51 protein-coding genes (2 of these 51 cut by a window edge) are annotated in these 57,671 nt (G+C 42.5%); 11 read left to right on the top strand and 40 right to left on the bottom strand.

The window, feature by feature from the left end; all coding sequences use genetic code 11:
* The 5 genes from QT327_RS01400 to QT327_RS01420 form a co-directional block, all read right to left on the bottom strand.
* Nucleotides 1–890, bottom strand: partial view of a SusC/RagA family TonB-linked outer membrane protein gene (locus tag QT327_RS01400; protein WP_289551738.1) — the 5' portion only. It extends 2,437 nt beyond the left edge of the window; the window shows 890 of its 3,327 coding nt (coding positions 1–890); the start codon lies at nt 888–890; its stop codon lies beyond the left edge, outside the window.
* A 147-nt stretch (nt 891–1,037) separates the two neighbouring features.
* Complete coding sequence (locus QT327_RS01405) at nt 1,038–1,970, bottom strand: FecR family protein (RefSeq protein ID WP_289551739.1); 933 nt, start codon at nt 1,968–1,970, stop codon at nt 1,038–1,040.
* Between the two features lie 59 nt (nt 1,971–2,029).
* Nucleotides 2,030–2,632 (bottom strand): RNA polymerase sigma factor, encoded by a 603-nt coding sequence (locus tag QT327_RS01410; RefSeq protein ID WP_013667529.1) that lies wholly within the window; start codon nt 2,630–2,632, stop codon nt 2,030–2,032.
* Nucleotides 2,633–2,753: 121 nt separating this feature from the next.
* On the bottom strand, nt 2,754–3,785 hold the full coding sequence (locus tag QT327_RS01415; protein WP_289551740.1) for a sialidase family protein: 1,032 nt from the start codon (nt 3,783–3,785) through the stop codon (nt 2,754–2,756).
* Between the two features lie 123 nt (nt 3,786–3,908).
* On the bottom strand, nt 3,909–4,181 hold the full coding sequence (locus QT327_RS01420) for a hypothetical protein (protein ID WP_013667531.1): 273 nt from the start codon (nt 4,179–4,181) through the stop codon (nt 3,909–3,911).
* A 591-nt stretch (nt 4,182–4,772) separates the two neighbouring features.
* Here QT327_RS01420 and mgtE point away from each other — a divergent pair.
* The gene (gene mgtE / locus QT327_RS01425) at nt 4,773–6,089 is read left to right on the top strand and encodes a magnesium transporter (RefSeq protein ID WP_149105852.1); all 1,317 of its coding nucleotides are present in this window, start codon (nt 4,773–4,775) and stop codon (nt 6,087–6,089) included.
* Nucleotides 6,090–6,123: 34 nt separating this feature from the next.
* Here the strand turns inward: mgtE and QT327_RS01430 are convergent, their stop codons facing one another.
* The 15 genes from QT327_RS01430 to QT327_RS01500 all read right to left on the bottom strand — a co-directional run bounded on the left by QT327_RS01430 (nt 6,124) and on the right by QT327_RS01500 (nt 24,733).
* Complete coding sequence (locus tag QT327_RS01430) at nt 6,124–6,831, bottom strand: superoxide dismutase (RefSeq protein WP_289551741.1); 708 nt, start codon at nt 6,829–6,831, stop codon at nt 6,124–6,126.
* Between the two features lie 10 nt (nt 6,832–6,841).
* Nucleotides 6,842–7,342 (bottom strand): c-type cytochrome, encoded by a 501-nt coding sequence (locus tag QT327_RS01435; protein ID WP_013667534.1) that lies wholly within the window; start codon nt 7,340–7,342, stop codon nt 6,842–6,844.
* Nucleotides 7,326–7,958 (bottom strand): SCO family protein, encoded by a 633-nt coding sequence (locus QT327_RS01440; RefSeq protein WP_013667535.1) that lies wholly within the window; start codon nt 7,956–7,958, stop codon nt 7,326–7,328. The genes QT327_RS01435 and QT327_RS01440 overlap by 17 nt, the downstream gene beginning before the upstream one ends.
* A gap of 6 nt (nt 7,959–7,964) precedes the next feature.
* Nucleotides 7,965–8,783, bottom strand: a complete 819-nt coding sequence (locus QT327_RS01445; protein WP_168204577.1) for a FixH family protein — start codon at nt 8,781–8,783, stop codon at nt 7,965–7,967.
* Between the two features lie 196 nt (nt 8,784–8,979).
* Nucleotides 8,980–9,354, bottom strand: coding sequence for a hypothetical protein (locus tag QT327_RS01450; protein ID WP_289551742.1), 375 nt, complete (start codon nt 9,352–9,354; stop codon nt 8,980–8,982).
* Nucleotides 9,355–9,468: 114 nt separating this feature from the next.
* Entirely contained in the window at nt 9,469–9,843 is a 375-nt protein-coding gene (locus QT327_RS01455; RefSeq protein WP_289551743.1) for a hypothetical protein, read from the bottom strand.
* Between the two features lie 122 nt (nt 9,844–9,965).
* Nucleotides 9,966–10,898 (bottom strand): DUF5005 domain-containing protein, encoded by a 933-nt coding sequence (locus QT327_RS01460; protein WP_289551745.1) that lies wholly within the window; start codon nt 10,896–10,898, stop codon nt 9,966–9,968.
* Entirely contained in the window at nt 10,862–11,617 is a 756-nt protein-coding gene (locus tag QT327_RS01465) for an RICIN domain-containing protein (protein WP_289551747.1), read from the bottom strand. Before QT327_RS01465 ends, QT327_RS01460 begins: the two co-directional genes overlap by 37 nt.
* A gap of 62 nt (nt 11,618–11,679) precedes the next feature.
* Nucleotides 11,680–14,004, bottom strand: coding sequence for a GH92 family glycosyl hydrolase (locus tag QT327_RS01470; protein ID WP_289551749.1), 2,325 nt, complete (start codon nt 14,002–14,004; stop codon nt 11,680–11,682).
* A 5-nt stretch (nt 14,005–14,009) separates the two neighbouring features.
* Nucleotides 14,010–15,392 (bottom strand): SGNH/GDSL hydrolase family protein, encoded by a 1,383-nt coding sequence (locus QT327_RS01475; protein WP_289551750.1) that lies wholly within the window; start codon nt 15,390–15,392, stop codon nt 14,010–14,012.
* A 4-nt stretch (nt 15,393–15,396) separates the two neighbouring features.
* Nucleotides 15,397–17,946: a glycoside hydrolase family 38 C-terminal domain-containing protein gene (locus QT327_RS01480; RefSeq protein ID WP_289551752.1), complete on the bottom strand. Its 2,550-nt coding sequence runs from the start codon at nt 17,944–17,946 to the stop codon at nt 15,397–15,399.
* Between the two features lie 4 nt (nt 17,947–17,950).
* Nucleotides 17,951–19,432, bottom strand: a complete 1,482-nt coding sequence (locus QT327_RS01485; protein WP_289551753.1) for a RagB/SusD family nutrient uptake outer membrane protein — start codon at nt 19,430–19,432, stop codon at nt 17,951–17,953.
* Between the two features lie 5 nt (nt 19,433–19,437).
* Nucleotides 19,438–22,773, bottom strand: a complete 3,336-nt coding sequence (locus QT327_RS01490) for a TonB-dependent receptor (protein WP_289551755.1) — start codon at nt 22,771–22,773, stop codon at nt 19,438–19,440.
* Between the two features lie 95 nt (nt 22,774–22,868).
* A complete protein-coding gene (locus QT327_RS01495) occupies nt 22,869–24,053 on the bottom strand; it encodes a FecR family protein (protein WP_289551756.1) in 1,185 nt (394 codons plus the stop codon).
* A gap of 80 nt (nt 24,054–24,133) precedes the next feature.
* A complete protein-coding gene (locus QT327_RS01500) occupies nt 24,134–24,733 on the bottom strand; it encodes an RNA polymerase sigma-70 factor (protein ID WP_289551758.1) in 600 nt (199 codons plus the stop codon).
* 186 nt (nt 24,734–24,919) lie between these two features.
* Between QT327_RS01500 and QT327_RS01505 the strand changes: the two genes are divergently transcribed.
* A complete protein-coding gene (locus tag QT327_RS01505; protein ID WP_289551759.1) occupies nt 24,920–25,885 on the top strand; it encodes a DUF202 domain-containing protein in 966 nt (321 codons plus the stop codon).
* A gap of 43 nt (nt 25,886–25,928) precedes the next feature.
* On the opposite strand, the gene QT327_RS01510 is transcribed toward QT327_RS01505, so the two are convergent.
* From QT327_RS01510 to QT327_RS01520, 3 genes are all read right to left on the bottom strand, one after another.
* Complete coding sequence (locus QT327_RS01510; RefSeq protein WP_289551760.1) at nt 25,929–26,402, bottom strand: ABC transporter permease; 474 nt, start codon at nt 26,400–26,402, stop codon at nt 25,929–25,931.
* Nucleotides 26,347–28,284, bottom strand: a complete 1,938-nt coding sequence (locus QT327_RS01515) for an ABC transporter permease (RefSeq protein ID WP_289551762.1) — start codon at nt 28,282–28,284, stop codon at nt 26,347–26,349. Before QT327_RS01515 ends, QT327_RS01510 begins: the two co-directional genes overlap by 56 nt.
* Before the next feature lie 171 nt (nt 28,285–28,455).
* Nucleotides 28,456–29,877: a sulfatase family protein gene (locus QT327_RS01520; RefSeq protein ID WP_130855329.1), complete on the bottom strand. Its 1,422-nt coding sequence runs from the start codon at nt 29,875–29,877 to the stop codon at nt 28,456–28,458.
* Between the two features lie 163 nt (nt 29,878–30,040).
* Between QT327_RS01520 and QT327_RS01525 the strand changes: the two genes are divergently transcribed.
* From QT327_RS01525 to QT327_RS01535, 3 genes are all read left to right on the top strand, one after another.
* Nucleotides 30,041–30,664, top strand: coding sequence for an FMN-dependent NADH-azoreductase (locus QT327_RS01525; RefSeq protein WP_013667551.1), 624 nt, complete (start codon nt 30,041–30,043; stop codon nt 30,662–30,664).
* A gap of 68 nt (nt 30,665–30,732) precedes the next feature.
* Nucleotides 30,733–31,080: a YciI family protein gene (locus tag QT327_RS01530; RefSeq protein WP_013667552.1), complete on the top strand. Its 348-nt coding sequence runs from the start codon at nt 30,733–30,735 to the stop codon at nt 31,078–31,080.
* The gene (locus QT327_RS01535; RefSeq protein WP_130855328.1) at nt 31,077–32,336 is read left to right on the top strand and encodes an RNA polymerase sigma factor; all 1,260 of its coding nucleotides are present in this window, start codon (nt 31,077–31,079) and stop codon (nt 32,334–32,336) included. Before QT327_RS01530 ends, QT327_RS01535 begins: the two co-directional genes overlap by 4 nt.
* Before the next feature lie 92 nt (nt 32,337–32,428).
* Here QT327_RS01535 and QT327_RS01540 read toward each other — a convergent pair whose 3' ends face one another.
* Nucleotides 32,429–33,988, bottom strand: a complete 1,560-nt coding sequence (locus QT327_RS01540) for a sulfatase family protein (RefSeq protein ID WP_130855327.1) — start codon at nt 33,986–33,988, stop codon at nt 32,429–32,431.
* A gap of 351 nt (nt 33,989–34,339) precedes the next feature.
* Here QT327_RS01540 and QT327_RS01545 point away from each other — a divergent pair, with 351 nt between their 5' ends.
* Both QT327_RS01545 and QT327_RS01550 read left to right on the top strand, forming a co-directional pair.
* A complete protein-coding gene (locus QT327_RS01545; protein ID WP_013667555.1) occupies nt 34,340–34,717 on the top strand; it encodes a hypothetical protein in 378 nt (125 codons plus the stop codon).
* A gap of 433 nt (nt 34,718–35,150) precedes the next feature.
* On the top strand, nt 35,151–36,041 hold the full coding sequence (locus tag QT327_RS01550) for a DMT family transporter (protein WP_130855326.1): 891 nt from the start codon (nt 35,151–35,153) through the stop codon (nt 36,039–36,041).
* A 167-nt stretch (nt 36,042–36,208) separates the two neighbouring features.
* On the opposite strand, the gene QT327_RS01555 is transcribed toward QT327_RS01550, so the two are convergent.
* A complete protein-coding gene (locus QT327_RS01555; protein WP_289551765.1) occupies nt 36,209–36,811 on the bottom strand; it encodes an NAD(P)H-dependent oxidoreductase in 603 nt (200 codons plus the stop codon).
* A 91-nt stretch (nt 36,812–36,902) separates the two neighbouring features.
* Here QT327_RS01555 and QT327_RS01560 point away from each other — a divergent pair, with 91 nt between their 5' ends.
* Complete coding sequence (locus QT327_RS01560; RefSeq protein ID WP_130855324.1) at nt 36,903–37,475, top strand: TetR/AcrR family transcriptional regulator; 573 nt, start codon at nt 36,903–36,905, stop codon at nt 37,473–37,475.
* A 35-nt stretch (nt 37,476–37,510) separates the two neighbouring features.
* Here the strand turns inward: QT327_RS01560 and QT327_RS01565 are convergent, their stop codons facing one another.
* Nucleotides 37,511–38,848, bottom strand: a complete 1,338-nt coding sequence (locus QT327_RS01565; protein WP_130855323.1) for a carboxylesterase family protein — start codon at nt 38,846–38,848, stop codon at nt 37,511–37,513.
* A 413-nt stretch (nt 38,849–39,261) separates the two neighbouring features.
* On the opposite strand from QT327_RS01565, the gene QT327_RS01570 reads away from it, so the two are divergent.
* Entirely contained in the window at nt 39,262–39,696 is a 435-nt protein-coding gene (locus QT327_RS01570; RefSeq protein ID WP_130855322.1) for a nuclear transport factor 2 family protein, read from the top strand.
* 97 nt (nt 39,697–39,793) lie between these two features.
* On the opposite strand, the gene QT327_RS01575 is transcribed toward QT327_RS01570, so the two are convergent.
* Nucleotides 39,794–40,006, bottom strand: a complete 213-nt coding sequence (locus tag QT327_RS01575) for a hypothetical protein (RefSeq protein WP_130855321.1) — start codon at nt 40,004–40,006, stop codon at nt 39,794–39,796.
* A 504-nt stretch (nt 40,007–40,510) separates the two neighbouring features.
* Here QT327_RS01575 and QT327_RS01580 point away from each other — a divergent pair.
* Together QT327_RS01580 and QT327_RS01585 are read left to right on the top strand one after the other, a co-directional pair.
* Nucleotides 40,511–40,921, top strand: coding sequence for a hypothetical protein (locus QT327_RS01580; RefSeq protein WP_289551768.1), 411 nt, complete (start codon nt 40,511–40,513; stop codon nt 40,919–40,921).
* A 203-nt stretch (nt 40,922–41,124) separates the two neighbouring features.
* On the top strand, nt 41,125–41,643 hold the full coding sequence (locus QT327_RS01585; protein WP_130855319.1) for an antibiotic biosynthesis monooxygenase: 519 nt from the start codon (nt 41,125–41,127) through the stop codon (nt 41,641–41,643).
* A gap of 68 nt (nt 41,644–41,711) precedes the next feature.
* Here the strand turns inward: QT327_RS01585 and QT327_RS01590 are convergent, their stop codons facing one another.
* The 13 genes from QT327_RS01590 to QT327_RS01650 form a co-directional block, all read right to left on the bottom strand.
* Complete coding sequence (locus tag QT327_RS01590) at nt 41,712–42,164, bottom strand: FAD-dependent oxidoreductase (RefSeq protein WP_289551769.1); 453 nt, start codon at nt 42,162–42,164, stop codon at nt 41,712–41,714.
* Nucleotides 42,165–42,199: 35 nt separating this feature from the next.
* The gene (locus QT327_RS01595; protein WP_289551770.1) at nt 42,200–43,507 is read right to left on the bottom strand and encodes an FAD-dependent oxidoreductase; all 1,308 of its coding nucleotides are present in this window, start codon (nt 43,505–43,507) and stop codon (nt 42,200–42,202) included.
* A 6-nt stretch (nt 43,508–43,513) separates the two neighbouring features.
* Nucleotides 43,514–44,602 carry a hypothetical protein gene (locus QT327_RS01600; protein WP_289551771.1) on the bottom strand — a complete coding sequence of 363 codons (1,089 nt, stop codon included), beginning with the start codon at nt 44,600–44,602 and terminating at the stop codon, nt 43,514–43,516.
* A gap of 27 nt (nt 44,603–44,629) precedes the next feature.
* Nucleotides 44,630–47,089, bottom strand: coding sequence for a hypothetical protein (locus tag QT327_RS01605; RefSeq protein ID WP_289551772.1), 2,460 nt, complete (start codon nt 47,087–47,089; stop codon nt 44,630–44,632).
* A 27-nt stretch (nt 47,090–47,116) separates the two neighbouring features.
* Nucleotides 47,117–48,811, bottom strand: coding sequence for a RagB/SusD family nutrient uptake outer membrane protein (locus tag QT327_RS01610; RefSeq protein ID WP_289551773.1), 1,695 nt, complete (start codon nt 48,809–48,811; stop codon nt 47,117–47,119).
* Between the two features lie 10 nt (nt 48,812–48,821).
* Nucleotides 48,822–52,184 carry a TonB-dependent receptor gene (locus QT327_RS01615; RefSeq protein WP_289551774.1) on the bottom strand — a complete coding sequence of 1,121 codons (3,363 nt, stop codon included), beginning with the start codon at nt 52,182–52,184 and terminating at the stop codon, nt 48,822–48,824.
* Nucleotides 52,185–52,363: 179 nt separating this feature from the next.
* Nucleotides 52,364–53,080 carry a FecR family protein gene (locus QT327_RS01620; protein WP_289551776.1) on the bottom strand — a complete coding sequence of 239 codons (717 nt, stop codon included), beginning with the start codon at nt 53,078–53,080 and terminating at the stop codon, nt 52,364–52,366.
* Nucleotides 53,081–53,102: 22 nt separating this feature from the next.
* On the bottom strand, nt 53,103–53,522 hold the full coding sequence (locus QT327_RS01625) for a hypothetical protein (protein WP_289551778.1): 420 nt from the start codon (nt 53,520–53,522) through the stop codon (nt 53,103–53,105).
* A 90-nt stretch (nt 53,523–53,612) separates the two neighbouring features.
* Nucleotides 53,613–54,203 carry an RNA polymerase sigma factor gene (locus tag QT327_RS01630; RefSeq protein ID WP_130855312.1) on the bottom strand — a complete coding sequence of 197 codons (591 nt, stop codon included), beginning with the start codon at nt 54,201–54,203 and terminating at the stop codon, nt 53,613–53,615.
* Nucleotides 54,204–54,445: 242 nt separating this feature from the next.
* Entirely contained in the window at nt 54,446–55,438 is a 993-nt protein-coding gene (locus tag QT327_RS01635) for a S41 family peptidase (protein WP_130855311.1), read from the bottom strand.
* A gap of 107 nt (nt 55,439–55,545) precedes the next feature.
* On the bottom strand, nt 55,546–56,469 hold the full coding sequence (locus QT327_RS01640; RefSeq protein WP_130855310.1) for a helix-turn-helix domain-containing protein: 924 nt from the start codon (nt 56,467–56,469) through the stop codon (nt 55,546–55,548).
* A gap of 10 nt (nt 56,470–56,479) precedes the next feature.
* Entirely contained in the window at nt 56,480–57,364 is an 885-nt protein-coding gene (locus tag QT327_RS01645) for an NmrA family NAD(P)-binding protein (protein ID WP_130855309.1), read from the bottom strand.
* 84 nt (nt 57,365–57,448) lie between these two features.
* Nucleotides 57,449–57,671, bottom strand: the 3' end of a protein-coding gene (locus QT327_RS01650) for an ADP-ribosylglycohydrolase family protein (protein ID WP_289551780.1). The gene runs 1,310 nt beyond the window's last position; the window shows 223 of its 1,533 coding nt (coding positions 1,311–1,533); the start codon falls outside the window, past its right edge; it ends in the stop codon at nt 57,449–57,451.

Genomic DNA, 57,671 nt, shown 5'->3' on the forward strand with positions numbered 1-57,671 from the left:
TCGGAATTGGCACCCAATATGGTGGTATTTCCCCGCAATAGCACCTGCGTTTTTTCGGTTGGATCACCACTGGGATTGGTAATAGTTAAACCAGCTACCTTCCCTTGAATCAACTGACCAGCATCCCGCACAGCGCCTTTTAAAAAGTCTTCCGATTTAACCGTTGCCACTGAGCTGGTAAGGTCACCTTTACGCTGTGTTCCGTAACCGATAACTACCACTTCTTCCAGGTTATTTTCGAGGCTTTGCAATACAACTTTTAAGCTATTGGTACCTGTAAGAGGTATTTCCTGCGCACGAAAGCCCATATATGAAAAGATTAGCAGCTTAGCATTGTCAGGAACCGCTAAACTGAATGTTCCGTTTTCGTCGGTCGTAGTACCTCGGTTCGTTCCATCAAGTCGTACACTAACCCCTGGTAAAGTACTCCCATTTTGATCCCTTACCACCCCGTTGATTTGGCGTTCCTGTGCAAGTTTTGCGTCATTTATTTCTTCTTTCTTAATCGACTCCGGAACAGACTTATCTTTCTCACTGATGATAATGCTTTCGGCACGCAGCTCATAGGTAAGCTTTGTATTCGCTAAAAGATGATTCAAGACTATAGCAAGCGGTTTTTCCTTCTCGTCGACCTGTAGCTTAGGATAAGCTGCGACCAATTCTTCGTTATATATAATCCGTAAGCCGGTAAGCTTGCCTACTTCCTCTAATATGTTCTTTAGGGAGGTGCCGTTTTTGTGAATGCTTATCTTTGTTTCACTTAACGACTGCTTTTTTCTAATTGTACCTACAGCAAACATTGGTAGCTGTAAATACAAAACAATACATAATAAACTAATTATATCCCTCCGTCTTTTTATCAACGTGGGCATTTTAATACAGATTTCCATATCTTTAAATGTTCGGTTAATTGGTATAATTTCTGAACGGGGCATGATGAAGTGATTCGCGTTACAAACCATGCCGCTGGGAGCAGAGCACTGTGTTCTGTTCCCCTTTTTGGTTTCATTTCATTTTCTTATCTCATTAATGCATGTTTAGTACAGGGTTACTTGATTATTAGCCCATTTATAATTAAAGTTGTTGGCTTTTGCTAGTTCATAAATGACATCGGTAGGTTTGTCCGAAAGATTGAAGCTTGCTGAGAACCTGACCTTTCGTAGCTTTTCACGGTGAATATCGATCTGTATTCCATACACTTGCATCAGTTTGTTTGCAGCATTTTCAAGTGTTTGCCCCTCAAAATAAATCCGGTTCCAATTACTTATTGACAAGGCATCTGCCGGTTCCTTCATGGGTGTTTTATTGCTGACGATCAAGGCCCGTTCATTCGGTTTTAAATAGAGCGATTTATGCTGCCCCGCTACCTGCTTCGATGTTACGGCGACTTTCCCTTTCCTAAGTGTTACAGCATCCGCCGCCTCTTTTATATTGATGTTAAAAGCTGTACCGAGAACCAAGGTTCGACTGTGCCTTGTTTCCACTACAAAAGGCTGGTGCTGATTGGCTGCTACATCAAAATAAGCTTCGCCTTTTAGCAATTGTACCCTTCTCTCCTTAACCCCAAACTTCTTTGAATAACTACACTTGCTTTCGGCATTTAGCATAATGATAGAACCATCCGTCATTCGGATGCGGACTTTTTGATTTTTAGAGGCCTGCACAACATACTGCTCTTCGTAGTGTTCCTTTGTGTTTTCTGTCCAATAATTAAGCCCTAACGAGAATAGACAGATGCAAGTAGCACCCACTAAGGTGCTAGCCGCCGTCCGCTTATATTTATTAATGCGAATCTGTTTATCTATTTTTTCTTTTATGAATTGCGCGCGCGTTAAGTCGGCATCTTTCCCTTGGTAAAATGCATTTGCTTCTCGCTGTTTAAGCCATGCATCAACAAGTGTTCGCTCCTCTTCAGAAGCAGTATTGTTTAGGTACTTCTTTAACAGATCGGCTAGCTTATGTGCATCCATAAAGATTAATTTCACATAAGTCGTAGAAGGAGGCGATAGGTAGTATAAAAAATTTATTTTTATTGCACGCCATTCACAATGATAAATAGCAACAGCATATCATTCCAAAAAGGAGTAGTAGACAGTTTATAGCGCAGGTACCTCAATGCATTATTGATCTGCTTTTTTACGGTTGTTGGAGCGATATGTAACCTATCCGCAATTGTTTTATGATTGAGTTGTTCGTTCCGACTTAGGTCAAAAATCTCTTTTGTCTTTTTGGGCATATTCCTCGTGCAGGCCTCCAGGAATGCAGCTAACTCCTTTGCGGATTGTAATTCGATTGGTGAAACTGATTGGTTCGGAAAAACGTGGCGTTGTTCAAAAGAACGTTGTTTCACCTGTTTGCGAATGACGTCGACGGCCTGATATTTAGCACAGTTGAAAAGGTATGTTTTTAAAGACTCTATAGGAGGCAATCGCTTTCTTCGTTCCCATAAGGAAACAAATATATTTTGCAATAAGTCCTGTACCAACTCCTCGTCCATCAACAATTTACTCAAATAATGCAAAAGCATAGCTGAGTAGCGATGATATAACGTATCGAAAGCATGCTTATCACTATTGGTTAACATAGCAATCAGCTCCTTGTCGGAAAGGAAATGATATTGATTCGTATGCATCGTCCCCAAGGTTTATACAGAAAATGGTTAGTAAACGACTATTAAATGTCAAACATACGATTATTTTTTATACATGCAAAAAAGACAAAAAAATTAAGGGTATAAGAATGAATGCATCCAATTACTGCAAAACCACGTGCTTTATATTTTTCCGATCATAGGTATACAAGACATGAATCAGGCCGTCACTCGTTTGTATAATGGCTGGGTAGCTATATTCTTCTGTTGTACCATTTTCTAAAACGGCTACATCAGTCCATTTCTTACCATCTAAAGAACAGGCAATCCGTAACTTGCTCCGGTTGTTGAACCACTCCTTTCCAGGTACATCCGGATTGTATACGATCAGTTGGCGTCCGTCGCGCAAGGTAACGGCGTCCGTTCCGGAATTTGGATTTAAAAGGGCGGTTTTATTCAGCGAACCCCAGTGTAGTCCTCCATCTTCAGACCAAGATTGGATTACTGATCCTTCTTTGCTTCGACAAAGTACTTGTAATCGTTGATTCTTGTAAGTTAAAATACTTGGTTGAATTACATTATACTCGGAGGCAGTATCTATGGGTATATATTGCCAGCTTTCACCGTCATCCTTTGATAGTTCAATATGAGCTCTCCATTTATTTTCGGTAACTTCTACACTAGAGGGCGATAAGATATAGCCATTAGCTAACTGAATCGGCTTATTTTTGATCGGGCCTAGGATTCCATCGGGAAGTTTCTGCGGGGATGACCAGTTTAGCCCGTCATCGGTTGATGTTTTTACCATTCCCCACCATGCTCTCGGATTGGGTCCAACCTTATAAAACAGAAAGGTTTTCCCCGCTTGTGATTTAAATAAAACGGGATTCCAGGTTGGATAACGTAAGGTATCATTTATGACACCATCAGCTATTATTTGGGCCGTTGAAATCTTTTCGCTGTTTATTTTGCATAGCCAAATGCTCACATCTTCCTTCCCTTCTTGCGAACCTCCAAAACAAGCCGCCAATAAGATACCCGGCTTTACTTCCAAAAGTGTAGATGCATGACATTCCTTAAAAGGAGGATTGGTAAACACCAGTTCTTGTTTAATAATTTTCAACCTCTTCTGGGCGTAAAGAGCTAAGAAAGGAAAAAATAGAAGAGCAGACAACAAAGACAGCTTTTTTAACATATTGAAATTGTTAGAAAGGCTAAGTTAATACTTATCGTTTTATAAGCAAGTAACTAACAAAGTCCAAATAACGTCCAAATGCTAAAAAGTAACTGTTAATCGGTTTTCTGTAGCAAGCATCCGTCAATTAAAATGCACATGCTTATGAACATTTTTCTCGAAGCGATCCGCAATAGCGAACACAAGCGCAATACCGTTATCCAGGTTAATAGTAATGGCATTTTCCTGTTCCAATGTATCGGCAAAGGTATCGATTACATAGTCTTTATGCATATAGTGTCCTTCGTCGTTCACGTATTGATTGAACCATGTTAAAAGTTCCGCGAAGCTCCTGCAAGATACTGGGTTGATCAGGACGTCAGGATAACATCTTCTAATAAATCCTACTGTATACATAATCCGGTTTTTAATATTTGCAAACCTAACAATATTTGTACGCGCTCACCGAGAACAACTGCCTCGATCATCACTCATTTTTTCACAAATAAACTGTATGATTTATGCAAAATAAAATTTTTTACACAGAAATGCCTTGTTGTTACACGAAAGTTCATTTCCTCGCTTCGAATTGTTTTTTATACACTTTTTAGGTTGCCTCAATCTGTGCTAAATTGTGATAGTCGAGAAGCATCCTTACCTGTTCTTCCTAGCCTCTGTCATCCAACATTCTAATAAATTTCTAATCACTTTCCAATATATCTTTAAGTTCTCTCGACATAAATAATGCTATCTTTGTCGACATAAAAAAAATAAAACAAAAAATGGATACGGGCCCCAGTTACATAACAGGAGAACGCGCTCATTAAACCTGCTGCTTCTTTCAGCTGTGTGGTAATTAATGAGCTGCATAAGCGAAAGGAGCGATGACAAACAAACTTTCCATCAACCTTCGCATTTCTTTTTGAACGAGTTATCAAGTAAAGCGTTGATAACGCTTAATGGTTCCTGCTTTCAACATTGCATTGTTTATCTGTAAATCATCAAGAAATGAACACTTTTCAAGAAATTCACCCTGCAGACATTGCTGAGCAAATCACTTTATTTGACAGCAAAGAGCGAAACATTGCCTTTCTCAAATTAGCTGGCGAACAAAAGACAGCTGTATTTTCGTATCTGACAATTGATCTACAAAAAGAGATTATTAAAAGTCTGGGAGATAAAGAAGTAGCTGAGGTATTGAACAATTTAGAACCAGACGATCGTACATCGCTATTCGAGAGCTTTCCTGACGATCTTATTAAGCGAAGCATTAACTTATTGAATGATGAGGAAAAAGAGGTTGCGTTAAATTTAATCGGATATCCGGCAGATTGTATTGCGCGGTTGATGACACCCAACTACGTGCAAGCGAGAGCCGAGTGGACTGTACAGCAAGTTTTTACACATATCAAGAAATTTGGAAAAAAGGCAGAAACGCTCAATCATATATACATAGTCGACAAGGATAACAAATTGATTGATGATCTTCGCATTGGTCAGTTATTGATGGCCGAGCCCGACGATATGCTTCGAAAATTGATGGATGAGAGCTTTATCGCTATCACTACAACCACCTCCATTGAAACTGCCTTGGACATTTTCGAGAAGTACGATCGCGCGGCGCTACCCATTACCACTGAAAAAGGTGTGTTAGTCGGGATTGTTACCTCCGATGATATTTTAGATAAAATGAAAGAATTGGATACCGAAGATATTCAGAAATTCGGGGGTGTTGAAGAACTGGATTTATCCTATACCCAGACGTCGCTCGTCGACTTGGTAAAAAAGAGAGCAGGCTGGCTTATCATCCTTTTTATAGGTGAAATGTTTACGGCTTCTGCTATGAGTTTTTTTGATTCCGAAATTGAAAAAGCAGTTGTATTGGCTTTATTCGTTCCGCTCATTATATCCAGTGGGGGAAATTCGGGATCACAAGCTGCATCGCTCATTATACGAGCTATGGCTTTGGGTGAACTAAAACTAAAAGATTGGTGGTATGTCATGCGAAAGGAAATGCTATCGGGTTTATCTCTAGGTATCATCCTCGGCACCATTGGATTTTTGCGGATTTTTATTTGGCAACAAACCGGTATCTACAACTATGGTACTTATTGGATCTGGGTAGCCTTAAGTGTTTCCATATCACTCGTTTTCATTGTACTTTGGGGTTCTTTATCAGGATCACTGATTCCTTTTGTTTTAAGAAGAATAGGCATGGACCCCGCTACGGCCTCTGCTCCTTTTGTGGCTACACTCGTTGACGTAACCGGTCTAATCATCTACTTTTCTGTAGCGGCCCTTTTTCTTTCAGGCAAATTACTTTAATATAGAAAGGGATGCTTTGGCATCCCTTTCTATATTAAATCAACCTTTCGGCTACTTTATCCCAATGTACCACATTCCACCAATTCTGTACATATTCAGATCGGCGGTTCTGATATTTTAAATAATAGGCGTGTTCCCACACATCCAACCCCAGCAAGGGAGTCTTTTGAGCGGGTCCCATCAATGGATTATCCTGATTGGAGGTTGAAATAATTTCCATTTTTCCCTTATGATCGACCAACCAGGTCCAACCCGAGCCGAAATGGGTAACAGCAGCCTGTGCAAACTGCTCCTTAAATTGTTCAAAAGAACCAAATGTAGCTTGAATCATATCGGCCAATTTGCTTGGAGGTGTTCCTACCTTTGGCGTCATGCTTTCCCAAAAGAAATTATGATTCCAAGCACCTCCTGCATTATTTCGGAGCTTGTCCGAATAGCTTGCTACATCCTTAAACAAGTCATGGGCTGTCTGCTCCATAACATTTTCGGCAATTATTGCTTCATTGACTGATTTAATATAGGCCGTATGATGTTTTGTATAGTGGATTTCCATCGTCAAAGCATCGATGTATGGTGCTAAATCCTTATAAGTATACATCAACCTATCTTGTGTAAAAGATAAGCGTTTCTGTGCTTCGTTTTCAAGTGCTGATGCCTCTTCAACGTCGAGTAAAGAACCCGCTAGCATCGTCCCTACGAGCCCTTTACCTGTGTTTTTTATAAATTTTCTGCGTGTTAACATCTTATTACTGTTAATTTTTCCTTAGGTAGTCATAGATAGCTTTTGCTTCTTCCTCCGTCAATTGCTGATTAATCATGGGTGTTTGATAATGCTCGTACAAAGCCTTCGCCGCCGGATCTTCGGCAATCATCTTATCCGGTGCAAGCAACATGTTCAACACCCATTCGGGGCTATGCCTACTTGTGACTCCTTTCAGCGGCGGCCCTACGATCTTTCTGTCCATTTTATGGCACATGGCACATTTAGCCGTGAAGAGCTCCGACCCTTCATTCACCAGCTGGGCATTTATGCTGCCGGGTTTGAACGCCTTTATTGGGCCCACACCTTTATTGGTTAAATCTGCAGGTGACACTTCTGTTTTCTTCTCTGCGTGCTGTACTGCCGATGTTATCGCTTTACTCCTATTATCACTTTCACTTCCGGCGTTCTGATCCGTTCCACCACAGGCTAATAGGAACAGTTGCGCAATTAAGGATGGCACGATAGCCATCCATTTATTTCGTGTGATCATTGTTTTTGTTTTTAAGTTCTTTCGTCAGTCCATTGTTTTCCTTTAGAAGTATCTCCATATCATCAATCAATTTTGATACTTGTTCATCAACGGTTCCGTCGTAAATTCCCCGTATTCGTCGATCTCGATCCACCAAGGCAAAACTGCCACTGTGGATATATCCTCCCGGGGCCTCTTCTTCTTCTGCGGCTGCAGCGAAGTAAGATTTCTCGGCCAGCGTATATACCTGTTCTGCCGGTCCGCCCACAAAATGCCATAGGGAGGTGTCCGCACCAAGCTTCTCCGCATACTTTTTAAGCACGGGAATACTATCATGCTTTGGATCGATACTATGCGAAAGGATCGCTATTGAGGGGTTTCCCTTAAAATGAGTGGCTACTCGTTGCAAGTTCTTCGACATAATGGGACAAATGGTTGGGCAAGTTGTAAAGAAGAAATCGGCCACATAGATCTTGTCTGCAAAACTATCATTACTGATCCACACGCTATCCTGGTTGCGGAAACGGAAATCGGCAATTCGATGAGCAGCATCACCGTAGTAAGGTAACTTTTCGTCCTTACAAGCTCCCAAAAAGAACAGGGTGAGAAACCCTGCTACATATAATAGATTCTTCATAAACAACTATTCGCTAATGTTCACCTTAAACACAATGGGCTCTGTTGATACAACCTTTCCGTCTTTCAATAGACTTGCCTGCACCTCCCACAAACCAGGCATGCCAAGATTTATTTCTCCCTTATAATAGCCATTACCCGTAGCTTTGGCATCTTGATTGCCTTCGGAACCATGGCCCATATCCGGCATATGTGTTTTCAGTTGGATTTCATAACCATCAAAAACAGCCGGATATTCATTTTTACTAATACGATGAAGGATAAAATGCGCCGGTTGCTTCCCAACTTTCACCGAGTCGCTGTTCAACCACGACAAAAAGAAACGTCCATCCGCCCCACCGTCGAAAGCAATGGTGCGTGGCTTTTTCAAATGTTTTACCTCCACCGGAATGCTCACTCGATTTTGATTAGCATCGGGCTGGTCGACCAACAAGCTAAGCGTCCAGCGATGGCCACTTTCTGATGATGAGGGCATAATAAACACCACTGCCCCCTTAAAAAAACCATTTTCTGTTTCCTCATTTGGTTGTATTACCGGTGCTCCATGAGCCATCATCCCCATTTTCATTTCAGGCAGAATTTGTAAGCGCGCCTTCTCTATTGGCCGGCCTTTCGCATCGTTGAGTTTTATAAAAAAGGATTGATAGGTATCGTATAATGAATCGCTAGCATAAAGCGTAGCTGAAAGATCGCCGTCAACCGACGCCCCCTCCCCCACTTTGATCAAAGAAGATTCATCAAAAGATGTATTAGCTACGGTTTGACCATGATCGTTCTCAGCTACGTGAGTCTGTGGATTTTGATTACATGATAGCAGAAGGAGCATTAAAGATATTGTCGGTATGAAAATAAATTTGCAATGTGTTAACATAGTCTTTAAAATAAGTTTAGTTATCTAAGCCCATTAGGCAGCTTTTGCCCAGGTAAAGCAGCCAGACAACCGTGTGATTTTATATTTTTGATATACTCGGCTTATAAATAAAGCGTGAAAAGGCTAATATCTTAGCCGCAAAAGTAATTTTTCAAGTCATTCTTGGCGGGTGGAAAAGACTTGTTGCATAAAGATAGTAGTATCGACCCGAGTAAGGAGGAACGATCCATTGCCGTAGGGTGGGTATCGGGGCTTTTAATTTCAAGGTTTCAGGAACAATAACAAGAGCTTCTATTTTATTGATATATCTTTCACTGTCTTGTGATTCAGCTTCTCCCCATTTTTTTAATTTTTTCATTAATACACACTGACCGTTACAGTGCATCATCGGCCGCTCCTTGTTTTCACATAATTCATTCGTAATATACTCCCTATTGACTATAAACCAAGTCAGCAGTCCTAAGCTTCCCAGACACTGAAAAACCAAGCTGAGTAGCAATAGATAAACGAATGTTTTCCTAAACACTTCTTTATTGAAATAGTATACAAATAAAAAGAATACTTAATCCGAATGGATCAAACGACCATAGCTTCCATCAAGTCTTACACTTATGGGTTTTGATTTGAACCAAGGTTTAAATTATACAAGTGGGGGATGAAAGATAGACGCCAAGCTCGGTGCAATATACGGAAGCGCCCTTTCCGAAAATAAGATTGGTTTATCAAGAGGAAGAACCAGTGGATTAATATCGAGAAACACAAAGGTTCGGTTCATTGGTTGGAAATCCCGTAACTTGGTTTCCGCATTTTTTTTATCTTGATCTTGCTCTTTTTTAAGTTCTTTTACCAAGATACATCGACCACTACATAAAGGAGCCATTTTTGTATTTCTATTAATACAAAGATTTTTGGCTATATAATCCTGATTGGCGTAAAAAGCTGTCATAATAAATAATCCTGCGCAGGTTTGAAGCAACACGATGGGGATTAATAATATGATAGCAAAGCGTTTCAAAAGACTAACATTAAGATGTTGCGAATATAAGGCTTTGTTATAAAACGTGCAATTCAATTCGCTTTTATAAACGATGCTTCTAAAGAAAACCGCCCCCCGCATGCATCGGGTAGGCGGTTCATTTACAAACCAATCATTGTAAAAGGAACTCGAATACCTTTGACTCGATAATAATACGGGTCTATATAGCCGTCTTGACATCCGTCTAAGCCACATGCAGAATAATTTAAGCAGTAGGTAAGCAACAATTCATTCCGGCCATTATTAAAATGTGGATGAATAGCGGGTGTATAATACCGGGCATATTGTCCGTAAAAATATTCACTAATCGTGTAAACAGCCTTTCGTTCGGTAAAGGGACCCGTCGGGCTATCAGCAGTAGCCAGGTAAATGCGCCGATTGGCATCGCAATTAAACCCCTGATCCATCGTCATCAAAATATACTTTCCATTCAGGTAGGATACGGCACTTGAGCCCAAGCCATCTGCTACTTTTGAAGCAGCACCGGTAGTAGGCGTTGCTGTCCACTCGGTACCATTAAAAAATTCCCATTGTTGAGGATTACTTTCCGGAAAACGTGCAACATGAATATAGCTTTCGTAGCCAAACCCAACTGTCTCACTTCCATAAGCGTACACATAGCCATCCCCTGCTTTAACCATGCCGGTAGCATATAAAATGGCAGTCTGCCCGCTTAAACCCGTTGGGGTAGTTCGTTGTGTTTGCCAGGTAGTGCTGGCATTTTGCGTAAAGACATAGAGCGATTGATTGGTGGCGTTTAAACCGGAACCTTCTCCACAGTGAACATATACTTTATCGCCGATTTCTACCCCCACCCCTGGCCAGGCAAAAGTATTATTTGGTTGAATAGTGCAAACTTGCCTTGGCCGTCCATTTGCACCACCGGGAACGGTTACATTTGGTGTATGCAGGTTATTCCAATCCGTTAAGGAAGGTTGTAGCAGCATCGAATTCCCATAACTGAAGAAATAATTGCAAGGAAATTTATCCTCCGATGTTAAAGAGGTACCATCCAAGCGTCCTGTGTAACCCACAGCACTTTGCCGGCATTAGTGCCCCAACTCAATAAGATGCTATTTCCCTGATCAAAAGCAACCGAGCCTTGCTCTGATTCATTACGGTTAAAGAAACGAACAACTTCATCATCACGATAGGTATCTTCCGCCTCCAAGCTAATCACCCACTGCTGGCGGCTCTCATTGACCAAGGGTTCCTGCACAACAGCGACTCCATTATTCGTATTTCCATTCGCTATTGCCAAGGCCAAACCATTTCCTTTATTCACCAATCTAACAGAGGTGCCGTCCGACTGCTCCTCCAAACGCCATAGTTGTTGGTCGGCTAAAAAAGGAAAAGCCGCATACTGCTGTATTTGCATATTTACTGAATCAGATGCCGCAGGAACATCGATTAACTTTCCACTATGTAGATTTCTAATTTGATAATACTTTACCCCATCAGTGGTGGTACGATAAATCAAATGCCATTTCTGCCATCGGCTTTGTGCACCGTCAGACATGGAAGTTTCCCATTGCTGCAATTTCGCTTCGTCGTCAAATTTGTTATTGTAGAGTGGATCACCTGCCACTTCCATAAATTTGTTGCTAGCCACATTTTTCAGCGTTATTACGCCATAATCCGGCAGGGAAGCGAGTTGTAAAGAAGTAGGTTGATCTACTTCTTTCATCACACGTTGACAAGCGCACAGCAACAGCAAGTAGCATAGGCTTGTAAGTAATACCTGTTTTGTCATAATTTAAGATTTAACTGTTAAAAAGCACCAATTTCATCTGTCCACATAGCAGGTTAGAAGGTTTAGGTAGGTTTATCCGCCATTTCAAAGACTAGTTCACCACCTTTCATGATATCCCGGTGTCGAAGGTTATAATGCGGATAAACATTTCCGTTTAAACGAATAGCACGGATATAACGATTTTGAGGAGAGTTGTTCGGGGCACTAATAGTAAAATAGATGTCTTTTCCCTGCTTACTTCCAACACGGATACGGATACGATTGAATACAGGGCTCGTAATCTCATAAGTTCCATCTGCCGCTGCAATCGGATGGATACCACTGGCTGCCAATACATACCATGCAGACATTTGACCGACATCTTCATTTCCCACCAATCCTCTTTCAACGGCATTATGATAAGCTTGTTCACATATTTGTCGCGTCCATTTTTGCGTCAGCTCAGGTTTACCCAATTTATTGAATAGAAAGGGAACATGATGGACTGGTTCATTGGCATGGTTGTAAAAATCGTTCCAGCTAAAATCTGCCGGCGTTCGATCAAAAAAGGAGGTTAAATCGGCTAACATGCGCTCCTTACCTCCCATTAAATCGGCTAAGCCGTTTACATCATGCGGAACGAACCATCCCTGCTGATAGGGATTACATTCAATCGTACCATACCAATGCTCTTCCCTTCCTTTCGCTGGCCATGGCAACCAATTTCCCGCGTCGTCCTTTGGCCGGAACCAAGCTTTCTCTCTATCGAATAAGTTTTGGTAAGCCAATGACCGCTTTAAATATTGATCCGCTTCTTGTTGCTTGCCAAGTTGTCCCGCTAGTTTTGCGAGACACCAATCATTATAAGCATATTCCAGCGTCACCGATATCCCTTGGTTACCCGGCGTGTAGTGCTTTGGTCCATTTCCGAATTTTTCCAAGGAACCAACAGCCAACTGATAAGCCGCTTCGACATCGTAGTTGCGGATTCCTTTCGCATAAGCTTCTGCTAACACATTCACCGCGGGATTACCGATCATGCAACCTGAATAGGCATTTAGCAATTCCCATCGTTCAAAATAGTTTTTGTTCTTTTCCTTTGCCAGATCGGTGAGCGAGTGTATCAAGTCGCCCACTACTTCCGGATTAATGATGGTTTGTAAAGGCATTTGACTTCTGAATACATCCCAACCGCTAAAGATCGTTCTACGCACATGCCCGTTACTCGCGTGATGGGTTTTTCCATCACCTCCGGGAAAGTGCCCATCCACATCCTGCAAGCTACGTGGGTCTAGCATCGTCCGATACAAAGCGGTATAAAACACTGATTTTTCCTCCTCTGTACCTCCCTCCACTAGAATCTTTTTCAGTGCGTCAGACCAGCTTTGGCGAGCAGATTGATGTACTTTATCAAAATCCCAGTCCTTAATTTCAGTTCTTAGGTTTTGCTCAGCGCCAGCCTCATCGACGAAAGAAATACCGGCTTTCATGAATACCTGCTCCTGGTCTTCCGTAGCAAAAGTGGTATAAAAGCCGATATGCTTTCCTTCAGCCTGTCTTGTGTTAGCGACTACTTCCGCGTCAGCAATCCACTGTTGGTAATAGTCAGCCTCTACATTTTCTCTTTTTCTTTTGGCGGTATCCGGAATCCGTGCTTTCCATACGCCGACATTTTTCAATGGTTTACTAAATTCGGCATAAAAATACACCGTATAATCAGCTTGTCCATCTCCATTGCCCCAACCACCGCCATCCGGTGTGCAGCGCATCCAGCCCGAAATGCTATGATTATCCCGGACACGTACATATTGAGCCGTAGAGGTTCCACCAACCCGTCTCGCCAAATCGATCTGAATGCGTGCGTCCTTGCTTTTAGGAAAAGTAAAGCGCAAGATACCACTATGAGGCGCCGCCGTTATCTCCGCTTTAATATGATGATCCGTTAATTCAACACTATAATAACCTGCAGACGCTTTTTCTGATTCCTTATCATAAGCGCTTCTATAACCATCCTTCTTACCCTCTATTCCTACAAAGGTCTTTAAAGGTCCGACAGTAGGCGTGACCAGAAAATTACCGAGATCGCCGTACCAGCCAATACCGCTCATTTGTGTAAAAGCAAATCCTTCGATTGTTTTGTGCTCGTAACTATAGCCTGAGCCGTTATCACCTCCGGTAATCGTATTAGGACTTAATTGAACCATTCCGAAAGGCGTGGTGGCGCCGGGGATTGTTTTACCAAGCCCGTGATAAACACCTGCCGCCCCCACGCTGGTGCTAGCGCCAATAAAAGGATTGACATAATCGACCGGATCTTTTTGCTTTTTGCTTTTTGCGGACATACATGATTGTCCTGCAAGTGATATCAAAAAAGAAACTGCTAATCCTATATTCAAAAACTTCTTCATCTTATTTATATTGCTGATATCGTAACCTGATGCTCCTTCGGTTTATTTTTCCGGTAGATCTCCTCGCGTAGAAATTGCATTTCTTTCTCCAATTGTCTGCGCGTATTAGGCACTCGGATCTGTTCATAATCCGCCGTCTTTATTTTTAGCCAGACATTATCCTCTTGATGTTTCATAATCGTATCACGTGCTCTCTCTGAATCATCAAACAACAGATTTTTTCCCTTCAGGAAATTATAGTTTACCCAATAATAGTTTCTGAGTTTAGCTTCCAACTCACGATGCTTCCGATTCAACTCCATTAGTTCGAGCGCCTGTTTATATTGCGGAGTATGGGTTATTTCCGCAAAGTTAATTCCTTTCGCCCATTCAGTAGCGCTAAAAGCTCCAATCCATTCTCCATCGATTTTTAAGGCATAGTTGCCTGCCTTTAATCCTTTCACCATCAAACGTTCCTGATTAAATTCTTCGGTAAACGGAATAACGCTCAAAGCATCTCTTTGTATCTGACTGTTTTCCCATACCCTGGGCAAGGTGTCAATAGGATAAGGAAGTGCGTTCGATAAATAGTCGAACCTTATAACGGACGGCTCCACCTTCAGCGATTTAATTTTCGCATTATCACTTTTTTCAACCTTTCTTGAAGGTACATCAATAGAAACGTCTGCTACGGCTTTACCGGCTAATCCCTGTTCTTTAAGAAAAAGATAAGCCATCACAAAATGGCCTGCACTACCAGGATGAATCCGGTCAGGTCCGGTCAGTGTAAATGCAGGATTCTCACCCTGTTCCTTCTCGGTAATAGCCAACATTGGATGCAATAAATCCACGTATTCCCATCGATTTTTACGCGCGACGTCCTGTTGAAAACCGGCAATCTCTTCCATAGTTTGACTTTTGCCAGGAAAATAGTTCTTCTCATTCCGCATGGTTTCATCATAAGGAGATGACGACATAATGATCTTTCGGATTCCGGGACGCCCTTTCAAAAATTCTTCGATTTTCAGGAAGTTGGCGTAGGCAGTGTCTACCGCTTCTCGACGCGTCTGGGCGGTCTTCGTTGTATCTTGGTATTCGAAATACTTACTATCATTCATTCCAAAAGTCACAATCAGTACAGACGGATCCTTTTCCATGATATCTCTCGGTAATCGATCATAAATCTGACCAGCAACATCCCCGCCTATACCGGCATTGAAAACTTGTAATTTCATGTCAGGAAAATGTGTGATGTAGTACAACCAAATATAATTTTCGTATAGACCTGCTTCAGTAATACTATTACCTGCGAACACAACGCGATCACCATTACTAAAAGGTTTGACAGACTGGCCATAGCCCAACTTAAAAAGGACAAGCAAGGCCCACAAGAGGTAGTTCTTTTTCATCTTATTATTTCATTTTAATTCGCAAGGTACGGAAGCCAAAACGAGGCATTTGTATCTCCAACTTTGCCGCATTAGCGTCTCGTTTTATCTCCAATTCCTCTATAGTCACTTTATTTAAATCTTCCAATTGCGCACGATGGATAGGAAGTTTTAAATCTATTCTTAACGGTCCTTCATCGCCGGCGGCGTTGAAGATACGTAACAGTAAATCATCTTCGTCCCATCGCAATGCCGTTAGTTGGTATCCCGGTTTACTAAAATCTAGTAAAGAACGTTCCTTTTCGACTATCTGCTGCGTTGAGGTCAGCTTCAGCGGATTGGCCAAAACGTCACTTACCTGCCAAAGGTCCGCTTTTTCCCAATTTCCCCGATGAGGTAACAAGCTGTAATTTAATTCAGTAGGCCCGTCCAAGTAGTAGTTACGTCCCCACAGGCCTTTTCCGACATACTGTACATTTAATGCCAGCGGATGTCGCTCTCCATGCGCATAAGATGTTGTATGATCGGTAAATAAGGCCAAACCATACTGCTCTTGACGATCGGTAACATCCACCCAATCGAGCACAACATTATTCTTGATACTATCCCAACTGCTAAAGAACGTATTATCAAGCCTACTTTGTGTCACATCAAATGGCGCATTCTTTGCTATACGCTGTTCTTCCAGTTGTGTCGGAAAAAGTACCAGTAGTTTAAATTGATCATTATAGAATGCCTTTTTCCTATTTTCAAAACGAAGCTCCTCATCGTTAAATTGTCCGATATGCGCTTGCCCGTTCCAATCGATCTTTAACCGAATATCCAGTCGCGGCTCCCCTTTTGTTAAGCAGATTTCCTGTAAAAAATCATGGTTAGCGATTTTTCCCGTTACGGCCAATCTCAAATGCAAGGGGCCCTGCTCCAAAACGGTAATATTGGCCTTGTTTTCAGTGCTTGATCGAAAGCGTTGCTCATCATAAAAAAAGCCGCGCAGTTCATTGAATCCTTTAAAAGCAGAAGTGTCCACCCACTCTTTATCACCTAAATCTTTCAATTTCAGGCTGCGGATAACTCCACCTAAATTTGCGTTTAAGCATAATAAGTGTTTGTCAGTTTCTACCAACAATTCGTCACCTCTCCAAGATAAGTGAGCAAAAGAGCGAGGCTTATACTGCTTCTCTTTTAACTGATACCGCGCCTCCCCCATGGCGGGAACATTGACTTCAAAAAGCAGATGTAATGCCTCTTTTCGCCGACTCCATTGGGTCGTTACCTGATGCCCATCAGCATCCACCACAACCAAGCCCGTATCAATTTTCGAGTTCGCAAAGCGATAATCAACCACACCCCTCCTTCTATAGGGCAGTACGTTCCGAACCATGAATGACGACGATGAAAGACTTTCTTTAGCCTCAAGCGACATCACCGAATCGGCAACTTCCATGGTTGTGTCTGTCCACAGTTTCACCTTTCCAGCCCAATCAACGCTGTCCACCTTGTTATAAGGAACAATCCAACAATCATGATGTTGAGCCAAAAGCAAGGGATACCAAGCCTTCCGAAAGCCAAACTCCGGCCATTCCTTTCCCCGCCATAGATGGTCCATCGCAGCCCACTTTTCAGCCATCAGTAAATGCTGCTCAGCCTTACGAACCCGTTGTGCAATCCGCTGCAACACCTGTGCGCCCCAAACGAGACTAACCTGAATATCCTCCTGCGAAAGTTGCCAGTTCTCCAAAATCCGATTCGTGCTCACTTGTTGAAAATAATGGCGCCATGTGACATACTCGGTAGGCTGATAATCACCCTTATTTGTGCCTAGCCAAGGTCCATTTGTCCAACCCGCGTCCTGCAAGCACATACCTATCGGATGCTCAATACCAGCATCTAGGGCTGCTTTAATAAAGCGCTTGCTATTGTAACTTGCTATAGTCTCCCACGTGGAGCCCGGCTTTAAAGCTTCTATCGCGTAGCGAGGTATTGTAGGTATCGTGGTGCCATCCGGTCCGAGCCAATTGACCGCTTCCCTTCCGTAGGCCCGCGTATAGCCACCCCAACAAGTATTCGGATTTTTCAATGAGGCGTATTTAAATCCAAAGCCTTTCAGGATCTGAGGTAGCGCACTTGTAAAACAAGGCTCTTCAGAAGCATAAGTATCAAATCGGATTGTAGGAAAATGTTTACGCAATAGTTCCATTCCGTAGATAAATTGCCGAATAATGCTCTCTCCCGATATATTATATAAATAAGCCTGTCCATAAGTGGGGTTCACATACTCCATACGTCCGGAGCTGGATTGATCTTGCATTAAAGCTACAAATTGCTGATAACCATATGGGTCCACTTCTTTTACCCAACCCCAAGTTACCGGTTCTATTTCAAGGTTCAGTTTCCAATCCGGATGCTGCAGCAACTGATTCACCATAAAGCTGGTATACTTGGGTGGAAAATGCCCCCATTTCCCACCATGATAACCATCCGCAAAATAGGCTTTCTGTGCTTGAACTACCAAACCATTCAACAAAAATACGCCCACTAAAAAAGCTGTATTTAATTTTTTTTCTGCATTTGGCAAGTATTTACTTCAAATTTGGATTCGCCTGAATTTCCGAGAGTGGAATTGGCCAAAACAAGTCCGCTTCCCGAAAGGCATTTACATGGTTCGGGGCCTTAAAACCGATCAGGTCAACGATGCGATCGTTTTCCACGTCAAAGGCCTTCCGTGTCCGTAACATATCAAACCAAGTATGAAACTCAAAACATAATTCCCAATAACGTTCTTTCAAGACTTCATCCGTGGTAATATTGGCTGGTTTTTGTAAGGTCGGGAAAGCGCGTTTCCGCACCGCATAGTATGCATCGATAGCCGCCACATCACCGGTCGAACCGCCGTCTATCATGGTTTTTGCCTCCGCACAAAGCAATAAGAGATCGGCATAACGCATTAATGGAAAATTAGCACCTGAGCGGGACGTCTCCTCAGCGGCGTCATCCCAGAATTTGTAAATAAAAGGATTCTGCTTACCTGGTGCATCGCCCACATAACGTACATTATAAAAAAACTGCTTCTCCTGCTTACGTAAGTCATTTTCGGCAAATGACTGATAGAACGCCATCGTAGGCGCCATGGCACCACCAAAATTAGGAATGACCGACACCGGTTCAGGGGGTTCGGGATAAGGCATAAAGTTAAAATGGATGATACTACCGGCGTTTCGTTGATCACGTTGATTCATCAATAGATACTCCCCTTCATTGTTTTTTGCCGGATTCCGTAAGTCGGCATAGGTAGTAAACAAACTATATTCGCCGGCATTTATTACTTCCATGCATTTGTCATAAGCCATTTGGTAATACGTTGCCCCTTTCTGTAAGGGATAACCGGCCATCGTCATGTAAACTTCGGCCAACTGCGCCTTCACGGCTCCTAGATTTACACGACCACTTTTATCTGTCCAAGGCAGGCCCGCGTTTTCTGCAAATTGTAAATCACTTACAATTTGATTATAAATATCGGCAATTGGGGTTTTCCCGATCAGGATGTTGTTCAGATTTTGAGTAGGTTCTGTTTTAAGAGGTATACTCCCGAACAAACGTACCGCTCGAAAATAATAATAGGCGCGCAAAAAATATACCTCTCCTAAAAAACGATTTCGTTTTTCTTCACTCACCACCTTTGTTTCTGTAACATTGGCAATGAAGCTATTGCAATTCTCTATGGGAATATAAGTACTGTTCCACCAGGTTTCAAAACGGCTATTTGAATTTTCAATATTCTGCAAAAGCAAGAACTGATCATCGGCGCTTCCCGATGGTCGCGGCCTTTTACTATATCCAGTCATATACTCAAGGGCATATACGGGACTGGCAGCCACCGTTATTTCCGTTGAAAACGGCATATTCAAACCAGCATAAGTACCATTAGCTGCTGCCTGAATTTGATCTTCTGTTTTATAATACTGATCCGTGGTCAGAAAACTCGCGGGCTCCTCTTCCAGAAATTTGTTGCAAGAGGTAAAAAGAACGAGTATCACTAAGGCTAATCTAAAAATTGTGTTCATGATTATTAAAAGCTAGTTTTAAGCGAAAAAGAAATGGTTCTTGGTTTGGGATATTGGTATACGTCTACGCCCTGATTAAGTGCCGCATCGAATGATGTTACTTCCGGATCATAACCCGTATATCCTGTAAAAAGAAGGGCATTTTCAACGTTTACGCCGAGCACCAAGGTATTTAATTTGATCTTTTGGAGCCAATTCTTGTCAAAACGGTAGGAAAGGCCTACATTGCGTACCCGTAGGAAAGAAGCATCCTCCACATTAAAGGAATCGCCCGCTTCATTGTCAAAACCGTCCGAATTCACCCGTAACTGGCCGAGCATTGTGTTTTGATTTTCCGGAGTCCAAGCATTTAAAATGGATTTGAAACTATTCACATTAGGCCCGGGATTTACCATCAATGCTTTCGCCAAACTAACGACGTGATTACCATATACGCCTTGCAAATCTATAAACAAGGAGAAGCCCTTATAGCTGATGGTATTGGTCATATTCATTTCCCATTTAGGCATTGCATTCCCTAAATTCACGCGGTCGTCTGCGTCTTTCGCACCATTCCCGTTCGTATCGCGGTATTTGATATCGCCCGGCTTTTTACCATACTGTGCTGCCTGTTCTGCTTCGCTTGTTCCCCACACACCTAATCGTTCATATCCATAGAACTCGTTCAATGGACCGCCTGCAATAATGCGGCCGAACCAAGGATAAATTACATCATTGTTAATATCGATTACTTTTGAACGATTGATGGAAAAATTATAACCGGTTGTCCAGCTAAAATCTGCTTTTCTGATATTTACCGTATTCAAGCCAAGCTCCACACCCCTGTTTTGAATACTTCCTATATTATCAAAGACATTTGTATACCCGGTAGTAACCGGCAGTTTTCGAAGGTACAGTAAATCATCGTTGCGTTTGTCATATACATCTGCCGTCAAGAGCACTTTACCATTGAATAAACTCATATCGAAGCCGATGTCCAATTGCTTTGCCTTTTCCCATCGCAAATCCGGATTTCCTAAACCTGCCAAGGTAACGGCTGATTGATAAGCGTTATTGAAAACCGCTTGTCCATTATTATAACGATTCAAAGTTACATAGTCACCGATCTCCGCATTGCCGACAATACCGTAACTGATTCTCAATTTCAGATCGTCAATACGGCTATCCATATTTTTAAAGAAAGACTCTCGGGAGATGCGCCAGGCCGCTGAAAAGGATGGAAAATAGCCATATTTATTGTTGGATCCAAAACGAGAGCTTCCATCAATGCGGAAGGACGCGCCAAATAAGTAACGATCGTCGAAATTATAATTAGCTCTCGCGAAGTAAGAATTCAATTGATTCTCCGTCTTTCCTGAACTGGGTATCCGGGGCGTAGTTCCGGTACCTAAGTTATTATATTGGAAAAAATCGTCAAAAAAGCCCTCGGCGCCGGCACGATCCGTAGAAGTCACATAATAATACCAGCTTGCTCCTGCCACCGCATTTAGATGATGTTTAGCCCAACTATTTGTATAAGAAAAGTAGTGCTCGGTTGTCCAAGATCCAAAATCCGTGTGCCCCCTCTCAGCGATGCCCTGCTGGTTTTCGGCCACATCAAATACAGTTCTGCCACCATAATAAAGATTATAACTGGAAGAAAGTTGCCCACTTACCGAGGCATTGAAGTCCAATTTGTCGGAAAGACGAAAAGTAGCCATTAAATTACCTAATGACTGTGTTCTTCCTGTTACGTTCTTCACCTCATTCAGCAGTTTAACCGGATTTTCCGAGTTTTCAGCGCCAGGGTAATCACCTTTTCTCGAATAAGTCCCATCGGGGTAAGTCACCGGCAAAAAGGGCAGATATTCCAAACTCTGACGTAGCGCATTGAGTCCCAATGTATTGTTGTCTATGTTATTACTTTGATATCCGCCCGCATTCAAATTAGCCTTGATGTTCAGCCATGGTTTCACCTCCCAATCGAGGTTTAAAAACCCATTCAATTGCTTATAATAACTATTTAACATAATTCCATCATTATTTCGGTAAGACACATTTGCCAACACCTTAATATTGTCCTTTCCGCCTGAAAAAGTCAATGCGTGTTGATGCGATACTGCCAGGCGGGTTGCCTCCCGCTGCCAGTTTATATTGTATTTTGGTGTTCCATCACTATTGAACAAATCATCTTTATGTAGAAAAAAATTATTGGGATCCAGGTGCGGCGCTATGCGACCGGGAACATACTCATACTGGCGCTTAAACATTTCCAAGCTTTCATTCGCATCCAATAGATCCAATTCGCGAGCAAGGGAAGCAAAACTTAATGTGTTATCGAAAGCAATTTGTGAGCTGTTAGGATCTCCATTTTTTGTCGTAATAACTACCACCCCATTTGCTCCTCGTGATCCATAGATAGCTGCCGACGAGGCGTCTTTCAGTACATCCACCGACTGGATGATATTCGGATCGATGGTAGTTGGGTCGGCTCCCACCATGCCATCAATCACATAAAGTGGCGTATTAGAGCCATTGATAGAACCTGTTCCCCTGATTTTAATCGCAGGGTTGCCTCCCGGTTTACCCGAATTAAGATTGATGTTTACACCGGCAATCTTTCCGGCCATTCCCTGCAATAGATTCTGTGCCGACGGCCGCTCCAATAATTCCTCCCCTTTTACAGAACCGACCGCCGTACTCAAATTCCCCTTACGGGAGGTACCGTAACCCACTACTACGATTTGCTCTAAACTATTGCTGGCGGTCGTCAAGGTTATCGATAAATTTTCAGCATCCGTAACCGGCATTTCTTTTTCCGAATAACCGACATAGGAAATAACGAGTAGTGCGCCCTTTGGTGCCTGAATCGAAAAAGCACCATTGCTGTCTGTTAAGGCGCCTGTCTTTGAGCCTTTAACGCGTACAGAAGCACCAGCCAAAGGTTGCCCGGCTTCATCTAGCACTTTCCCATGTAATGTCATCTGTTTCTCGGGTTTGATGGCTGATGCGATACGCTTTTCGCTGATAAAGATAGTCTTCCCCTTAATTTCATACGTTAAGGCGTAATTCGACAAAGCCGCCCGCAGTGCCTCATCTACAGAGCCGTTGCTGACATTCAGATCTATCATGCGCGTTGGCTCCAGTAATTGATCATTATAAAAGAAGGTATAATCCGATTGCTTTTCAATAGCTGCGAAGACCTCTGACAATCGCGCTTTTCGCATCTGTAGATTAATACCTTGAGCGGCAAGCGACGAGGTGCTTAATAACAAGCTGGCCAAAAACGACCAGGTTCGTGCCTGTTTCCTTAAATAAAGGCCAATAGTATTCCCTTTCGCCTTACGTTTAATTGCGATCATATAAGTCTATAATGTTAGGTTTGTTAATTTAAATTTATTTACTCATTGGTTTTTTGTGTTATACGACCTCAGGGTCCATTTGTTTCCATATGCTTTTATTTAAACAAGTCTTTTGGTAATTCAATAATGTGCTCTTGGTCTTCTATCTGAATAGGAATACCCGATAAGGCCAGGCCATTCAGGAGTTCAGACAAAGTAAGTTGACGATCTATTTTACCTGTATATGTCTTTGTTGTACTTGATTTCACTTTTAGATCCACATTATACCATCTAGAGAGCTCGCGTAAAACAGATGGTAGATCAGCTCGATTGAAGGCAAAATAGCCTTTCGTCCATGCTATAGCTAAGTCTGCCTCCTTCAAACGGTTGACTTTTATACTTCCTTTTGCTGTTAAACTAGCCTCCTCACCCGGTTGTAACCGGATTTTTTTTGAGGACGTCCCAACTGTTGTTATCGCTATACTTCCCGCCAGCAAGGTCGTTTTAAACGCTGTCTCATCCGGATATGCGCGTACGTTAAAATCTGTTCCGAGTACTTGAACACGTTGGCCTTCACAATTCACAAAAAACGGCTTATTCACATTACGAGCTACTTCAAAATAAGCTTCACCGCTAACCGTGACTTCCCTGATATCTCCATCAAAACGCGTTGGATAATGTAAAGAAGAGGCAGCATTTAGCCATACCTTCGTTCCATCGGCAAGCACCAACCGGTATTGCCCTCCCTTGGGTACGCGCATGGTATGAAAAACCATCTCTTTAGTCGATTTTTCAAGCCCACTGTAATTTAACCGGCCTTCCCCTTCCTTCACGAAACGGCTCTCACGATCTGCAAATATACCGTTTGCTATCTCCTCCAACTCAAGCGTTCGGCCATCCGGCAGTGTAATGGTGGCCCTTTCAAACCCAGGCTCGACATCCCGTTTAACCACCGTCTTTTTTGTTGATGAAGTGTCAATGGACTTCGATAGATAAGAATAAACAAATAGCCCGAGGCCTAGGCACACTAAAATAGCGGCAGCATATCCCCCGATGCGATACCATAGAACCCGGGGGCTTAAAACCGTTTGTTGTTTGATGCGCTTTAGTATCCGACTTGTTTGCTTGGCGTTGAAGAAGCGCTCCTTTTGTTCATAATCCAGATAAGTCTCTTCCAATAAAGCTTCCAGCGATTTTTGTAGCTCTTCCCTTTGGAGCAACTCGAACAATTCACGTTCTTCCTCCGGAGAAGCTTGTTTATTGAAATACTTTTCGAACAAGATGCGTAACCTGCTGTCCATTTACAATCAATTAGCCTATTGGTTTATTTATCTTAAAGACACAGTCAAAAGTAAAAAGGGGTAATGGGTCGATTTTTTTTTTAACGTAAAAAACGACTTAACAATATCACCAATAAAGGCAGGTCGATTCGTGCTTCGGCAAAATAGTTACGCAAAAATTTAAGCGCCAATTTCATGTGTTTTTTTACTGTCTCGGGTGAGAGTTGCAATACACGCGCGATTTCTTCTTGCTTCAGGTGTTCTATTTTACTCATTTTAAACACTTTCTGCTGTTGTGGCGGCAATTTTTGGATGGCCTCTTCCAGTATGGCCTTGTAGCGATCTACCGGATCGTCGCCGGCGTCAGCAGACTCATATTGAATCAATCCCCCCTGCCAAATCTCATTCCGAAGTTTTTCATTAGCAATTTTACGCAACGCATTCAACATTCTGTTTTTTGTAAGAATAAAGATATATCCTCTAAAAGAGGAAATCTCCCTTAACGATTCGCGCCTGAGCCATACTTCGATAAAAGCTTCTTGAACCACTTCTTCGGCTAAGATATCGGAAGAAGTGAGCTGATAAACAAAGGCCCCCAGCTTATCATAATAAGCATAAAATAGCTGCTCGAAGGCTTTTTCATCACCATTCGCTACCCTGACCAATAGGTCGGCTTCCGTATCAAGAGAAATCAATGCCACTCACCAGGTTTATATGTTGCTAATTTAGAAAATAAAAACGATTTAGCAAGAGTTTGTTATTACAACCCTTTATTTACCCGATTAAGCTTTTGACACTATTTAATGAATAACGCAAAAAAACCTTAAACTTTGCAACTTTTCAAACAGCTCGACCGGTAAGCTGTTATGTAATAAAGCATTTAATAGATGGAAAAAGACAGAAAAGCTGTTCCGAACGATCATCTAGCCAATGAACGTACCTTTTTAGCTTGGATACGTACATGTATTGCTACCATTGGTTTAGGCTTTGTTGTCGTTAAATTTTCGCTATTCATTCGACAATTGGCCTTAGTAGTGGGTACCGGTACCAAACTGCCCAATCATGGCTATTCGTCTATTATCGGAATTACTTTGGTTATTGGCGGTATGTTGCTTGCCTTGTTTGCCTACTATCGATTCAAGAGTACTCAACAGCAATTGCTTGCCGGCAGATTTCGACCATCGTCCGGCATATTTTGGGAATTACTACTGCTATCATACTTCTTGGTATTATCTTGGTGGCATATCTCTTGCAGCGTGTACGCTAATGCACAACAAAGGTTCACAATCTTTCGCACGTCATCATCGATACAACTGTATACAAACATTTTAACACCTGGGCTGTTAGAAATTAGTGAAACAGCTACGAGATTTATGTTAGAGAAGATTCAAGACCTTCCGGCTCATGTTTTCGGTGTTCGAGCATCAGGAGAGGTAAGCGGAGAGGATTTAAAAAAGGTATTGCATCCAGGTTTGCAAAAACTTGCCGCTAGCTTTGGAGAAATCTATTATTTGCTGGTACTGAACACATCGGTACAGAATTTTGATAGTAGCGCCTGGCTTCAAGATATGTTGGCAGGTATCAAACACTTCAATAAGTGGAAAAAAATGGCCATCGTAACCGATGAGGAGAACGTACGAACATTTACTGATATGGCCAGTTATATCATGCCGGGAATCGCCAAGGGTTTTTCCCACGCAGAAGTAGGCGCAGCGGTTACCTGGTTATCTACAAAAGACAGCGAAAAAAGGCCAATCGGCAAGACATCCCTGGACAAAATCGCTTTGGTTGCTTTAATTACCATTATCACCATAAAGCTGATAAAAAGAGCCGTGAAAAGCGCTAGACGATAAGTTCTATCATAAACCGCAACGAGTTGATCCTTTATTGCATTTCCTAATCGTCTCGTAAAGATTCAACCGGATTAGCTAAGGATGCTCGAACTGCTTGCCAACTCAGTGTCAATAGCGCAATTATCATCGCCACCAATCCCGCAACGACAAATATCCACCATGGGATGTCCATTCGATAAGCAAAATTAGCTAACCATCTATTCATCATCCACCAGGCTACCGGTGAGGCAATTAAAATAGCCACGCAGATTAATTTAACGAAATCATTGGATAAAAGTCGCACTATATGCATGGTTGAAGCACCAAGCACTTTACGCACACCTAGTTCCTTCACCCTTTGAGTGATGGTCAGCGCGATGAGGGCATACAAGCCAAGGCAAGAAATAAAGATTGCCAATAAGGTAAAATAGTTAAAAAATTGGGTTGTTATTTTGTCCTTTCGGTATTGCGCTGCATAGGCTTCATCTAAAAAGGTATAGTCGAAAACTCCTGTTTGGAAAAAAACTAGTCCAAGCATCCTTTACTTTCGACAAACTATGAGAATTAATCCGAAGCGAGATCGTAGTAGCGGGAAATGTATTATAAATCATTACCAAGGGTTCTACTAGATTATGCATTGATTTATAATAAAAATTTTTCACAACACCCACTACTTTTCCTTTATGCCCAAATCCTTCTAAAGGTTGACCAATAGCCTCTTTCCACCCCATCTCATGCAGAAAACTTTCATTTACCAGAAATGCCTGCTCCCGATCCAGGTGTAAGCTGTCAGATAGGTTTCTCCCGGCAACAAAATGTAGTTTTAATAAGGGCGCAAAATAAGGATCAATCAAAAAATAATTAGACATTAACTCCCTTCGTTGGCCGTTGTTTTTTGCAAAGGTTGTAGCCATCGTCAGGTCATCGGCTTGTAAACCACTCCCCATGGTTACTCCTTCCACTTCGGGTAGTTGTTTTAAAGATTCATAGAATCCCTTAACCTTTGTTTGTTCGATTGAATCGGTTGGAACACGTACACTTACTATCTGATTTAAATTAAAGCCTAAATCCGTATTCGTCACATATTCTACTTGTCGATAAACCACTATTGTACCAATAATCATTGCGGTAGCCATAGCAAACTGAACAATAACAATTCCTTTACGGAAGATTATTCCTTTTATACTTGTTTTAAAACTTTTTTTCAGCATCCCTATGGGCCCATATCGTGCTAACGTAAGGGATGGATAAATTGCTGCCAATAACGTAGTTAAAACAAATACACCTAGTAGAAAAAGACCATATTCTTGCCATTCAAAAGCGATAGCAGTCCCCAATAGGTGGTTAAAGTACGGAATTAACAACGACACCAACATAGTGGCAATCACCCAAGCTGTGGCGATCAACAAGAACGACTCGATCACAAATTGTCTGATCAATTGAATAGGTCGTGCTCCCGCCACCTTTCTGATCCCTACTTCCTTGTTCCTTTCCATAGCGGCGGCAGTTGATAAATTAACATAATTCAGTAGGGCAATAAGGAGTATAAGCAGCGCTAATAAGGAAAAGACATTGTTGAAATGCTTATTTCCCTTCACTGTATCCATCAGCTTTCGTTGACTAAAATGCACTGAAGCAAGCGGCTCCGTTTGGAAACGAATACGATAATCATTCGCACCGACACCGTTTAGTTCCGGTTGTACATATTGGGTAGCTATTCGTTGCAATTTAGATTCGAAGCGCTTCAGGTTCGTACCCTTCTTCAACAGAGCAAAAGTATAAACCGGAAAATCGAGATCAGTCCACGTCCTTATGTCTGAAAAGTTAGCCGAAAGCAATCCTTCGATATGAAGATCCGTATTTGTTGGCAGATCAGCAATCACGCCTGTAATACGATGAGGTTTTCCATTGCATAGCAGGGTATTTCCGAATGCTCGGTCTGGACTATTAAAGTATTTCCTTGCGATGCTTTCCGTTAAAATCAACGTATTTGGTGCCGTCAACGCATGATGTGCCGAACCGACAATAAACGAGAAGGTAAAGATTGAGAACACCGATTGATCTGCCGCATAAAAACCTTTTTCCCGAATCAGTTCATTCTTATAAGGCACCACAGCCGGGGATGACTCAAGACGTACGACGGCCTCTGTTTCCGGATATTCACGCCGTATAATATCTGCTAAGGGATATGGGCTAGTAGCAAATGCTAAATCAGATTCAGGCGTGGATAAGGTAGTTGTTATTCGCGCTATACGCCTAAAATGCACATTATGTTGATCATATGTCAACTCGTAATGCACAAATAAAAAGATAAGCAGGCAAGCACCGATTCCTACCGATAAGCCGACAATGTTAATTGAAGTATACAATTTATGTTTCCATAAATTACGCCAAGCAATGTTTATATGGTAACGCAACATAAGATTTTTATCCCCGTAGTCATGCACAATAAATCTGCCATGGTAAAAAAGTCGCTTGAGACATCCTGTTCCCGGTTTTCGCTATAGGTGTTGTTCGAATCCGTACAGCATTGTGCGGATTCGAACATGTATCAGATACGAAACCAACCCCCCATATAAGCGTGGGGTATCTTATTGTTTGTGTTTGTTCAGAGGCACATCCATTGCTATCCCATGATCGCCTTGAGAGGCCAGCCAATTATCCAGTTGTCTGGCATATTTCTCAAGTAGACTGCGGTATTCCGGGTTTTCCGCTAAATTATTCAACTCATACGGATCCCTTTTTAGGTCGTATAACTCCACTGCCGGACGATGAGCAATTCGCTCTATAAGTGGTACCGCCGACTTATCATTTTCCGCTTTTCGAACCCAGCTTGTCCATGCCAAATTGTCTTTGTCGGTATTCATCATATATTTAATGTAATAGGTTGAGTCCGGCAATAAATTGCGGATATATTTATAATGAAGATCGCGAATACTTCTAATAGGATAAGCAGGCCCTTCCGGTATGTTATTGTGAATACCATAAGCAAAATCACGATGTGTGCTTGCCTTGTTTAATAAAACCTGCTTAAAGCTAAATCCGTCCAGTGCTTTTATAGACTTACCGCCCGCTATATCTAGCAAGGTTGGCATAATATCTTCATATTGAACAATCGCATCCGTTTTAGTACCCGCATCCACCTCGCCCGGCCATTTAACAATCATAGAACTTTTTTGTCCGTTGTCATACAGAGTCCATTTTCCTCCCGGAAATTGCGGACCTTGTTCGCCAAGAAAAATAACCATGGTATTGTCTTCCTTACCCGTTTCCTTTAATACGTTAATGATATCACCTACCTGATTATCCAGCCGACGTATTTCTGCCAAATAATTGCAGAATTGCCGGCGTGTTAAATCTGTATCCACCCAATGAGGCGGTAGTTTTAATTTTGATGGGTCGAATTCCGTTGGATCTCCCACAGTCCATGGCGCATGAGGATTAATACTCATTACAAAAAGACAAAAGGGGTCTTCTTGTTTTATATAGCTCCTCACGCTATCTAAGGTATAATTATCTGTTTGAGACACACAATTCGGCTCAAAGCCACCTACCCGATCAAATGGAAATATGGAAACCGGCTTAGTAACGTGATCCTTACCGGCAAGACCGACCCGATAACCAACCGCATTCAGGTAATGGATGATGCTTTTTAGCTCCGGATAAACTTGTTTGTGATTTTGATAAGCACCGTGTCTGGCGGGATACAGGCCGGTAAACAGTGAAGCTCTAGTAGGCACACACATAGCTTCGGAAGCAACAAGGGTGTTGAACTTCATACCTTCGGAGGCTAGTTGGTCAATATATTTTGTCTTTATATTGACCCCACCATAGCAGCTCAATTGTTTGGAATCAAGGTCATCGGCCATTATTATTATAATATTCGGCTTTTCGTCTTTATTAGGAAGGGCCGCTTGCGCGCGTTGTAAACAAGCGACAAGCAAAGCTAAAAGCAAAAGAGCGTTTAAAATCCGTACTGAAATAAAGTTAGTGCGTAGTAAGATGATCATCATATGTCGTAAACATGGTTAATTGGCGGTCCTTATCCAAAGATAAGAAACATACAAAGGATAAGTTGATCAAAATTTAGCAGTTTTGTCTCAATTATTTACTGTGGTCTGTCAGTGTCCCCTTTTATTGAGTTCGGTCGTCATGCATATAATAAAAACATCATGTATGCACCGGAAAAAAAACATTTTACACGTAATCTCTAGTCCGCGCGGAGCAGAATCGCAAAGTATTCGTTTGGGGCGCGCTATCATTAAACGACTTCTAACAGCCTATCCGGAAAGTGAAGTCGTGGAAAACCATTTATTACAAGATCAGCCTTCGTTTTTGACAGTTTCCCATCTGTCGTCATTTTTTAACACAGCGAACAACAGATCCGAGGCAGAACGTCAGGCTATTATGTATTCCGACAAAATTCTTCAGGAAGTTAAAAGCGCCGATATTTTAGTCATAGGCGCACCGATGTATAACTTCACTATACATGCCGCATTAAAAGCTTGGATCGACCAGTTGGTTCGGCTGGGTGAATCCTTTCGATATCTGCCCGATGGTAAGCGTATTGGATTATTCCCGGATAAGCAGGCCTTTTTAGCCATTAGTACAGGAGGCCGCTATCCGGACAGCACTTCCGATCCCATTAAGAACTATATTGAAGATTATCTCTTTACGATTTTAGGTTTTATTGGAATCAATGACATAACTTCACTTCGAATAGAAGGTACTGCCGAAGCCGGATTTCAGGCGAATTACGATTTTATTACCCGCAATATCGTTGAAAAGACCGAACTTTAATACAAAAAGTTAGCGCGCTTGTCCTCTTTTGGAAATTTCATTCGTCGTAACAAGAAATATCGAAAATCATGAAAGAATTCACCTTACTTTTCAGGTTGAGTAGTCAATCAGACAAAAAACCGTCGCTCGAGCAATTACAGGAGCGAATGGCTTGGCTAGCCGGGCTAGCCGCTCAAAATAAACTGGTCAATAAAGGAAATACCTTATCCGTCACTGAAGCAAAAACGGTACACGCCGATCACGTTGTAACCGATGGTCCCTATACCGAAATAAAGGAATTTGTCAGCGGGTATCTCATCGTGCGAGCGGAAACAATCGAGGAGGCTGTTGAATTGGCCAAGACAAACCCGATCTTTAAGGTCGGAGGTAGCATCGAAATACGAGAAGTCGTGCAACTATACGAGCAAAAATCGTGAGCAATTTTTCAAAAGAAAACGAATTATCGCATCTTTTTAGATCTGAATATACGAAAATGACGGCAGTATTATGTCGTCATTTTGGGCTCGTCAACTTAGAAATAGCTGAAGATATCGTTAGTGATGCATTTTTAAAAGCCGCTGAATATTGGGGAGTAAACGGAATACCCGATAATCCGGCGGCTTGGTTGTATACCGTAGCAAAAAACAAAGCGAAAGATTTTATTAAACGAGATACACTCTTTCAGTCTAAGCGTAACACGATTAAGGAACTAAGTGAGTCGTTTATAGCAAGTGATTCTCTTATAGAGCGACAATATATTGCCGACAGCGTTTTAGCCATGATGTTTGCGGTATGCGACTCACACAATTCTCCCGAATCCCAAATATGCCTTGCTTTGCAGATACTTTCAGGTTTTAGTGTTGAGGAGCTTGCCCAGGCCTTCCTCACTAAAACGGAAACCATAAAAAAAAGACTGTATCGTGCTCGGAATAACCTACGAAAAATAAAATTTCGTATTAACGAACTGAATGAGCAGGAAATCAAAGCGCGTTCTGAAACGGTTCTGAAAGTGTTATATTTACTTTATAATGAAGGGTATTATTCCAAAAGCAACAGTCAGATCATAAGAAAAGACTTATGCGCAGAAGCCATTCGCTTGGCCCTCTTATTATTGGAAAATCAAATAACAAATACCGCTCAAGCTAATGCCTTGATGGCTTTGATGTGCTATCAAAGTTCACGACTGGATGCCAGAATGAATGAGCATGGTGAGCCGCTCCGCTTTGATGAGCAAGACCGGGAACGTTGGGACAGCAGCTTGATTGAAAGAGGGCATTACTATATGCTTGAAGCATGCCATGGTAATGAGATGTCAAGTTATCATCTGGAGGCAAGTATTGCTTACTGGCACACCACCCTGCATAAAGAAAAGTGGAATAACATTCTTGATCTTTATGACCAGCTCCTCCAACTGGCCCCGACTCCACCAAGAACTTTAAACAGGTTTTTTGCTTATGGAAAAGTATACGGTCACGAAAAAGCCATCGAAGAATTAGAAAAAACCGGGTTAACACAACATGAGGGATGGCACGAGCTATTGGGTTATCTTTACGCATCAATTAATAAAGACCGGGCAATCGAGCATTACCAAAAAGCCATAAATAAAAAGCAATCTCCGGCTGCCAAAGAACAACTAATGAAAGAAATAATTCGACTAAGAGCAAAGCTTCCCATCTTGCGAGCACCGAAGTAACCATCATAGAAATCTACCGGAAAAGAATCGGAAACGGCCAGCCACTCAGGACAGCCTCCTGACAGACCGGCCGTTAAAACCTACGCTTCTCCTTAAATTTGCTGTGAAAAGACGGTAGCCGCTTCTTTATCCCGATATTCGTCGATTAACTTTTTGAGTTTATCTTTCAATTCTTCAATTGTCGTCTGATAAGCCTCGTCTTCGTAAACATTATGAAGTTCCTGTGGGTCTTTTTGCAAGTCATACAATTCCCAAGCATTCTGCCCTTTATAAAAACGCACCAGTTTGTAACGCTCCGTGGTAACGCCAAAATGAGGAGACACGTGATGAGGCTCCGGAAATTCATAATAATGATAATAGCTCGCCTCTCGAGTTCTCACATCCCTTCCATTGGCCTGCAAAACGGGAAGAAAGGACTGGCCCTGAATATCCTTTGGAACCGTTACACCCGCAATTTCAAGCAAAGTAGGCGCCCAATCGATATTCAATACATGCTGGTCAATCTTAGTGCCCGGATTTACTACGCCGGGGTACCGAATTAGAAACGGCGTTTTTAGTGACTCTTGATAGATAAAACGTTTATCAAACCAGCCATGTTCTCCCAGATAAAACCCTTGATCCGAACCATAGATTACAATCGTGTTTTCTGCTAAGCCCTTTTCATCTAAATATGCCAACAACTTGCCGATGTTACGATCCAGTGCATTCGCAGTGGAGAGGTAATCTCTTATATAACGTTGGTATTTCCACTCGGTGAGGGCCTTCCCACTTAGCTTCTTTGAGTCAAATTCCTCCGATATTTTATTATAGTAGGTACTGAAACGCTCCTTTTGTGCATCAGTAAAACGATTATAGACACCATTTTTACTAACTCCATAATCTAAATTCACCTTTAGATCTTGTTTTAAGCGCATCGTTTTTTCGATGGTCATATCCTGATCCGCTGCTGCTTTTCTTCCTGCATAAGCATCATAAAAAGTTTCCGGCAGGGGAAAATTAACATCATCGTAAGCTCCTAAGTCTTCTAGATCGGGTAGCCATTCGCGATGGGTAGCCTTCTCTCCTACCACTAAGAAAAACGGTTTATCTGTATCACGACTATCCAACCAGTTCGTCGCTAGATCTGTAATAATATTAGTCACATATCCCTCAATTCGGGTAGTATCATTCGCTTGGTTAATAAAATCAGGGTTGTAATAATGCCCTTGCCCAGGTAAGATATTCCAATAATCAAAGGCATCGCCGGGCAATGTCCCTAAGTGCCATTTACCGATCCAAGCGGTCTGATAGTCTGCTTGTTTTAACAAACGACTAAAGAGTTGTTGCTCTACATTGAATTTCCCTTCATTGCCCAAGTAACCATTTTCATGACTGTATTTTCCCGTCAGTAAATTTGCTCTGCTGGGTCCGCAGATCGAATTCGTTACTAAGAAATTATTAAAGATAGCCCCTTCCTTTGCAATGCGATCAATATTCGGTGTGCGTGCATATTTACTACCATAGGCACCGATTGCTTGGTAAGCGTGATCATCGGAAAAAATGAATATAATATTGGGTTTTTGCGGTTTACCTTCTGACTTTTTTGTGTTTTGATTACAGCTAGCCAGCGCAATTCCGAATGCAAGCAAGCAAATACTAATTTTTTTTACCATAATTTTATTTATCGTTCACCGCTAAATCTACAATATTTTTTTCAAATGCGGTGTCAGCATCTCCTTTGTTTATAGGTATATAGATCTTGATTTGAAGAACAAACTACTTAGGATGTGGCCCACTGCCTTCGATGCACTTTATTAATAAGCACTTCGCGGTTCGTCACATTCTTACGCGCTTCACTAATTGGCCATGTGAGATTATGATAACAATTATCGAACAAATAAGCAATATACCTATCATTTTTTCTCAAAAAACAGGGTTTTTCCTGTGCCATTTACAGTATTCCACCTGTAGATTATTTCTCCGTTTTTCCCAATCTTTGCATCACAAAAAAACAAATACTATCTATGGACAAGCATTATGGAGAAATTATCGAAATGACGATTCGAAGAAACGGTTACAGTATCAGTGAATTGAGTCGGATGATGAAAGTAAACAGACGATCGATTTATAATTGGTTTGCTCAGGCAAGATTCAAACCTGAGATCATCTTTAAAATCGGAGTCGCAATTCGTCATGATTTTTCTAAAGAATTTCCCGAACTATTCACCTCTGAAGACTTTCAACGCGAAATTGAAAAAAGTAAGCAGAACTTTTCAGCCACCATTCAACAGGTCGAAGAGATCTCTTATTGGAAAGACAAATACATCAGCCTTTTGGAAGAGTATAATGTTGCCTTAGCAAGACAAACACAACAATTTGGTAGAACTACCGTCCTAGCCTAAAACGAGTAAAAACGAGAAAGAGGGTGTTCACAAGAAAGGTGACGTTCAACCTGTCACCCTTTAGACACCCTCCTTTCTTTTTTCTCAAAACTTCCAAATTTCATCTACACATAAATCAAAAACTTTTTCTTTCATTAGCTATTGTATAGAAGGAAGCGATTCAATATTCTTTCTGACGCATTCGTCCCCATTCCATTGCATAAATTCATAATTTTGCTCTTCACATGAAAGCAAATTAGCTGATAAAAATCGGAAAATATTTCTTTTATTTGCAAAAACATCTATTAGTATGAATAGCAAGAGTTGCCTTCCCCCGCCAACCTGTTAGTTTTTCAACATGAACTTGCGTACTCGGGTTATAAGAATCCGCTGTTGTAATACGCATATCATTTATAAAAAAACGTTAACCGTCATCAATAAATAGGCAATTCAAATGAAAAAATCATATCTGCTATTACATATTGCTGTAATTCTGGCTGGCTTCACCGGTATCTTTGGAAAACTTATTACCCTCAATGAAGGGCTCCTCGTATGGTATCGAATGCTCTTTGCGTCCCTTATTCTTTTCGTCATTCTTCGTTTTACGCGCAAAGACCGAATACTTCATTTTCGGGAAAAAATAGCGATCGGAAAGGTCGGACTTTTACTGATGACCCATTGGGTGCTGTTTTATGCAAGCATCAAGTATGCTAACGTATCCATTGGCGTCGTATGCTACTGCCTCACCAGCTTCTTCACAGCTATTTTCGAACCGCTAATCAATAAAAAAAAGTTTGTACCTACGGAACTTGTCCTGAGTGCTTTGACGTTGCTGGGTATCAGCTTAATCTTTCATTTTGACACCTCTTATCAACTCGGTATTCTGATTGGAACGATCTCTTCCTCCTTTGCAGCACTTTATACTATTTTTAATGAACGACTGGTCAAAAATTATGACAGTAAAGTCATTAACTATTATCAGATGATTAGCGGAACTTGCGTCTTAGCGTTGTTAATGCCACTGTATCTCCGTTATTTTCCAACAGACAATCTATTTCCCGGTCTAACCGATCTCCTATACCTGCTTTTCTTAGCACTATTCTGTACCGTCCTTTTATATATGCTATTTGCAGAGAGTTTAAAACAGATCTCCGCATTCACCGTCAACTTGAGTTTTAATCTGGAACCGATATACGCCATAATACTGGCATTCTGGCTATTTAATGAAGGTAAGGAAGTGAACCTATCGTTTTATGTAGGTTGCACTTTCGTGATGACGTCGGTTGTACTACAATCATTAATCGCTCGGAGAAAACGGTTGAAGACGGCAAGAATCAAATCGTAGGAATTATTCCGTATTGACCCTAAACCTCATTTCCGTTGATAGTCCATCATGGCGAAATTAAAAAGTCTAACCGCTCTATTATCTCAACCGACTAGACAGACCTACCAACGCCTTCGCGGGCTAATTTTGAACGATTTGAATAATTGTCGCAGCAGGGCCTACTCCCGCTACTTGCTCATGTTCAACCGATGAATATCTTCTTCCGCAGTCTTCGAAACAATTTCTAGGTAGTGATCCAAGCGCTCTTTACCCACTTGATAAATCGGGCTTAAGTAAGTCGTGTACACCGGCGTAATTCCACAAAACTCCAAGGTCCCTTCCTTCAGCTGTAAAAAAGCGGAACCTTTATACTGTTCAATATAATCCTCTTCCGATGTATCAGCAGTACAGATAATTCGAGCCGTCCTGCCACTGAATAATTTATTATAAGAACCATCGTCTCTGCTTTCAAAAGCAATTGTTGGAAGGAAGAGTCGGTCAATAAAACCTTTCATCACAGCCGGATAACTCCACCACCATAAAGGATGAACCCAAACCAGATGATCACTCCATAAAATATTGTCTAAGGCCATCAATAGATCCGGTTCTAATTCCATACGTTTTCTATAACCATACTTGAGATTGGGATCGAAATCGAGCTCTCCCAGCATGAGACTGCGCGCATTTGCACCGAAAGAAACCGCTGTATCTATATAGCGGTCGGCAATCAATTGGTTAAAACTTTCTTTGTCAGGATGACCGTTAATCACTAAAATATTCTTTTTTTCCATTATATTTAAATTGTATATCAAAAAACAGGTCAAATGACCAAAACAAAAATAGGTCAAATGACCTATAAAGCAAAATTGATTTATCTTCTTTATGTCAAAAAGAGAAAACGTAACGGCCGACATTCTTAAACAGACGATAGCGATTTTAAAAGCAGAAGGAAGTAGTGGTGTAACGATGCGACAGGTTGCGAATAAAACGGGTATAACACTTAGTAATTTGCAATACTATTTCCCGGATCGGACCAAGCTATTTCAAGCGATGTGCGAATTTTTCTTTCGGCAATGTGAGAAAACAATACTCAGTGAACTGTCTACCATTAATGTAAACGATCGTGCATCCACTAACGGCTTCATTAAAAAATTACTTGAGATGTTGATTGTAGACGGAATTAACGATTATGATCATAGCATTTTTCGAGAGCTCTGGGCCCTTATGTTGAGAGACAAAGAACTCGCCGAAACCGTTCATCGCTTCTACAGGAATTATGCGAACTGGTTGGTTCAATTGATTTCGCAATTTACTCCCTGTCCTGAAAAAGTAGTATCATTATTGATTCCTTACGCGGATGGTTATGAGATCATGGGCGCAGATTTACCGCTCGAACGGAACGCAATTGTGGAGATGCTGTCTGAAATTATATCACAGATGACGAGGAAGAAATGACCTCCCTTTATGAGGCCTTCGAAATAGACGAGCTTTTAAACGTTTACGCGTTTATAGCTAATAAGTCCAGGTATCGTCTTTTTTTCCTCCAAGACGCCGGTCCGCGCAAAGTTTGCCCATACGGTACGCAGACGTCTTCCGGCAAGGCGTAGCTCTTCAGGCGAGCTTCCCTTGCAAAACAACGCATTCTTCCATAGCTGCTCATTACCGAATAAAAGCGGGATATCAATCACATGCGCTCCTCTAAAGTTATTTTTCTTCTCGCCCCAATCAATCTGATATTCATACACTTGCCTATGGCCGCTTGCCATTAATTCTGCAAAAGCTCTTCCTGAAGTTCGGTACACGCTATCTGTTGTCTTACGGATCAGCCATTCTAACATCGCTTTACCGAACACAGGCACGTAAGATAAGTGTTGTACCAGCTTAATATAGGGAGCAAAAAGCGCTGTTTCGCGGTTTGTCCACCCGATCAGTATATCCCATTGATTTGCCCTTTTTCGCCAAACCTCTTCTGTCCTTTCTTCGTGAGGAAGTGGCTCAAATCCATATTGGACACCAAAAGGCATTCCCCCCTTCAATCCTACCCGTTTCATGGAAAATAGCATCGTATTCTGTATATCCAAAAGCTTGTTTACCGGTGAATTTTTGGGGAAAGCAGCCACTTTCTTTATCAAGGTTTCAGTAAGTGATGCTTTTCCCTTCCTGATCCCTAAAGGTGCGCTTTGAATGATGACTCTATGAAATAGATTTTCTACGCCCTCCGCTAACATCAGGTGCGCAATGGCATCGCCACCCGCTGACTGACCAAAAAGGGTAATATTTTCCGGATTTCCGCCAAACGCGTCAATATGCCTTTTTATCCACCGTAACGCAGCTATAATGTCAAGCAGTCCCAGATTCGCCGGTATATCATTATATCCCCCTAAAAAACCAAATAAACCTAATCGATAAGTCACATTAACAACCACCACCTGCTGTTCACTGACAAGCAAGGCTGGGTCGTAAGCTGTCATATCCCCTGCACCGGTAAGATATGAACCTCCATGAATCCAGACCATTACCGGCAAGCCCGCTGATACAGGGGTACTAGCGGGAATTGTAATCGACAAGTGCTGACAATTCTCATTCAGGGGCAATTCATCCATCATATCCATGCCAAACACCTCCTTTAATACAGGAGAAAAGGATTGTGGACAAGCCGGCGACCAGTTGGTCGCCATATAAGGTTCTATACTGCCCAAACCGATTATCTCCCGGGGCTTTTCATAGCGCTCTGCTATCGCATAGGGAATACCTGTCGCCCTTATAACAGCTCCATCCTGCCATCCCTGTATCGTGCCCGCTAACGTTCTAAAACTCGTATTGGTCATTTATGATTTAAGGCAACTTATGTATACCTTATAGCTGCGAATATAGGAAATAGTCGTTATATATGACCTTAGCTTATCTTTTAGAAGCGTTCCAACAAACCTATGTGTTTCTTCACCGTCTCACGCCTCCATTTACCGATTATTTTCTGCTGTTCACCTATTTTTTCTCGGCCAAGCGCAATCCACTTCCTAGATTTGAATCAACAAGATAAATATCAAGATGTTGTTCAAAGCAAAACATGCAAGCACCCAACGCTGTCCGCCATAGGACAGATGATGTACGTTTTCGTACAGAAACGAGAACAGCTTAAACACATAAGTAACTACAAGACAACATTTTAAATAAAGCGGAACAATTATGTCATGCACTTGGCATAGAACACTAAAAAATTAACTCGATAAAATTTACAATTATGAAAACGTTCATCACCTCCATCATCGCAGCCATTGTATTAACAGGTACTGTTGCATTTTCTGCAACACCTAAACCGGCCAAACGCTCCAATATAGCAGCTATTAATCAAACCTTAGATCGTTATTCAGATGCTGTAACCAATGGACAGCTTACTAACATAGAGCAACTATTTAGTGAACAGTTTCATCAGCGCATTGTGCAAAGAAAAAAGGGTAATAGCTTTAACAAAAAACAGCTAGTCAGTTTCTTAAAAAATCAACGAAATGTACAGCAGAATTGCGAAACGGATTATAGTATCTTAGAAGAAAACGATGGCGTAACGATTGCTAAAATCGAAATGAAATACAAAGAGTTTTCACGCATCGATTATGTGACCATCTCGCAAACCGATCAGGGCTATCAGATCAACCAGGTTATAAGTACCTTCGAATAAAACTGTCCACTATAAAAAATATGGAAGGCTCCGTCTTTTAGCGGGGCCCTTCTTAAGCGCCATCTAAACATAGAGATACCGGTTTTAATTTGCCGAGTTAACTTTGCAGATAACTTTCAATCCTATGTGCAAATTCTCTTAATAAACTCGGGTCGACACGCTTTGCTTGAAAACGACAGGCCTCCTTTTGTGGAAACTCAAAAGTAACTTGCTCGTTCATAATGTCTACCATACATAATTGCATGCCCTGTATCGATGTTATATTGACGTTGTAAAAGTCACCCCTTACTTTCATCCAAAAATTTTGCATAATTTGTTCAATTAAAATCCTACCCTTTACCTTTCGGTATACACTCTCTTTATAACGATTCCACTATTAAAAATGTAACAAGCTGTTCACAATTTTCATAAGCTTTTAATGTCAGCGCAAATTCATTGCCGGTGATTCAGTTGACGCTCTATTCTATAAAAGAGTTATAGGGTATTTACACTCTTCTTATTGCCGTCGTAACTAACAAGGAAGAAAACAATGTATGTCAACCAATGTGCTTAATTTTAGGACAGATCATCATGGGCACTAAATACCATGCCCCAATACGTTGACTTTATTCAACGTATTGGGGCATCTAAAGACGCCCTGCTGCCAAAGTGGGCCCATGCATATGATTTACGCACAAATTGGCAAAATATAACCGTATTGTCAGCAGAAGACAATAAAAGCTGAATGAATGCGTTATAAGCTACAGTTATGCATTTTAGGTTACCATTCGGGATCCAAACAACCATAGCACCTAACTGAATATTTAAGTATCAAATGAATAAGCATCACGGGGAGATCATCGAGCGAACCATCCGAAGAAACGGCTATAGTATTACGGACCTAAGTCGAACGATCAATGTCAATAGACGATCTATGTACAACTGGTTCAGTCAACCCAAACTGAGACGGGATATCATATTGAAAATCGGCAAAGCACTCAATTATGACTTTTCCTTTGAGTTTCCGGAATTGTTTTCCACCGAAGATTTTCATACAACCACACCATTGGTCCCGACAGTTCAGAAAGACAATAATATTACGGATTTAGAGAGTGTCACCTACTGGAAGGAAAAATACATACAAGTATTGGAAGAATATAACCGTGTGTTAAAAGAAATCAATTCATCCAAAACAATTCGTCATAAGTCGCGCAGCAAAACAATAAAAACACGTTCTTTCTTATAATGCAAACTCGCTTAGATTAACCCTCGCTAGCCAAAGCCCATTTGGTTAAATCATGAGAAAGCATGCTATTTAAAACCAAAAACTCGGGAATTGTGAACGCATTAGCGGCGGTTTGCTGCGCTATGGAAAAACAAAAAAATAGGATCCGACTAAGCTTAGCTTAAAATTATATGCGATATTTACCTGTTGATAAATAAAAACATATGCCTATTCATGTTGCAATAACCCGAAAAATTTTACCGGGAAAAGAAGAAGAATTTAAAGAAGCACTGCGTCAGTTTTTAGGTGATTCTTTTGCGCACGGCGGCGTACATGGCGCGGCCATGATTACCGCGCTGCCAGGTACGGAAAACCGAGAAATCGGCATTCTCCGTACCTTTAAAGATGAGGCTGAACGAGATGCTTTCTATCGTTCGGATGCGTTTAAAAAATGGGAAGCTTATGCGTCAAGCGTCACCGAAGACACACTATACCGCGAGCTTAGCGGCCTTGAAGCCTGGTTCCGTTCTCCTGTGCCACCACCAAGGTGGAAAATGGCAATTGCCACTTTTTGCGGTGTTCTGCCAACAAGTACATTTTTGTCATTCGCACTTGGCCCTTTCATAAAAAATGTGCCTATCATTGCCCGCCTCTTTATCATGGCGATTCTGATGGTGTTACTTTTGACATGGGTAGTTATGCCCACCTTGACGAAGTGGATGAAACCTTGGCTCAGACCTTGAGTATTGTATCAGTTTATAATTGTTTATTTTCTATATGAATAGAGTCGCTATCCTTTGCTCCATCTCATTTAATCCTTAATCATCCTCATAAATTCCGATAAATACTTTTCGTACACACCTCGTGGGCTGCTTTGGTACTTTTTGGCAATAGAAGCCGCCATTCCCACCACCTCGCCCATCATTCCGCAGGTACGCATCACTCGGGTGCTTCCAAAGGCCACGTGTGTGGTACTAATGTTCCTTCCAGCCATAAAAAGATTATTGATATTCCGCGAGTAAAGACTTCGATAAGGTATCGTGTAAGGCGCTACGCGGATATGTTTGGTACCAGCAAAAAATTCCTCGTCCGGAAAATACAAACTGTTCTTTTTGTCCGGAAAATGAAGATCTATCGTCCAGGTAGCTGTCACCGTTGCATCCGGATACATTTTACCCTCTTGAATATCCATCTGCGTAAGGATATGATCGCCCATCAAGCGTCTGGATTCGCGCTTTCCGCCAATATAAGCAACCCAAGCCAATTCACGCTTAGCATATTTTTCCGGCTTGTGATTTTTTAAGTAAGACCAATTTCCGTAAACGCGCGTAGATTATGATCTCGTATCTGTTCTGCTTCGGTAATGGTGTTAAAGTTTCCGAAACCCGTTTCCCATTGCCAATCCGATTGCACTTCATCAATATGGTATTCATCTGAAAACGGAAGTGCCCATGGCGTCTCGGGAAAAGTCGTAGCGCTATCAACCGGTATAGATGCCCAGAGATTGGATGTTCCAAGGGTAAAATCGTCTGCCTCATCAGCAGCCAAAGATTCGCCCGTTTCCTTTCTACTCTCACGTCCCATTCTAAAATCAGCACCCGCCAAGAAGCCTAAGGTGCCATCTCCCGTACAATCTGCGAAATAAGCGCCTGTAAAACGCGTTTCCTGATTAGTCTCAATATTCCTTCCTATAACGGCTTTAATTGTATTGTTTTCAGTTTCTGCTTGGTAAACATGCGTATTGATAAAAAGCGAGAGATTTTTTTCAGCTTTCACAATTGCAAACTTACGTGCATCGCCGTATTCCTTCGCATTCGGGTTGCCGTTACCGGGATCTCCATTATCCAATTCACGTACAATTCTACCCAACTTAGGATAATAACTTTTATCGAGGTCGCCCATCAGATGCACCCGTACCTCTGAACTATTGTTCCCCCCTAACAAGGGTCTGTCCTGTATTAAGGCGACCTTAAGACCTAAACGAGCAGCAGATAAAGCAGCACAGGTTCCGGCCACTCCACCACCTACCACGACCAGGTCAAAATTTCCCATCTCTTTTCTACCTGCCGCCAAACCCAATAGTCTATTCCGCAGCATATCCAATGCCGCGAGTTCATTTGGGGGCTCAGCCTCACTTCCCTTATTAAAAAGTATAGCATCTACCCGACCGTTAAATCCGGTTAAATCCTGTAACACCAACTCAACCGAATCTCGGTCGACCTTAATGTCACCGCCATTATACCATTTCCAGGCGCTGTCGCCACTTTCTCCAAAAGTTACCTGCAAAGGCTTACCATCCACAAAGAGTTTGAACCTGCCCGGGCCCACCGGAAAAGGCGCCCAATCTTTTGTACGCACCCACACTCGGTAAGTACCCTTCTTTGGAAACTTCACCGTCGTCTTCGCATCTGCAACCGGCCTGCCCATTCCATGGGCCATCAGATACGAAGAGTGAAGGACGGGGAACGATTGCTGGTCAATTACCCATCCTCCCTTTTGTTTAAAAGACTCCGCTTCTATTAATATTTGTTCCTGTGCTACCAAACGTTGCATACAGAAGAAAACGACAAAGCTTAGTAGATGCCTGCTAAAAATAAGTTTTATCATGATTTTTTATGGTTTATAAGTTCTTAATTGTTCGTTAAAATTTTCACGTATTTGCTTATGCTGCTTCATCACTTCATATACTGCTCTTGCTCTTTCTTTATCCGGTGCAGTAAGATAAGCCATCAACTTTTCCTGTGCTGCCTTCGATAATGTTTCCTGACTAGCCAATACTGACAGTGCTTGTTTGAATAGGGCCTGATTTAGTTGCGGTAAGTAATCAACTATTTGTAATACCACAGCCGAATCCAGACTCAGTTCGCTTATCTTTTTTAACATAGCTACTTGTTGCATATAAGGTGATCGGTCAAAAACGCGCCATAATTGCTCTTGCATTTTGTCTGTGGCAAAATAACTTAAGTTGATCCGTTCCCAAACACGGCGGGCGGCAAACACGTTATCGCTTTCCAACAAAGTCAGCACATCCGTTAGAAAGCCTGCACGTACCAACCCTTCCGTATCCATCACCTCGCCCAGCGCAAAATACACATAATGGTAGTTGTCGCTCCGCAAAAAGTGATGCAGCAAGGCGTCATTCAACTTGCTCTGCGTAATTTTTAGAATTTCGCCCGGAGTCGTACCATGTGCCAGGTGCCATAGCGTATAGCAGGTATATAAAGCTCCCTCAATAACCTCTCCTTTCACGGTGTTTTTTGTAGCACCGGTAATTGCGTCCACCGAATCTGATAGGCCTTGACTGGTTGAATCTACGAGGTCTTCCATTTTAAAATCCTTTAAGAGCGAGTTTTCGTTCGAAAGGATTTCCTGTAATTTACTATGGTCTTCCGGCGTAAATTCTTTATGATCTAACTTAGTCAAAGGTTCCGCCTTCGGCACTTCATAACGCAAATAATTACCCAGCAAATCCCAGAACAATTTAATGCGTACCGGTTTGCAGACATTGTCTAGGCAAACCGGCGTAAATATATCCCGGAAATAATAAACAGGTTGCTTCCCTGCATCAAAAACCAACACCAATTCATAAGTCTCACCCTGCTCTGTTAATGTATAACTTTCCCGAGCCGACTGTGCCTGCACTGAAGCGAGCCATACATAGCTCATCAACAAACTTAATCCGTAGCGAAGCATGCTTATCATAATTTTAAACCTTCTCGTTCATCGAAATTAACTATAAGAAAGCCAAGCGGTTGCAACACAATCTCGATCAACTTTAAATCGGATCCATCGTGCTTGAAATGACGGCGGAAAATCAAAATCGACGTTTTCGCCTTGCCGTACCTTGATCGATTTATAACGTATCCAATTACCATCGCCTCCTGGATCTACCTCCATAGTAAAAATCACGCTTTCCGTTGCCTGGTGGGACATTCTCAATTTCCGTTGATCATAGAACCCGATTAAATACGGGTCGGAGGCGATGCCTTCACGCACCTCGCTATCTTTCCAAGGGCCGCCCTCCCCCCTTGGCTTGCCGAGCTTCCATAGATCATCAATCACACCGGCCCAAACCGCAGCCTTCTTATCTTCTGAGACAATTATATGTTCGTTTCGGTTTACTTCCAGCTGCGAGGGGTCTATCCCCGTCATAATCAACATCCCTCGGTAAGAAGCGTAATCGTTCATGTTGAACGCATGCGAGGCTACCGGTCTCAACTTTGCAAAGCCATCCGCATTTTCTGCAGGCAACTCGTAAAAGGTACCATGGCAATTAAACAAGTCACGTTCGGTAGCCACTTCGCGGCATATCCGCAAGGTTCCCTCATGGATTAATTCCGTAAAAGACTTATTCCCCATTGGAAGTCGCCATCTGCGTTCTTTATCATCAATAATCAGTACCGAAGCGCTATCTACATGTACCACTTTTTTGGGTATAGCAAAACGCTGCTCGATAAACCTTGCAGTTGTATCATCTTTCTTGGCAACGAGCTGCATTTTTTCATTCAGTTCATAATATCCGATATTCGCTTTTAATTCACCCTTTTCGTATTGTCTGGCCACCATTCCCATGGCCTTTCGTTGATCGCCTAAACCGTACAATAAGCCACCGTTGAAGGTAGATGTCTTTGCAAGGCCATCAAAAAGATCAGCTGCATCCCGTCCACGTTTTTCAGTTTGTGCGTAAGTAAAATGTGCACTAGCATTTGTTGTCACTGCATTTTTAATCCGTATCCATTCTCCTTTTTCTTCCCTATCAAAGGGTACCTGTATCGCTTCTCCCGGTAACACCTTCACCACCTTATGTGTTTGCCACTGCCCATTACCTGACAGATCTACTTCAAACGTGAAGCTTGTTTCAACCTTACCGTCATTCGACAACCAGCAGGACCGGATCGGCCAACCTGCAAACAAAAAGGGATCGGAGAGCTGTCCGGCGCCTATATGCTCTTGCTGCCAAACCGAGCCGTCGGCGGTAGCTGGTCCTAGCAGATCAGGTTTTTCCAACGAAGTAAACCATAAATTGGAATTCGATTGCCCAGGACCTTCAATATTGCCCTTTGCCTTTCGTTTATTTAGAAACTCTCGCTCGGCTGAATCATCGCAGCCGAAAACTAAGCGATCGTTCCATCTTGCAAAGTCGCCAATCACCTTAAGGTATGCCGATCGTGGGCGGACACCAGCTGTTTGCCTAAGGTTAAAATTCCCTGGAAAACGCCAAAACAAACCGTGCATAGTCATCAAATAGTCCGGTTTCTCCGCCGTACCTATATTTCTGATCCGCGGCCATTCGGTATTCCAACCATGGGCGCCATCATAACTATGGCTTGCTTTCGGCAAGCGGAAGAATGACCAACCATCAGCTCCCCGCACACCCAACAGCACCGATTTATGATCCCAACCGACGGTCCAGATAGGATCCTCACCAGGATTAACATTTCCATAAATACCTCCCGGACCCGTTATTTCCGTGAATTGATTTCTACGGATCATTTTCCACTGCTTGCCGTCCCACTCATGCAGACCGCCGGAAGGCGCGTTGAAATGATGAAGCGCACTATCCCCCCGTTCGCCGTTATTACTGTATACCAGGACCCCTTGTCCTGAATAAAGCCCTTTACCATGCCATCCGATTAAATTGGCCATGGGTACCTGCCGTCTTTGCTCCGGTTTCAAATTTTCATCAGCAAAGAGCCACTGCGGTTTTAACGTATGCACATCCACCTCATAAAAACCTTCCTCCATCGTTCCGTAGTATATTTTGTTGGCAGGATCCGTCAAGTGGCGGGCATTGCCCGTCAGACGACCCGGCATATCTTTGTACTGAATGGCCCGTACCTGTCGAGTCGAATCAATTGCATATGGGCCGATGAACAGTTGTTTACTTTCACGGTGAATCATACGATTGGCAGGCGTACCACCGATACTTTCCGGGTGGATTGTCCGTTCCATATCCTCCTTTATTTCATATAAACGGTCTGAAGAGCCGAAAGGGAGATGCGGACCATAAGTAATCACCCATAACCTATCCTGCCAAGGCACCACAGCGCCCGTACCACATTCGCCCTCATCATTATACATTGCTAGATGCGGATAAATGCCACTGATCCGGACCGGCTCTTTAGGTTCTTGTACTGCACAAGCGCTCAGTAAGCAGAACAGCAGCGCATAACCTACTATTTTTTTCATTTGTAACATCTTTCTTTTGGTATTGAATTAATAGTTAGGGTTCTGTTTTAAACCGCTGGTTAGCACCTCATTGGTAGGTATAGGCCAAATATATTGCCGCGTTGCGTCAAACTTCCGTACAGCGATCTGTTTAATCTGTCCCGCGCTATACATAGCCGAAAAATCGGCCGTACCATCTTCATCAATCAACGGTACCTGCGGAAAAAACCATAAACCTGTGTTTATCACTTTCGCCCGCAAATCATCGACATCGAGCATGCCATAGTTTATTCTGTTCAGCACCTTTTCTGCCAACTGCCAACGAATGATATCCATGTACCGAATACCTTCGAGCGCAAATTCCATCCGGCGTTCCGTCCGCACAATCCGGCGCATTTGGTCTTGCGTACTCAATTGCACAGCCGGGTAGGCTTGTGTATCGCCGAGGTCAACGCCATAGCCTCTGGCCCGTACCAGATTAATCGCTTCCGTTACGGAATCATCCAATTCGCCCAATTCAATCTTAGCCTCCGCATACATAAGGAGTACATCCGCATAGCGGATGATAATCTGATCGGGTTCCACCTGCCATGAATTTTTCAACCAATCCTCATCGATGCCCTTTTTCCAAAGCAGCCCGTTAAAAGAAGCGTATTGCGCAACCGAACGGGTATCCCTATTCTCAACCCTTGTGCCATTAGTCACGTTTAAGACCGTCAGTGTATCGGGATGTGGCTGATAGATATAACCTAGATGTGGTGTCTGAAACTCGACAATGGTTTTAGCACAACGGGGGTCACGATTTCGGAAAGGCATTCGTGGATCAAACAGGGGCGATTCGTCTATCGGCAAGCCATCTGTGCACAGAAAAGCACAGAAAAGATCCCATGAAGGCGCTTTCGCTCCCCATCCGCCGGCATTACGGGGAACATAGTTCTGGCAATCTCCTTTGGTAACATTAAGGACAATCGAACGCGGAAATCCAAAAACCGTTTCAATCGAGTTCTTCGTTTTGGAGAGGAATAACTCCGAAAAATCCGCGTGCAAGCGATACACATCTAGCTCCATACAGGCCTTTGCAGCATTTTTTGCCGTTTCCCAATCGCCCATATACAAAGCAATACGCGCCTTCAACGCCAACGCCGCTCCGGCAGTCGCCCGTTTGGGTTCTGAGGCACCGTAACTAATCTTTAGCTTATCCGCTGCGAAATCGTAATCTTCATAGATCTTTTGAAGCACCATGGTAGGGTCGGCTTGTTCAGCGACCATAGCTTCGTCAATGTCCATCATCGTTTCCGTATAGATGATATTACGATAATGCGTTAGAAGCCGCGCATACTGGGAAGCGCGCACAAAACGCGCTTCAGCAACATAACGATCACGCTGTTCCTGCGACAGCAGATTTGCCGCCCTGTCTACACTGGCCACAATGTTATTGGCCCTTGCAATACACTTATACGTATTTTTCCACCAGTCGCTCACAAACTGTGTTCGCCCATCAAGCGTTGCGTTTGTAATTGGTGTTAACCCATCCCGATAAATCCAGTCGTCGGTCCACTCATCCTGATCCATCATCCAAAAATCAGCTTTATACAAACCGTTCAGAGACATCTCAATCTCTTCCGGTGTAGAGTTCCAAGTTTCGCTCGATCCTTGTGATAGCGGATTCAGATCCAATTTACCGCAGGAGGCCAAAAGCAGTGTAAACGCTGCATAGATGTATGTTTTTACTGAAAAGTTCATATCCATTTCGTTAAAATTTTACGGAAGCACCGATTAAAAAAGTTCTGGTGATGGGATAACCGAGCGTATTCATTTCCGGATCCCAGCCTTTGGGAAAATTATGAATGGCGAAAACATCGTTCACGGTTCCATATATCCGCAATCCTTTCAGATGTACTTTATCCATCCATCTCTGTGGAAAGGCATAACCTATGGTCACATTCTTCAAGCGGAGATAGCCCCCATTGATGAGCCAATAATCAGACATCGCATAATTATTTCCGGCAGAAGTATTCGAATAGCGGGGATATTTAGCTTGTAAGTTTTGTTCATCACTTTGGTAATCGCTCCATGTATTTCCGTCCAAGATGGCCGGAAAATTACCATAGTTTTCGCGGAGCGGCTGCACGATGTCCTGATGCAGTCGGCTGTTCTGTTTTCCGACACCTTGGATAACGAAAGATAAATCCCAACTTTTATAGCCTACGTTGAAGTTACCACCGAATATGTAGCGCGGCAAGGAACCGCCCAGCAAAACTCGGTCGTATTCCTGCGATATCTTGCCATCGGGAACACCGTCAGGCCCACTGATATCCTTGTAACGGACGTCCCCCGGACGGACATTGGCGTTTAGTTTGGCCGAATTATCCACTTCCGCTTGTGTTTGATACAGACCATCCGACAGATAGCCATACCATTCATTAAACTCACTCCCTTCGATTTTTATCTGATCGCCGATAAACTCCGTTCCTCCTAAGTCGCCCATGCGGGAGATGAAATCGGATATATTGAAGGAGGCACCGTAACGGAAATCACCGGCACGGTCGTTCCAACCAATCTGCGCTTCCCAGCCCTTTGTATACATTTTTCCTGTATTCTGATCCGGATTATCGAAGCCCACATAATCCGGAATTTCCAATTTTAACAACATATCCTTGGTTGTCTTTTTGTAATAGTCGCCTACAAAACTCAACCGGTTATCAAAAAAGTTCACATCCAGTCCGATATCGAACGAAGAGGTAGTCTCCCAAGAAATATCACGGATCACATACTGCCATTGCGCAGCCGACTGTCCGGCGATGATGGTGTTTCCCTGATAAAAGAGGGATTTATTCTCAAATGACAACAAAGCCTGGTAAGGATAGTTGCCAATACGTTCATTACCTAGCGTACCGTAAGACGCTCGTAGTTTTAAAAACGACAGCGGTTTCCATTGATCCTTTAAGAAGTCTTCGTTAGACAGCACCCAGCCTGCCGAAACCGAAGGAAAGGAGCCCCAGCGATGGGCGGGAGCGAAACGTGATGAGCCATCATAGCGAATGTTAGCCTGAAGAAGATACTTATCCTGATAGTTATACATTATCCGGCCAAACCACGACCGATAGGCATTTTCATAAGCATTGCCACTGTTATTGCGATAGTCCAACGGACCGATATCGAGATAGGGATAGTTCGTCAGTAAATATTGACCACGTGAAGCACCCAGATCCTCATTAAACGCATAAAAGTACTCATAGCCCGCTAACGCATTAATATGGTGATCACCCTGCTGCTTGGTGTAATTCGCCAGGAATTGTACGGTATAGCGGTGACTGTCGTTGCGTTCCTCCTGCAACTTCGTCTCCGTGGCCTGTTCAATATAACCGGCAATCGTTTCCGGGTCGCTAAAAGTAGTATAAGGTACCTTTCGGTTAAATACCTTGGCCTTATCAAAATTTAGAAAGGGAGAGAAAACGCCCGATAATTTCAAGCCATCCAGAGGTGTAAAATCCAAGCTTATTTTTCCACCCACTTGATTGTACCAGTAGTGCTCAAAGCCCCCCTCTTTCATCAATGCGTAGATATTAGCACCATCTTTACCCGCCCCGATTCGTCCATCCGACCATAGAGCCGCATAAATAGGTGGCATAATACCCATTTTATACATCGGCGTAGTGGCCCGGCCATCCTCATTCAGCGATCGTGCATCAAAAACCGCATTTTTGGTAATGGTTCGCCGATAACTAAGGTCGGCGCTCGCCTTTAAATACTTTCCGATGGTAAAGTCGTTATTGATTCTGGTTGTGATCCGATCATAACTTCTTTCGTCATAAAAAGCTTCGTTTTTATCATACACGATAGACGCGCGGGTTTTTATAAATTTATTAGCTCCATAGATACCCAGTACGTGACTCTGTCTTGGTGCAAAGTCGCGCAACATGAGTCCACGCCAATCAGTAATGGGATAAGCGTCCGGGTTCTCGCCATTCAATTGCAGATAATTTTCCACCAACTGTTGCGTATAGATCGGGTATTGATTCTCACTGTTACCGTTATCATTCCAACGTAGCTCATTGGTCAGCTGCATATAACGAACTGCATCAACGTATTCAGGGTATTGGGTAGCTTTTTCCCAGCCATATTCGACCGAATAATCCAAGCCTATCTGCCCTTCCTTTGCCCTCTTGGTAGTAATAAGAATCACCCCTGAGGCCGCGCGCGAGCCATATATAGAAGCTGAGGCTGCGTCTTTCAATACGGAAATATTTTCAATATCGTTCGGGTTTACGCTGTTGATATCGTCAATGGGCACCCCATCAAGAATATAAAGCGGGTTTAGCCCTCCATCGGTGATGGTTGTGATACCCCGTACCCGTATAGTGGCCGACGAGCCGGGTGCGTTGTTATTGCGAGTCACCATCAAACCCGGAACCGCTCCCTGCAAAGCCTGTGATATCTGCGTCGTTTTACGGGCGGTAATCAGGTCGCCCTGCACGCTCGAAACGGCTCCTGTCAAATCCTTTTTGGCAACGGTCCCATAACCAACAACCACTACTTCGTCGAGTAAAGCCTCTTCACGTTCCAATTGAATTACAAGCTGTTGTCGTATATCTATCGTGCTTATGTCGATCTCCTTTTTAACAAAACCGATCGAACTGACTACCAAGACCGCATCTCTTGACACCTGCAAAGAGAATTCGCCGTCCATATTCGTTTTTGTACCACTGTTTTGGCGGTCTTTCCGGTAGATTGATGCACCAGGCATTGGCGCACCGTCTTTGTCCGTCACCTTTCCTTTAACAGACACTTCCTGTTGTATTACCGGATGTGATACTACGGCTTTCTTCCGTTCCAGCAATACCGTAGATTTGTCGATTTTGTAAATCAGTGGCTGCCCTTCCAAACAACGGTCCAATATTTCAGACAGAGGCCGATTGTGTAGATGAACAGTCACCGGTGCCACATCTGAAAGGTCGTCGGTGGCATACAAAAAATCGTATCCCGTTTGCTTCTTTAATATTCTGAAAACACTTTTCAAGGACAGGTTCTCTACTGAAAGTGTCGCATTTTGTGCACGTACGGCAGCCTCCAGATGGAAGTAAAACACCATTGTCAGGAAAACAGCATATTTCATAACCAGTATAGGTTTTAATAGGCAAGGGTATCCCTTACCACCTTTTTGGTAGTATATTTTTTGTACATTTGTATAGGTTTTAATTAATAATTGTAGTATACAAAAATTGGTTACCTAGCATGTACCGGAAGTGCCGTGAACATTTCCGGTATTTTTGTAACTCCCTTTGTAAATAAATATCAAGGCATAACAACAATCCTCCTTCCTTTTTTAAAATAAGAACCATTCTCTAGCTTAAACCTTAAGCCTCCCAATCGCTCCAGGTGGCTTAACAATTCCTCGATAGGTTTCGTACGTGAGAAAGTACCTCCAAACTTTTTTGTCGGAATAGTCCCCTGAAACACCACTTCTGTGTTGTACCAACGTGCAATCTGATACATAATAGACTTAATATCAAGGTCATCAAACACGAAATAATCATTCTTCCATGCCACAAAAATTTCGGGATCTATCTTTGACTTGCTTAAATGACTTCCGCCACGATCTGCTCTTGCCTGCTCGCCCGGTTCTAATACCACTCTCTGTTTAGCTAAGGACACGGCAACGGCGCCATCGGTTAACGTTGTCAGCACTTCCTTCTCGTCCGGATAAGCGGACACATTGAATGCAGTGCCCATTACCGCTATCATAGTCCCATTCGCCTCCACAAAAAAAGGTTGCTGTGCTTGTTGCTTCACCTCGAAATACGCTTCTCCCCTCAATATTACCTTTCGACTTGCCCTCCCGAAGGCGGAAGGAAAAGAAAGTTCAGAGCAGGCATTCAGCCAGACTTTACTACCATCGGGTAAAAGCAAGTGATAGCTGGCTCCCGGAGGAATTCGTAAGGTATTCCATTTCTCTTCCGAAGCCCTATCTTCTGTCTCTGACCGATATGCGTAACTGATGCTATTGTCCATTCCCTTTTTTATGATACCAGCTTCAGTTTGGCTTACGCCTCCCCCCCTTTAAACTTCCAAGGTCAATTTCGGTTCCATCAGACATAGTGAGCCGCGCACCATCAACCTGCTCCGGTAAAGCGATTATATGGTCCGCCTGTAATTGCGGCTGTTCCGCTTTCTGCCAAAAAACAATTCCCGTCACTACCGCTAAAAAGCAGGCCGCAATGGCAGCGAAACGGTAATAGGCGGGTACGCGTCGCCGCAACCGAAGCGACACGCTTTGCTCGATTTTACCGGCAATACGCTGCTTCACCTCGGCCAAGTGTTCCCGATTACTCCAAGACCAATCCGATTGCTCTTCAACATGGCGCAACCAAGCTTCCACCCATTTTTTTTCATCAGGCGTACATCGATCCTTGGCATAACGTTCCAGCAAGATTTTGATTTCCTCTTCGGTCATCGGTATTTATGATTTATAAAGGTCTTTCCTATAAGAGTAGCAAAAATGGAAATGGTGGTAGATTAATTTGAAAAAAAATGAAGATTTGGTTTATAAGCAATAGAATTTGATCATCACCAGCAGTATTAAGGCGCTGTACTGGTCTTTATTCAATTTTTCGCGTAGCGTTTTAAGTGAATTGTATATCTGCTTTTTTACCGTTTCATTTGATATGCCCAGTCGTTCGGCAATTTGTTTATGACTGAGCTCCTCTTTACGGCTTAACAGGAAAATCTCCCGCATTTTAGTTGGCAACTTTTCAATTTCAGACTCAAAGAATTGCTCCAGGCCTTTTGCCATGAAAGCTTCGTCCGATGCACCTGCCAACTCATCAAAAAAAGACTTAATTGAGCTTAGATAATGACGAGTTTCGATATTGCGCCTAATAATCTTGACCGCATTGTTACGGACAATTGCCAATAGATAGCTTTGTATATTTTCAACATGCTCTATTGATTTCCGATACTTCCAGCATGAAACGAACGTATCCTGAACGGCATCCTCTGCGTCATCCTCGTTATCCAGAATGCGGACGGCGCACAGAAAAAGTCGCTCCCAATAGGCATCGTACAATTCAGCAAAAGCCGAATCATCGCCTGCAATAAAGCGCTGCAACAAGGCACGATCTCTTTTTCCGCTCATGAAGATTAGGTTTATATCAGCTTCTATTTAAGGATCACTTAAATATATTCGAATATATAAAAATTAATAAGCTTGAGCAAGCAAAAAAAAATCGCTGATTTAATTAGCGAATTAAGCCACTATTACACGAAGCTGAGACCGAAACCGAAGAAGTGTTGATATTTTCACGTCGACCCAAATGCATATTGTTTGCCGTTAAGAAAATGATGGTCGCAATCGCCATCGCGGCGATCTACTCAATCCTATTGATCTTTTCGATCCTTTTCAATCAATTTACGAGCTATTTCCAATGCGTCCTCATCACCTGAAAACACATCAGGAATGACACCGGTACCCTCCCATCCTTCATCGGAATGTGGAGCGACCACCATCTTTACCGGAACAAAAGCGATCAGATTTCGCTTGAGCGGAACAAAAGACCCCGCAATACCGGCACCTGCCGTGGTATCGCCCACAATGGTTGCTCTACCAAGCTTTTGCATGGCATAAGCTAAGCCTTCCGATGCGGAAGCCGTTCCAGGTCCCACCAAAATGTATACTTTAGCATCCGGGTTTCTCCTACCGGGCACATACGAATAGGTCCACTCCTGCTCGTCCATTTTACGATTTTTGTAAAACCCGTTCAGATAAAATTTTTCATTTCCGGGCGAATAGAAATAAGAAGCGATAAAACGTCCCATATGACCGGTACCACCTGGATTATGGCGGATATCAAGGATCACATATTTACTGTGAGCTGCCATATTCATAGCTGCAGATGCCATTTCAAAGGATTCTTGTGTTCCCCAAAACGGACCGGGGATATCAATATAAGCGGTAGATTTAGCACCATCGATCTGTACACTTTTAAAGCCGTAATTTTGAGTTTTCATACGCTTTAGTTCTGTGCTGTCGTCCGATCGACGGCCTGAAGGTGCCGATAAACGCTTATAGGTTTCCTCATTTTTCATGACCCGCAGATGCACATCTTTATGCACAGTACGTAAGTCCTCCGTTAACTTCTTAGCCAGCGAATCTTCAGATAACCCTACGTAACGACCAGCCTTTTCATTTCTTAATATGGCTTGCTGATATTTGGCAGATATTTCGGGAAACGGATATACCTCCACCAACTGATCTGTCAATTTTTGCACAATATCATGTACATCTTTAACACCGACGGTTTGTGCACTTGCGGATGCACTAAACAATAATAAGGCTATTGATAAGGCTTTTTTGATTTTAATAGGGTTCATTTTAAACATCATACCAACAAATATAAAAATGCCGATTCAGTGTCATGCGGGTCCCCCACCGGATTAACAATACATTAACAATTAAGATAGTTTAACGTATTATGTTATCAACTCCATCCGTTAAATGAAGCCCGAAAAGCTAGGGGTGTCAAGTTTGTTTTACTTTTGAAGAGCTTACTGAAGCTTTGCGGATGCTCAAAGCCCAGGTTGTAGGCTATTTCGCTCACCGACCGATCAGTTGTTGACAATTGTTCTTTCGCTATTTCAATGACTTTATGGTGTATATGCCATTGCGTGCTTTGCCCGGTTAATAGCTGGAGCAAGTTGCGGAGGTAGGTAGGCGATACGTGCAAACTATCGGATATATATTTTACAGTCGGCAAGCCTTTATGCATTAAATCCCCATCGTCGAAATAGTCGGCAAGCAGCCGTTCCAACCGATCGAGTATTTGGTGGTTACTTACCTGTCGGGTGATAAATTGCCTTTGGTAGAAGCGATCAGCGTAATTAAGTAAGGTCTCTATTTGAGAAATAATAATAGGTTGACTGAATTTGTCGATATTCGTTTGATATTCCTGTTCAATGTTTTGAATAATGCCATTTAAGGTCGATTCCTCCTTTGCTGAGAGGAATAGAGCCTCATTCACTGCATAATCAAAAAAATCATATTTTTTAATCGCCTTGGCCAAAGATGTATTCCAAAGGAAATCCGGATGAAATAGCAGTAGCCAGCCGGCATGTTGCATAGCAGCATCGCTACTTTTCGTAATACTAAACACCTGATTGGGTGCCATAAAAAATAGCACCCCCTCATCAAAATCATACACCTGTTGACCATAGCGTATCTTCGCATTGCTCATTCGCTTTAAAGAAATGGAATAAAAGTCCAATATCAAGCTGTCCCAATCATAAGAAGAATCATGCTGAATGAGCCGATAATCCACCACGCTGACCAATGGATGTTCGGGCTCAGGCAAATTGCGCAGCTTATGAAATTCACTAATGGATTTAATACGCCTTGGTACAGACATAAATTTTTAATTAGTTACGATGAAAAACATGCGCAAACTCTTCTGCATAACTTTCAAGCGATACCCTCCCAAATGCTGGTGGATGCTCGTCAAAATCCGCTCGCAATTTTCCGTTATGAATGGCCATTCCCAATTCGATCAGCTTTTCCGCTGTCTCCTGACGCATTCCTCTATCCCGCAAGTTTTTCATCACCTCATCTTCCGGTAAAGTTAACCATTTCAGATCAGGCATACCAATTGCCTTACCCAAAATCGTGGCAACCTCATTGCACGTACGATCATCGCTGACCACATACCGGATCGGCCTTGTTTCCCCTACAAGCGTTAGCTCTTCCGCTACGGCATCTGCAATATCCAGTGGCGAAACCATCGGTAATCGATCGTTACCGCCATAAACAGCGCCTATGAATCCTGCTGTCTTAATCATTCCGATAAAAGACTCCAAATTATAATAAAAAAAACCTGGACGAACATGCGTTAAATTAATAGCCGGGATTTTATTCAACATCTGCTCCACACGATAAGAACCCGTAATGATGCCGGTCGCCGATGGCAAATGTGCTCCATAACTGCTCAAATGAACAATTCTTTTCACACCGGATTTCCGTATAGCATGATCATATATTTTTCCGGTAGATTCGTAATAAACGATTTGATCGGGCTGCGTAAAGTCGGGCGGTATCATACAAAAGGCTGCATCCGCACCAAGAAATACTTGTTCAAGAAACTCACTGTCAAGCAAAGATCCGATCGCAGCTTTTGCACCCAGTGTTTCAATATCCCTTTGCCTATCGGGATTGCTACTAATAAGTGTTACCGCATGTCCTCTCTTTACTAATTGTTCCGTTAGCGGACTACCGATATGTCCTAAAGAACCTGTTACTATAATCTTCATTTTTTATGCATTTTATTTGTACAAAAGTCCCTCTTTGCATAAAAATGGATGTAGCCGAATCGATCTATTTTGTAGTTAAAAAACTTAGTCTCGCTCGTTGTACACAATGTAATCCCAGGCCTGCACATGATGTTTATCACTTGGGTTTTTTATCCGTACACGTACCTGATGTTTTCCCGTTGGCAGCTGATATTTCCAGAAAAGCTCATACCTTCGCGTGCGATAAGCAGTCGGCAGCTTTGCTCGTTCCATTAACTTTCCGTCAATGTAACACTCCGCGTCAAAAACATAGTCCGCTGCTACCCCA

It is taken from the genome of Olivibacter sp. 47 (genome assembly GCF_030372825.1).
In the GTDB taxonomy this organism is placed as follows: Bacteria; Bacteroidota; Bacteroidia; order Sphingobacteriales; family Sphingobacteriaceae; genus Olivibacter; species Olivibacter oleidegradans.

Coding starts and splice junctions, on each gene's coding strand:
- QT327_RS01405 (WP_289551739.1), bottom strand. CDS start 1,970: ATGGATGCACATAAGCTAGCCGATCTGTTAAAGAAGTACCTAAACAAT.
- QT327_RS01410 (WP_013667529.1), bottom strand. CDS start 2,632: ATGCATACGAATCAATATCATTTCCTTTCCGACAAGGAGCTGATTGCT.
- QT327_RS01415 (WP_289551740.1), bottom strand. CDS start 3,785: ATGTTAAAAAAGCTGTCTTTGTTGTCTGCTCTTCTATTTTTTCCTTTC.
- QT327_RS01420 (WP_013667531.1), bottom strand. CDS start 4,181: ATGTATACAGTAGGATTTATTAGAAGATGTTATCCTGACGTCCTGATC.
- mgtE (WP_149105852.1), top strand. CDS start 4,773: ATGAACACTTTTCAAGAAATTCACCCTGCAGACATTGCTGAGCAAATC.
- QT327_RS01430 (WP_289551741.1), bottom strand. CDS start 6,831: ATGTTAACACGCAGAAAATTTATAAAAAACACAGGTAAAGGGCTCGTA.
- QT327_RS01435 (WP_013667534.1), bottom strand. CDS start 7,342: ATGATCACACGAAATAAATGGATGGCTATCGTGCCATCCTTAATTGCG.
- QT327_RS01440 (WP_013667535.1), bottom strand. CDS start 7,958: ATGAAGAATCTATTATATGTAGCAGGGTTTCTCACCCTGTTCTTTTTG.
- QT327_RS01445 (WP_168204577.1), bottom strand. CDS start 8,783: ATGCTCCTTCTGCTATCATGTAATCAAAATCCACAGACTCACGTAGCT.
- QT327_RS01465 (WP_289551747.1), bottom strand. CDS start 11,617: ATGACAAAACAGGTATTACTTACAAGCCTATGCTACTTGCTGTTGCTG.
- QT327_RS01470 (WP_289551749.1), bottom strand. CDS start 14,004: ATGAAGAAGTTTTTGAATATAGGATTAGCAGTTTCTTTTTTGATATCA.
- QT327_RS01475 (WP_289551750.1), bottom strand. CDS start 15,392: ATGAAAAAGAACTACCTCTTGTGGGCCTTGCTTGTCCTTTTTAAGTTG.
- QT327_RS01485 (WP_289551753.1), bottom strand. CDS start 19,432: ATGAACACAATTTTTAGATTAGCCTTAGTGATACTCGTTCTTTTTACC.
- QT327_RS01490 (WP_289551755.1), bottom strand. CDS start 22,773: ATGATCGCAATTAAACGTAAGGCGAAAGGGAATACTATTGGCCTTTAT.
- QT327_RS01495 (WP_289551756.1), bottom strand. CDS start 24,053: ATGGACAGCAGGTTACGCATCTTGTTCGAAAAGTATTTCAATAAACAA.
- QT327_RS01505 (WP_289551759.1), top strand. CDS start 24,920: ATGGAAAAAGACAGAAAAGCTGTTCCGAACGATCATCTAGCCAATGAA.
- QT327_RS01510 (WP_289551760.1), bottom strand. CDS start 26,402: ATGCTTGGACTAGTTTTTTTCCAAACAGGAGTTTTCGACTATACCTTT.
- QT327_RS01515 (WP_289551762.1), bottom strand. CDS start 28,284: ATGTTGCGTTACCATATAAACATTGCTTGGCGTAATTTATGGAAACAT.
- QT327_RS01520 (WP_130855329.1), bottom strand. CDS start 29,877: ATGATGATCATCTTACTACGCACTAACTTTATTTCAGTACGGATTTTA.
- QT327_RS01525 (WP_013667551.1), top strand. CDS start 30,041: ATGCACCGGAAAAAAAACATTTTACACGTAATCTCTAGTCCGCGCGGA.
- QT327_RS01530 (WP_013667552.1), top strand. CDS start 30,733: ATGAAAGAATTCACCTTACTTTTCAGGTTGAGTAGTCAATCAGACAAA.
- QT327_RS01540 (WP_130855327.1), bottom strand. CDS start 33,988: ATGGTAAAAAAAATTAGTATTTGCTTGCTTGCATTCGGAATTGCGCTG.
- QT327_RS01545 (WP_013667555.1), top strand. CDS start 34,340: ATGGACAAGCATTATGGAGAAATTATCGAAATGACGATTCGAAGAAAC.
- QT327_RS01550 (WP_130855326.1), top strand. CDS start 35,151: ATGAAAAAATCATATCTGCTATTACATATTGCTGTAATTCTGGCTGGC.
- QT327_RS01555 (WP_289551765.1), bottom strand. CDS start 36,811: ATGGAAAAAAAGAATATTTTAGTGATTAACGGTCATCCTGACAAAGAA.
- QT327_RS01560 (WP_130855324.1), top strand. CDS start 36,903: ATGTCAAAAAGAGAAAACGTAACGGCCGACATTCTTAAACAGACGATA.
- QT327_RS01565 (WP_130855323.1), bottom strand. CDS start 38,848: ATGACCAATACGAGTTTTAGAACGTTAGCGGGCACGATACAGGGATGG.
- QT327_RS01570 (WP_130855322.1), top strand. CDS start 39,262: ATGAAAACGTTCATCACCTCCATCATCGCAGCCATTGTATTAACAGGT.
- QT327_RS01575 (WP_130855321.1), bottom strand. CDS start 40,006: ATGCAAAATTTTTGGATGAAAGTAAGGGGTGACTTTTACAACGTCAAT.
- QT327_RS01580 (WP_289551768.1), top strand. CDS start 40,511: ATGAATAAGCATCACGGGGAGATCATCGAGCGAACCATCCGAAGAAAC.
- QT327_RS01585 (WP_130855319.1), top strand. CDS start 41,125: ATGCCTATTCATGTTGCAATAACCCGAAAAATTTTACCGGGAAAAGAA.
- QT327_RS01595 (WP_289551770.1), bottom strand. CDS start 43,507: ATGATAAAACTTATTTTTAGCAGGCATCTACTAAGCTTTGTCGTTTTC.
- QT327_RS01600 (WP_289551771.1), bottom strand. CDS start 44,602: ATGATAAGCATGCTTCGCTACGGATTAAGTTTGTTGATGAGCTATGTA.
- QT327_RS01605 (WP_289551772.1), bottom strand. CDS start 47,089: ATGAAAAAAATAGTAGGTTATGCGCTGCTGTTCTGCTTACTGAGCGCT.
- QT327_RS01610 (WP_289551773.1), bottom strand. CDS start 48,811: ATGAACTTTTCAGTAAAAACATACATCTATGCAGCGTTTACACTGCTT.
- QT327_RS01615 (WP_289551774.1), bottom strand. CDS start 52,184: ATGAAATATGCTGTTTTCCTGACAATGGTGTTTTACTTCCATCTGGAG.
- QT327_RS01620 (WP_289551776.1), bottom strand. CDS start 53,080: ATGGACAATAGCATCAGTTACGCATATCGGTCAGAGACAGAAGATAGG.
- QT327_RS01625 (WP_289551778.1), bottom strand. CDS start 53,522: ATGACCGAAGAGGAAATCAAAATCTTGCTGGAACGTTATGCCAAGGAT.
- QT327_RS01630 (WP_130855312.1), bottom strand. CDS start 54,203: ATGAGCGGAAAAAGAGATCGTGCCTTGTTGCAGCGCTTTATTGCAGGC.
- QT327_RS01635 (WP_130855311.1), bottom strand. CDS start 55,438: ATGAACCCTATTAAAATCAAAAAAGCCTTATCAATAGCCTTATTATTG.
- QT327_RS01640 (WP_130855310.1), bottom strand. CDS start 56,469: ATGTCTGTACCAAGGCGTATTAAATCCATTAGTGAATTTCATAAGCTG.
- QT327_RS01645 (WP_130855309.1), bottom strand. CDS start 57,364: ATGAAGATTATAGTAACAGGTTCTTTAGGACATATCGGTAGTCCGCTA.